Origin of the sequence: Nitrincola tapanii, from assembly GCF_008368715.1 — a bacterium.
GTDB classification, from domain to species: Bacteria; Pseudomonadota; Gammaproteobacteria; order Pseudomonadales; family Balneatricaceae; genus Nitrincola; species Nitrincola tapanii.
This window is the reverse complement of sequence record NZ_SMRS01000003.1, coordinates 115,343-173,013: the sequence shown is the minus strand read 5'-3', so window position 1 is coordinate 173,013 and position 57,671 is coordinate 115,343. Positions and strand designations below refer to the sequence as shown.

At 49.2% G+C, this 57,671-nt stretch carries 52 protein-coding genes and 4 tRNA genes (1 of these 56 cut by a window edge); 17 read left to right on the top strand and 39 right to left on the bottom strand.

The window, feature by feature from the left end; genetic code table 11:
* The first annotated feature begins 246 nt into the window (after window positions 1-246).
* The gene (locus E1H14_RS05190; protein WP_149390390.1) at window positions 247-1,842 is read left to right on the top strand and encodes an isocitrate lyase; all 1,596 of its coding nucleotides are present in this window, start codon (window positions 247-249) and stop codon (window positions 1,840-1,842) included.
* 159 nt (window positions 1,843-2,001) lie between these two features.
* Complete coding sequence (ovoA, locus tag E1H14_RS05185) at window positions 2,002-4,116, top strand: 5-histidylcysteine sulfoxide synthase (RefSeq protein ID WP_149390389.1); 2,115 nt, start codon at window positions 2,002-2,004, stop codon at window positions 4,114-4,116.
* A gap of 180 nt (window positions 4,117-4,296) precedes the next feature.
* On the opposite strand, the gene E1H14_RS05180 is transcribed toward ovoA, so the two are convergent.
* The gene (locus tag E1H14_RS05180; RefSeq protein WP_149390388.1) at window positions 4,297-4,608 is read right to left on the bottom strand and encodes a hypothetical protein; all 312 of its coding nucleotides are present in this window, start codon (window positions 4,606-4,608) and stop codon (window positions 4,297-4,299) included.
* The gene (gene ylqF, locus E1H14_RS05175; RefSeq protein WP_149390387.1) at window positions 4,595-5,512 is read right to left on the bottom strand and encodes a ribosome biogenesis GTPase YlqF; all 918 of its coding nucleotides are present in this window, start codon (window positions 5,510-5,512) and stop codon (window positions 4,595-4,597) included. The genes E1H14_RS05180 and ylqF overlap by 14 nt, the downstream gene beginning before the upstream one ends.
* 115 nt (window positions 5,513-5,627) lie before the next feature.
* Here ylqF and E1H14_RS05170 point away from each other — a divergent pair, with 115 nt between their 5' ends.
* The 3 genes from E1H14_RS05170 (at window position 5,628) to E1H14_RS05160 (ending at window position 8,516) form a co-directional block, all read left to right on the top strand.
* A complete protein-coding gene (locus E1H14_RS05170) occupies window positions 5,628-6,845 on the top strand; it encodes an EAL and HDOD domain-containing protein (RefSeq protein WP_149390386.1) in 1,218 nt (405 codons plus the stop codon).
* Window positions 6,846-6,931: 86 nt separating this feature from the next.
* The gene (locus E1H14_RS05165) at window positions 6,932-7,342 is read left to right on the top strand and encodes an arsenate reductase ArsC (protein WP_149390385.1); all 411 of its coding nucleotides are present in this window, start codon (window positions 6,932-6,934) and stop codon (window positions 7,340-7,342) included.
* Window positions 7,343-7,547: 205 nt separating this feature from the next.
* Window positions 7,548-8,516: a porin gene (locus tag E1H14_RS05160; protein WP_149390384.1), complete on the top strand. Its 969-nt coding sequence runs from the start codon at window positions 7,548-7,550 to the stop codon at window positions 8,514-8,516.
* 65 nt (window positions 8,517-8,581) lie between these two features.
* Here E1H14_RS05160 and E1H14_RS05155 read toward each other — a convergent pair whose 3' ends face one another.
* The 3 genes from E1H14_RS05155 to nspC all read right to left on the bottom strand — a co-directional run bounded on the left by E1H14_RS05155 (window position 8,582) and on the right by nspC (window position 12,667).
* The gene (locus E1H14_RS05155) at window positions 8,582-10,003 is read right to left on the bottom strand and encodes a solute carrier family 23 protein (protein WP_149390383.1); all 1,422 of its coding nucleotides are present in this window, start codon (window positions 10,001-10,003) and stop codon (window positions 8,582-8,584) included.
* Window positions 10,004-10,269: 266 nt separating this feature from the next.
* Window positions 10,270-11,511, bottom strand: a complete 1,242-nt coding sequence (locus tag E1H14_RS05150; protein ID WP_149390382.1) for a saccharopine dehydrogenase family protein — start codon at window positions 11,509-11,511, stop codon at window positions 10,270-10,272.
* A 58-nt stretch (window positions 11,512-11,569) separates the two neighbouring features.
* Window positions 11,570-12,667, bottom strand: coding sequence for a carboxynorspermidine decarboxylase (nspC, locus tag E1H14_RS05145; RefSeq protein WP_149390381.1), 1,098 nt, complete (start codon window positions 12,665-12,667; stop codon window positions 11,570-11,572).
* 172 nt (window positions 12,668-12,839) lie between these two features.
* Between nspC and E1H14_RS05140 the strand changes: the two genes are divergently transcribed.
* Complete coding sequence (locus E1H14_RS05140) at window positions 12,840-13,754, top strand: hydroxymethylglutaryl-CoA lyase (RefSeq protein ID WP_149390380.1); 915 nt, start codon at window positions 12,840-12,842, stop codon at window positions 13,752-13,754.
* 99 nt (window positions 13,755-13,853) lie between these two features.
* Here E1H14_RS05140 and clpX read toward each other — a convergent pair whose 3' ends face one another.
* The 3 genes from clpX to tig all read right to left on the bottom strand — a co-directional run bounded on the left by clpX (window position 13,854) and on the right by tig (window position 17,275).
* Window positions 13,854-15,128: an ATP-dependent Clp protease ATP-binding subunit ClpX gene (clpX, locus tag E1H14_RS05135; RefSeq protein WP_149390379.1), complete on the bottom strand. Its 1,275-nt coding sequence runs from the start codon at window positions 15,126-15,128 to the stop codon at window positions 13,854-13,856.
* Between the two features lie 63 nt (window positions 15,129-15,191).
* Window positions 15,192-15,833: an ATP-dependent Clp endopeptidase proteolytic subunit ClpP gene (clpP, locus tag E1H14_RS05130; RefSeq protein WP_149390378.1), complete on the bottom strand. Its 642-nt coding sequence runs from the start codon at window positions 15,831-15,833 to the stop codon at window positions 15,192-15,194.
* Window positions 15,834-15,955: 122 nt separating this feature from the next.
* Window positions 15,956-17,275: a trigger factor gene (tig, locus tag E1H14_RS05125; protein WP_149390377.1), complete on the bottom strand. Its 1,320-nt coding sequence runs from the start codon at window positions 17,273-17,275 to the stop codon at window positions 15,956-15,958.
* 510 nt (window positions 17,276-17,785) lie between these two features.
* On the opposite strand from tig, the gene E1H14_RS05120 reads away from it, so the two are divergent.
* Window positions 17,786-19,648, top strand: coding sequence for a PQQ-dependent methanol/ethanol family dehydrogenase (locus tag E1H14_RS05120; RefSeq protein ID WP_149390376.1), 1,863 nt, complete (start codon window positions 17,786-17,788; stop codon window positions 19,646-19,648).
* Window positions 19,649-19,745: 97 nt separating this feature from the next.
* Window positions 19,746-20,393 carry a pentapeptide repeat-containing protein gene (locus E1H14_RS05115; RefSeq protein WP_149390375.1) on the top strand — a complete coding sequence of 216 codons (648 nt, stop codon included), beginning with the start codon at window positions 19,746-19,748 and terminating at the stop codon, window positions 20,391-20,393.
* 44 nt (window positions 20,394-20,437) lie between these two features.
* On the opposite strand, the gene E1H14_RS05110 is transcribed toward E1H14_RS05115, so the two are convergent.
* From E1H14_RS05110 to E1H14_RS05085, 6 genes are all read right to left on the bottom strand, one after another.
* Window positions 20,438-21,070, bottom strand: a complete 633-nt coding sequence (locus E1H14_RS05110) for a response regulator transcription factor (protein WP_149390374.1) — start codon at window positions 21,068-21,070, stop codon at window positions 20,438-20,440.
* Entirely contained in the window at window positions 21,067-22,353 is a 1,287-nt protein-coding gene (locus E1H14_RS05105; RefSeq protein WP_149390373.1) for a sensor histidine kinase, read from the bottom strand. The genes E1H14_RS05110 and E1H14_RS05105 overlap by 4 nt, the downstream gene beginning before the upstream one ends.
* A 285-nt stretch (window positions 22,354-22,638) precedes the next feature.
* Window positions 22,639-22,714: transfer RNA gene (locus tag E1H14_RS05100), tRNA-His, on the bottom strand.
* Window positions 22,715-22,730: 16 nt separating this feature from the next.
* Window positions 22,731-22,815 (bottom strand) — tRNA-Leu (locus tag E1H14_RS05095).
* Window positions 22,816-22,827: 12 nt separating this feature from the next.
* A tRNA-His gene (locus E1H14_RS05090) sits at window positions 22,828-22,903 on the bottom strand.
* A 37-nt stretch (window positions 22,904-22,940) separates the two neighbouring features.
* Window positions 22,941-23,017, bottom strand: a tRNA-Arg gene (locus E1H14_RS05085).
* Between the two features lie 241 nt (window positions 23,018-23,258).
* Between E1H14_RS05085 and folD the strand changes: the two genes are divergently transcribed.
* The 5 genes from folD to E1H14_RS13095 all read left to right on the top strand — a co-directional run bounded on the left by folD (window position 23,259) and on the right by E1H14_RS13095 (window position 26,928).
* Window positions 23,259-24,113: a bifunctional methylenetetrahydrofolate dehydrogenase/methenyltetrahydrofolate cyclohydrolase FolD gene (folD, locus tag E1H14_RS05080; RefSeq protein ID WP_149390372.1), complete on the top strand. Its 855-nt coding sequence runs from the start codon at window positions 23,259-23,261 to the stop codon at window positions 24,111-24,113.
* 202 nt (window positions 24,114-24,315) lie between these two features.
* Window positions 24,316-25,197, top strand: coding sequence for a MotA/TolQ/ExbB proton channel family protein (locus E1H14_RS05075; RefSeq protein WP_235017389.1), 882 nt, complete (start codon window positions 24,316-24,318; stop codon window positions 25,195-25,197).
* Entirely contained in the window at window positions 25,187-25,582 is a 396-nt protein-coding gene (locus E1H14_RS05070; protein ID WP_149390371.1) for an ExbD/TolR family protein, read from the top strand. The genes E1H14_RS05075 and E1H14_RS05070 overlap by 11 nt, the downstream gene beginning before the upstream one ends.
* 16 nt (window positions 25,583-25,598) lie before the next feature.
* Window positions 25,599-26,027 carry an ExbD/TolR family protein gene (locus E1H14_RS05065; protein ID WP_149390370.1) on the top strand — a complete coding sequence of 143 codons (429 nt, stop codon included), beginning with the start codon at window positions 25,599-25,601 and terminating at the stop codon, window positions 26,025-26,027.
* Window positions 26,028-26,082: 55 nt separating this feature from the next.
* Entirely contained in the window at window positions 26,083-26,928 is an 846-nt protein-coding gene (locus tag E1H14_RS13095) for an energy transducer TonB (RefSeq protein ID WP_160142025.1), read from the top strand.
* 2 nt (window positions 26,929-26,930) lie between these two features.
* Here the strand turns inward: E1H14_RS13095 and E1H14_RS05055 are convergent, their stop codons facing one another.
* The 17 genes from E1H14_RS05055 to E1H14_RS04975 form a co-directional block, all read right to left on the bottom strand.
* Window positions 26,931-28,880 carry a MacB family efflux pump subunit gene (locus E1H14_RS05055; RefSeq protein WP_149390369.1) on the bottom strand — a complete coding sequence of 650 codons (1,950 nt, stop codon included), beginning with the start codon at window positions 28,878-28,880 and terminating at the stop codon, window positions 26,931-26,933.
* A gap of 5 nt (window positions 28,881-28,885) precedes the next feature.
* Window positions 28,886-30,064: an efflux RND transporter periplasmic adaptor subunit gene (locus E1H14_RS05050; protein WP_149390368.1), complete on the bottom strand. Its 1,179-nt coding sequence runs from the start codon at window positions 30,062-30,064 to the stop codon at window positions 28,886-28,888.
* A gap of 194 nt (window positions 30,065-30,258) precedes the next feature.
* Window positions 30,259-31,041, bottom strand: a complete 783-nt coding sequence (locus E1H14_RS05045) for a hypothetical protein (RefSeq protein ID WP_149390367.1) — start codon at window positions 31,039-31,041, stop codon at window positions 30,259-30,261.
* Window positions 31,038-31,916 carry a metal ABC transporter permease gene (locus tag E1H14_RS05040; protein ID WP_149390366.1) on the bottom strand — a complete coding sequence of 293 codons (879 nt, stop codon included), beginning with the start codon at window positions 31,914-31,916 and terminating at the stop codon, window positions 31,038-31,040. Before E1H14_RS05040 ends, E1H14_RS05045 begins: the two co-directional genes overlap by 4 nt.
* A gap of 3 nt (window positions 31,917-31,919) precedes the next feature.
* Window positions 31,920-32,630, bottom strand: a complete 711-nt coding sequence (locus tag E1H14_RS05035; RefSeq protein WP_149390365.1) for a metal ABC transporter ATP-binding protein — start codon at window positions 32,628-32,630, stop codon at window positions 31,920-31,922.
* Entirely contained in the window at window positions 32,630-33,478 is an 849-nt protein-coding gene (locus E1H14_RS05030) for a metal ABC transporter solute-binding protein, Zn/Mn family (RefSeq protein WP_407670237.1), read from the bottom strand. The genes E1H14_RS05035 and E1H14_RS05030 overlap by 1 nt, the downstream gene beginning before the upstream one ends.
* Before the next feature lie 36 nt (window positions 33,479-33,514).
* Window positions 33,515-34,021 carry a DUF6162 family protein gene (locus tag E1H14_RS05025; RefSeq protein ID WP_149390363.1) on the bottom strand — a complete coding sequence of 169 codons (507 nt, stop codon included), beginning with the start codon at window positions 34,019-34,021 and terminating at the stop codon, window positions 33,515-33,517.
* Window positions 33,984-34,325: a hypothetical protein gene (locus E1H14_RS05020; RefSeq protein ID WP_149390362.1), complete on the bottom strand. Its 342-nt coding sequence runs from the start codon at window positions 34,323-34,325 to the stop codon at window positions 33,984-33,986. Before E1H14_RS05020 ends, E1H14_RS05025 begins: the two co-directional genes overlap by 38 nt.
* Entirely contained in the window at window positions 34,322-35,143 is an 822-nt protein-coding gene (locus tag E1H14_RS05015; protein ID WP_149390361.1) for a DUF4198 domain-containing protein, read from the bottom strand. The genes E1H14_RS05020 and E1H14_RS05015 overlap by 4 nt, the downstream gene beginning before the upstream one ends.
* A 2-nt stretch (window positions 35,144-35,145) precedes the next feature.
* Window positions 35,146-35,655: a DUF2271 domain-containing protein gene (locus E1H14_RS05010; RefSeq protein WP_200834039.1), complete on the bottom strand. Its 510-nt coding sequence runs from the start codon at window positions 35,653-35,655 to the stop codon at window positions 35,146-35,148.
* Window positions 35,652-36,260: a PepSY-associated TM helix domain-containing protein gene (locus tag E1H14_RS05005; RefSeq protein WP_149390360.1), complete on the bottom strand. Its 609-nt coding sequence runs from the start codon at window positions 36,258-36,260 to the stop codon at window positions 35,652-35,654. The genes E1H14_RS05010 and E1H14_RS05005 overlap by 4 nt, the downstream gene beginning before the upstream one ends.
* Window positions 36,261-36,431: 171 nt before the next feature.
* Window positions 36,432-38,648: a TonB-dependent receptor domain-containing protein gene (locus E1H14_RS05000; protein WP_149390359.1), complete on the bottom strand. Its 2,217-nt coding sequence runs from the start codon at window positions 38,646-38,648 to the stop codon at window positions 36,432-36,434.
* Window positions 38,649-38,814: 166 nt separating this feature from the next.
* Window positions 38,815-39,009, bottom strand: a complete 195-nt coding sequence (gene hemP, locus E1H14_RS04995) for a hemin uptake protein HemP (RefSeq protein WP_235017388.1) — start codon at window positions 39,007-39,009, stop codon at window positions 38,815-38,817.
* Between the two features lie 294 nt (window positions 39,010-39,303).
* Complete coding sequence (cysS, locus tag E1H14_RS04990) at window positions 39,304-40,692, bottom strand: cysteine--tRNA ligase (protein ID WP_149390358.1); 1,389 nt, start codon at window positions 40,690-40,692, stop codon at window positions 39,304-39,306.
* A 95-nt stretch (window positions 40,693-40,787) separates the two neighbouring features.
* A complete protein-coding gene (locus tag E1H14_RS04985; RefSeq protein WP_149390357.1) occupies window positions 40,788-41,582 on the bottom strand; it encodes a hypothetical protein in 795 nt (264 codons plus the stop codon).
* A 165-nt stretch (window positions 41,583-41,747) separates the two neighbouring features.
* Window positions 41,748-43,424 carry a glutamine--tRNA ligase/YqeY domain fusion protein gene (locus E1H14_RS04980; RefSeq protein WP_149390356.1) on the bottom strand — a complete coding sequence of 559 codons (1,677 nt, stop codon included), beginning with the start codon at window positions 43,422-43,424 and terminating at the stop codon, window positions 41,748-41,750.
* Between the two features lie 141 nt (window positions 43,425-43,565).
* Window positions 43,566-45,728, bottom strand: a complete 2,163-nt coding sequence (locus E1H14_RS04975) for an EAL domain-containing protein (protein WP_149390355.1) — start codon at window positions 45,726-45,728, stop codon at window positions 43,566-43,568.
* Window positions 45,729-45,785: 57 nt separating this feature from the next.
* Here E1H14_RS04975 and E1H14_RS04970 point away from each other — a divergent pair, with 57 nt between their 5' ends.
* The 3 genes from E1H14_RS04970 (at window position 45,786) to E1H14_RS04960 (ending at window position 48,645) form a co-directional block, all read left to right on the top strand.
* Complete coding sequence (locus tag E1H14_RS04970) at window positions 45,786-47,255, top strand: BaiN/RdsA family NAD(P)/FAD-dependent oxidoreductase (RefSeq protein WP_235017387.1); 1,470 nt, start codon at window positions 45,786-45,788, stop codon at window positions 47,253-47,255.
* Window positions 47,256-47,341: 86 nt separating this feature from the next.
* On the top strand, window positions 47,342-47,845 hold the full coding sequence (locus tag E1H14_RS04965; protein ID WP_149390354.1) for a peptidylprolyl isomerase: 504 nt from the start codon (window positions 47,342-47,344) through the stop codon (window positions 47,843-47,845).
* An 8-nt stretch (window positions 47,846-47,853) separates the two neighbouring features.
* Complete coding sequence (locus E1H14_RS04960) at window positions 47,854-48,645, top strand: UDP-2,3-diacylglucosamine diphosphatase (protein WP_149390353.1); 792 nt, start codon at window positions 47,854-47,856, stop codon at window positions 48,643-48,645.
* Here the strand turns inward: E1H14_RS04960 and miaE are convergent.
* Both miaE and rluC read right to left on the bottom strand, forming a co-directional pair.
* The gene (gene miaE, locus E1H14_RS04955; protein WP_235017386.1) at window positions 48,624-49,238 is read right to left on the bottom strand and encodes a tRNA-(ms[2]io[6]A)-hydroxylase; all 615 of its coding nucleotides are present in this window, start codon (window positions 49,236-49,238) and stop codon (window positions 48,624-48,626) included. The two genes, E1H14_RS04960 and miaE, sit on opposite strands and share 22 nt — an antisense overlap.
* 84 nt (window positions 49,239-49,322) lie before the next feature.
* Window positions 49,323-50,306: a 23S rRNA pseudouridine(955/2504/2580) synthase RluC gene (gene rluC, locus E1H14_RS04950; RefSeq protein ID WP_149390352.1), complete on the bottom strand. Its 984-nt coding sequence runs from the start codon at window positions 50,304-50,306 to the stop codon at window positions 49,323-49,325.
* Between the two features lie 503 nt (window positions 50,307-50,809).
* Here rluC and rne point away from each other — a divergent pair.
* Window positions 50,810-53,809 (top strand): ribonuclease E, encoded by a 3,000-nt coding sequence (gene rne, locus E1H14_RS04945; RefSeq protein ID WP_235017385.1) that lies wholly within the window; start codon window positions 50,810-50,812, stop codon window positions 53,807-53,809.
* 122 nt (window positions 53,810-53,931) lie between these two features.
* Here rne and murB read toward each other — a convergent pair whose 3' ends face one another.
* The 6 genes in view from murB to E1H14_RS04915 are tightly spaced (at most 12 nt apart) and all read right to left on the bottom strand, a layout consistent with a single transcriptional unit that may run on beyond the window.
* On the bottom strand, window positions 53,932-54,957 hold the full coding sequence (gene murB / locus E1H14_RS04940; protein WP_149390351.1) for a UDP-N-acetylmuramate dehydrogenase: 1,026 nt from the start codon (window positions 54,955-54,957) through the stop codon (window positions 53,932-53,934).
* Window positions 54,954-55,727: a 3-deoxy-manno-octulosonate cytidylyltransferase gene (kdsB, locus tag E1H14_RS04935; RefSeq protein ID WP_200834038.1), complete on the bottom strand. Its 774-nt coding sequence runs from the start codon at window positions 55,725-55,727 to the stop codon at window positions 54,954-54,956. Before kdsB ends, murB begins: the two co-directional genes overlap by 4 nt.
* Window positions 55,728-55,729: 2 nt before the next feature.
* Window positions 55,730-55,918 carry a Trm112 family protein gene (locus tag E1H14_RS04930; RefSeq protein WP_149390349.1) on the bottom strand — a complete coding sequence of 63 codons (189 nt, stop codon included), beginning with the start codon at window positions 55,916-55,918 and terminating at the stop codon, window positions 55,730-55,732.
* A complete protein-coding gene (lpxK, locus tag E1H14_RS04925) occupies window positions 55,908-56,933 on the bottom strand; it encodes a tetraacyldisaccharide 4'-kinase (RefSeq protein WP_149390348.1) in 1,026 nt (341 codons plus the stop codon). The genes E1H14_RS04930 and lpxK overlap by 11 nt, the downstream gene beginning before the upstream one ends.
* A gap of 10 nt (window positions 56,934-56,943) precedes the next feature.
* Window positions 56,944-57,378 carry an ExbD/TolR family protein gene (locus E1H14_RS04920; protein ID WP_149390347.1) on the bottom strand — a complete coding sequence of 145 codons (435 nt, stop codon included), beginning with the start codon at window positions 57,376-57,378 and terminating at the stop codon, window positions 56,944-56,946.
* A gap of 12 nt (window positions 57,379-57,390) precedes the next feature.
* Window positions 57,391-57,671, bottom strand: partial view of a MotA/TolQ/ExbB proton channel family protein gene (locus E1H14_RS04915; protein ID WP_149390346.1) — the 3' end only. 340 nt of this gene lie beyond the right edge of the window; only the last 281 of its 621 coding nucleotides appear in the window; the start codon falls outside the window, past its right edge; it ends in the stop codon at window positions 57,391-57,393.

Below are 57,671 nucleotides of genomic sequence, written 5' to 3'. Positions count from 1 at the left end.
ATTTTTAAATTAAAATTAGCAAAACATTCCGTTTCGTAAGTGTAGTATTTTTACATTTTCAGCCCTGAAAAAGCTGTAGTCTCACTACACTTCTGTTGCTCTGCACAAAATCCCTTTGACACCCTCAGCCATTGACCGCATCATCCTCCTCACCAAGCGATCTCCAGAGTGATCCAAAAACCTGAAAGATTGCTGAGAGCTTTTGTTTTACCGTTCCTCAACCCTTAAATGTGAGAAGGAAATACCATGTCAACGCTGAACAAAGACATTGAAGCTGTTGCAAACCTGGCTAAAGAGTTTGGCCCTGCATTTGAAGGCATCAATCCTGAATATGCTGCCCGCATGCGCGCCCAGAACCGTTTCAAAACCGGCCTGGATATCGCCAAATACACGGCCGACATCATGCGTCGTGACATGGCTGAATATGATGCTGACAGCGCTCAGTACACTCAGTCTCTGGGTTGCTGGCACGGTTTCATCGGTCAGCAGAAGCTGATCGCGATCAAAAAACATTTCGGTACGACTAAAAAGCGTTACCTCTACCTGTCAGGCTGGATGATTGCGGCTCTGCGTTCTGAGTTCGGCCCACTGCCTGACCAATCAATGCATGAGAAAACCTCGGTTCCAGCTCTGATCGAAGAACTCTACACCTTCTTGCGTCAGGCCGATGCGCGTGAGCTGGGCGGTCTGTTCCGTCAGCTGGACGCAGCACGCGCTGCAGGTGACAAGGCGGCTGAAGCTGAAGTTCAGGCTAAAATCGACAACTTCGAAACTCACGTTGTGCCCATCATTGCTGATATCGATGCTGGTTTCGGTAACGAAGAAGCCACTTACCTGCTGGCTAAGAAGATGATCGAAGCCGGTGCCTGTGCGATTCAGATCGAAAACCAGGTATCTGACGAGAAGCAGTGCGGTCACCAGGATGGTAAAGTAACTGTTCCGCACGCTGACTTCTTGGCGAAAATCCGCGCGGTACGCTACGCCTTCCTAGAACTGGGTGTCGACAACGGTATCATCGTTGCACGTACAGACTCCCTGGGTGCCGGCCTGACCAAGCAGATCGCAGTGACCAACGAACCTGGTGACCTGGGCGACCTGTACAACAGCTTCCTGGACGGTGATTACATCGACAGCGCTGAAGACATCGCGAACGGTGACGTTGTAGTTAAAGCAAACGGCAAGCTGCTCAAGCCTAAGCGTTTAGCTTCTGGCCTGTTCCAGTTCAAGAAAGGTTCTGGCGAAGATCGTGTTGTTCTGGACTGCATCACCTCTTTGCAGAACGGTGCTGACCTGCTGTGGATCGAAACTGAAAAACCACACGTTGGCCAGATTGCTGCGATGGTTAACCGCATCCGCGAAGTGGTGCCAAATGCTAAGCTGGTTTACAACAACAGCCCATCTTTCAACTGGACACTGAACTTCCGTCAGCAGGTATTTGATGCGATGGTTGAAGCCGGTAAGGATGTTTCTGCTTACGATCGTGCTAACCTGATGTCAGTTGATTACGACAACTCTGAGCTGGCCATCGAAGCTGACAACCGCATCCGTACCTTCCAGGCTGATGCAGCACGTGAAGCAGGTATCTTCCACCACCTGATCACTCTGCCAACTTACCACACAGCTGCGCTGTCTACTGACAACCTGGCTAAAGAGTACTTCGGTGCTGCAGGTATGCTCGGCTACGTAGAAGGTGTTCAGCGCAAAGAGATCCGTCAGGGTATCGCATGCGTTAAGCACCAGAACATGGCGGGTTCTGACATGGGCGACGATCACAAAGAATACTTCTCTGGTGATGCTGCGCTGAAAGCGTCTGGTAAAGACAACACCATGAACCAGTTCTAATCACTCGTTCAAGTCAAAAAACCGGGTTGGCTCACGCCTTCCCGGTTTTTTTGTGTCCTTTTTAAAGCACCTATATTAGATTTATTTCAATCTGTTTTATGCAACACTTCGTAGGAGCCTAAACTGTAAAATACCTATCCCGCCTAAGGACTTGGACGCATGCTAACGACTGTCTCACGCACCCCTGTGATCAATACAGGAAATATTGATGCTAAACGTGAAGAGATTCGCCGCTATTTCAATGACACCTTTGCACTCTATGAACGTCTCTTCGCTTGCTTAAAAGAAGATGCTACGTTTTATTTACGTCCCGAACCCCTGCGCCACCCTCTGATTTTTTATTTTGGCCATACCGCGACATTTTTTGTTAATAAATTGATTGTCAGCCAACTGATCACAGAAAGACTGGATCCTAAGATGGAAGCCATGATGGCCATTGGGGTCGATGAGATGTCTTGGGATGATCTTAATGAAGCGCATTATGACTGGCCTAGCGTCTCTTCAGTCAGGGCTTATCGTGCACAGGTACACCAACTGGTCAACGACCTTATCGACCGCCTCCCCCTGACGCTGCCAATTCAATGGGAAGATCCCTTCTGGATTCTGTTAATGGGCATTGAGCATGAGCGCATTCATCTAGAGACCTCTTCCGTATTAATCCGACAGCTACCAATTGATCAAGTCAATCCTAGTACTGATTGGCCTTTATGCCCCGATCAGTCCACTCCTGCACCGAGCAATCGCCTAATACCCGTATCGGCGGGAAAAGTGATTCAGGGTAAAGACAAGAGTCTGAGTCGCACCTATGGCTGGGATAACGAGTATGGTCACCTGGAAACGGAGCTTCCAGCCTTCAAAGCGAGTGAGTTCTTAGTCAGTAATGCTGAGTTTTTAGCGTTTGTTGAGGACGGCGGCTATCAAGTCGAAAACTGGTGGAGCGATGAAGGCTGGCGCTGGGTGCAGTATCGTCAAGCTAAACATCCCATTTTTTGGATTCCACAAGCCGATGGCACCTATCGATATCGTGCCATGTTGCATGAGATTGCCATGCCCTGGAGCTGGCCCGTGGATGTCAATTACTTAGAAGCCAAGGCTTTTTGTAACTGGCTTGCCGCGCGTACAGGTAAGCCCATTCGTTTACCTACGGAGGCCGAATGGTATCGTTTGTATGACCTTTCTATCCCACAAGATGCTCCAGACTGGGACCAGGCACCGGGTAATATCCAACTGGAACACTATGCCTCGGCCGCGCCCGTCGATCACTTCCGCCAAGGGGATTGGTATGATGTGGTCGGGAACGTTTGGCAATGGACAGAGACTCCGATTGATGGTTTTGAAGGTTTTCAGGTACACCCGGTCTATGATGATTTTTCTGTGCCGACCTTTGATGGCAAGCATAATCTGATTAAAGGAGGCAGCTGGATCTCAATGGGGAATGAAGCCATTCGAGCGAGTCGTTATGCGTTTCGCCGCCATTTCTTTCAGCATGCGGGGTTTCGTTATGTCGAATCGCAGACAGAGATCAAAACCGAATTTAACACCTATGAAACCGATGAGCAGATCTCCATGTATCTGGAGTTTCATTATGGTGATGAATACTTCGGGGTCGCGAACTATCCAAAAGCCTGCATCGAGACCTTGATGCAAAAGCTGAACTATCCAAGCTTAGAACGAGTACTGGATTTGGGCTGCGCCGTGGGTCGCAGTAGCTTTGAGTTGGCTCGTTACGCGAAGCATGTGGATGCCGTAGATTTCTCAGCGCGCTTTATTCGCAATGCGCTCAATCTAGGTGAACATGGCCAGCTCAGGTATCTTATTAAAACAGAAGGTGAACTCAGTGAATTAAAAACTGTGCGCCTTGAAACTCTAGGCTTAGAGCATCTGACTGACAAGGTCTCCTTCAGTCAAGGCGATGCTTGCAACCTAAAAGCCCTGTACCAAGGTTATGATCTGATTTTTGCGGGCAATCTACTCGATCGCCTCTATGAGCCTGCGAAGTTTTTGCTCGACCTGGACCAGCGCTTAAATTCGGGCGGTTATCTTGTTCTCACCTCACCCTACACTTGGCTAGAAGAGTTCACCGAGAAATCGCAATGGATCGGTGGTTACAAGGAAAATGGGGAAAACCTTACGACCCTAGAGGGACTCAAGCGCATATTAGCCGATCGCTTTGAACTCTTAGGGGCCCCCGTGGATCTGCCTTTTGTCTTACGTGAGACCTCACGCAAATATCAGCACACTGTCGCTGAAATGACACTCTGGAGAAAACGCTAACTTGCATTCGTGCAGGATGCGCTATACTGAATAACAGAGATCAGTGTGATCTCAGACCGTAAAACCCCAGCCCATCGGGCTTGGCGGTCAGGTCAGAGGCCGGTCACCAAGAGGCTATTTGCTGAGGTTGCCGGCCTTTTTTACGACTTTTCTTAGATCCGCCGAACGGAAAGCCCTCTGTTAATCCGCGCTGTTATCCTCGGCTTCCTGCTGCTGTTTTATCTTTTCCTGCTCAGCATTGCGCGCTCGAATCTTCTCGGCTAGTGGCCCAAGATTCGCTGCACCACGACGCCCCGCTTCATCATTACGGCGCTGCTGTTCTTGCGCTAAACGTGTTTTTTCGTACACGGAAAGATGCTTTTTGCGCTTTTTTAACGCCGCTTGCTTGCGGCTTTCATAACTTTCGGGATCAGCCAACTTCTCTTTTTTCTTGGGCGTTTTATCCAAGACAATGAGGTTGGCCGCACGACGCTGTTTTTTAATGCGTGTCATCTGTGTTCTCTCCGGCTTGCGCCTGTTCAGCTTCTAATGCGGCCAAACGAGCCGCCTCTTCTTTTGCCTGCCACTCGGCCACGGTTTCAAAACTAATTAAACCCAGCTTACCGGCACGCATTTCGTGAATTAAAATCTCGGAGGCTTTATGGCGATCCACGACGCCCCCTGGACGTAAACATCCGCGTTTACGACCGATTTCGTCTAAGAGGTGATCCGCCAACTCGGGTAATTGCTCCAGACGAAAACGTTCTTTTAAGCGCTCGGGATAGTGCGAAAGCATAAAGCTGGCTGCAAAAGCCGCCACCAGCTCATGCTCAATCGCCGTATCTTTAATTGCACCACTCACCGCCAAGCGATACGCAGATTCCTGATCCTCGATTTTCGGCCAAAGAATTCCCGGCGTATCGGAAAGCGCCAAGCCTTTTTGCACGGTATAACGCTTCTGTTGGCGGGTCACCGCAGGTTCATTGCCCACCTTAGCCAGCTTTTTGCCGAGCAAGGCGTTTAACAAAGTCGATTTACCAACGTTAGGAATGCCCATAATCATGGCACGCACCGGACGCTCAGCACGTGCTCGAGTCGGTGCCAAGCTTTTGCATATTTCAGGTAAACGTTTGATCAATCCCTGCATCGATTGATCCAATGCAATCGCTTTCACGCCTTCCTGCTGATTGAAATAATCCAGCCAGTCTTGAGTGACCTGCGGATCTGCTAAGTCCTGCTTATTCAGGAGCTTAAGCACGGGTTTAGCCTGGCGTAAACGACTGATCAGCGGATTTTCACTGGAGCGAGGTAAGCGTGCATCTAAGACTTCGATCACTAGATCGATTTCATCCATCACCTCGGCCATCTCTTTGCGCGCTTTGTGCATGTGGCCGGGAAACCAATTGATATGCGACATATCACCTTTCTACAAATTTAATGCGGCATCCATTGGGCAGGATGCTAAAATCACGCCAGCATTATACACTGACCCAGTAGGAAACCTTTAACTCTTCTTAGGGACAACCTCAGGCATGAGCCCATCGAGCCATATCCTTCTCGCCCGACAGCCCATTTTTGATCAGCATCAGAAGGTCATCGCTTACGCTTTGCTCAGTTCGGATGCGGATGTCAGTCGATTAGTGGCCCCAAGCCCCGATGAAGACAGTCTGTCTTCTGCGATGTTGTTAGACGCCTACACTAGCATTTCTGATCAAGGCGAAGTGAAGAAGGTTGCGGCTTTTCTGCCCATTTCACTCTCCTTGCTACTCAAAACTGGCCTGCCTAGCCTGCCTAAAAAGCAAGTCGTGCTGGATATCAGCCTGCGTGGTTTTGATTTAAACAGTGCCGGTAAGATATTGGTCCCTCTGATCAAAGAGGGCTATCGCCTGTGTTTAAGTGACATTCCCGACCCACAGCTTTTCGCTCCCCTGCTCAAGCATGCCTATATTCTCAAGGTCGCGGTGCGGGGTTTAAATAACCAAGAGATCTTAGAAGCGAGCCGGCCTTACTGGGAATTCAAACGTCCGATGCTTGCCTCAGGCATTGATGATTACGCAGCCTTAGAAACCTGTATCGAGCAGCACTTTCGTCTTTTCCAAGGTAACTTCTTGAGCCAACCGCGTGCGATTAAAGGACAAAAAGCCAAGGCCAATCAGTTAATTATGTTGCAACTGATTCAGTCCCTACATGATCCGAACGTTTCACCTGAAACCTTGGAAAAACTGATTATTCAGGACCCAGTTTTAACCTATAAACTGCTGAGAATTGTCAACTCAGCGGCTTACGCACTGGTGCGTGAAATTGAATCCATTGCCCAGGCGGTGGTCCTTCTTGGCTTGGAGCAAGTCCGTAAATGGGCAACAGTTATCTCTCTGGATGCACAAAGTGGTAAACCAGAAGAGTTGACACGAACACTTCTGACTCGTGGCCATATGTGCGAGTTGATCGCACAAAAACAACGGCGCCCTAATGCAGCGGCCTATTTCATGGCCGGCATGATGTCGGGAATACATCTGCTCTTAGATCTCGATAAAGACTCCATGCTAGAGCAACTGCCCTTAGCAGAAGATATTATTCAAGCTTTAGCAGAAGGGACTGGGCCAATGGGTGAGCTGCTCACTCAAGTGATGGCCTATGAGTCAGGCGATTGGGATCTACTACCCACAGATTTCAACGCAGCGTTATTCGAACAGACCTATCGAGAAAGCTTGAAATGGACACAAGAATCCATGCAGGCCTTGAATGAGTAGCGCGCTCAATTGACATAAAACCTTCACGATCCTGTCTTACTGATCACATATACTTTTCCATATATCTCAGATCAGGAAGCTTAGTTATGTCACGCCCTAGTGTTCTTTTTTTATGTACCGAAAATGCTTCACGCTCGCAGATGGCAGAAGTACTTTTACGCCATCAAGCCGGCGATCTATTCGATGTCTACAGCGCCGGGACTCAACCTGCTGATGAAGTCGATCCACGCGCCATCCGCGCGATCGAGTTTTTTGGTGCCGAAGTCGGTCAGCCTAAGCCCAAATCGATTGAAAGCTTTGCGGGACGGACTTTTGATTTTGTGATTACACTGTGTGACAAATCTCTGCAAAGCTGTCAAAACCTGGCTCAGGCTAAAGAGCAACTGCACTGGAACATCCCAGATCCACGCGCTCAAAGCGGTGATGAGGGTTTTGATAAAGCTTTAACTGAACTTAACGAGCGGATCAAATTTTTTGTTCTGGTCAATCGCCGTTAATCTCTGTTTTTGATCTAGCCGATGGCCGCTGAAGTTTTACCTGCTAGATCAATATCTTCAACGACGTGTCATGGATTTGTCGTTAAATCGCAACATCTCCCTTATATAGTGGCTTCGCGTCAGACAGGATGTCTGACCCTACAACTTACTAGTGATTGATGTCTTGCCCGATTTAACCCAAATGTTGAAATTGAAGGGGATATAAATGAAAAAGTCGATGCTGACCCTGGCTGTGGTCGCTGCAAGCCTGCCGACCCTGGCGATGGCGGATGCAACACTCTACGGTTCTTTCCGTATGATTCTGGAAAAACAGGATCAGAAATCCATGCTGCTGAACTCTGACAGCAGCCGTCTAGGCATTAAGGGTAGCGTAGATCTGGGTCTTGAAGATACTAAGGGTATCTTCCAGTGGGAGCAGGAACTGGACCTGAATGCAGGTGCGTTAAACTCTACAGGTGGACGTTACGCGCATGTTGGTGCCACCGGTTCTTGGGGTACCGTTAAGGCAGGTAAACTGGATCATGCCTTCCAGCTGGTCAATGCTTACACTGAAGTCTTAAATAGTGATCAGAGCCGTAGCACTCTGCAACTGCGTGAATCAACACGCCGTCAAGGTCAATCGTTACAGTATGTATCACCTAAAATGAGCGGTTTTCAGTTGACTCTGGATAGCGTTTTCAAGGGCGATACCGATGAAAAAGACAAGCAAGTCGATGTATATGGCATGGGTCTAGCCTATGATGCCAACAATATCTACGCAGCGCTTGCTTATACCGCAGCAAAAAATACCAAATCTGGCGGCGACTATCAGGTTGATCAGGATGCTTGGGGTGCGGCACTGGGTTATAAAATCCAAGACTTAGGCCTGCGTGCCAACTACCTGAAACTGGACGATGAAACCGGTGGTTCAAACCGCTTATCTGGCCCAGGTAAAGCAACCTTCAGCTCCTTAGCCGCAACCTATGACATCGGTCAGACGCAGTTACAGCTGGAATATGGCTATGGCAAGCGCGATCTGGATGCGGGCACCAACCAGAAAGGTCAATTTACTGCAGTGGGCGTACAGCAGCGTTTGGGTAAAGGCCGAGTCTACGCTCAATATCACGACTTTAATAAAGAACTTTACGCTTCAACCGGCGATAAGTTCTTAGTCGGCTACCGCCTAGACTTCTAAACAGCCCAGCTAGGCATACAAAAAGGGGATGCACAGATCCCCTTTTTTATTTTGCAGCGATAGGATCAGTGTGGATGCTTGCCGTCTTCCACCACAGCAGGATCTGGATGCTCCTCGATATGTATCGGCTCTTCTGGCTCTTCACCGGCATGTTCTTTGAGTGCTTGCTTACTGCGTAATTCAATCACCATCCAGAGTACAAAACCGGCTGCCAGGCCCCAAGCCGCACCATGAGTCGCTAACACCACGCCCATAATTCCAGCCACCCCCATGGACGTCGCGTTATCGATCTGCTCAACCGCAACAGCGATACAGAGATAACCGGTAATCAACAGGGTAATGGATAAAGCTATCGGCAACACGGGTTTAAACAATGTGACCAAAGGCAACATAAACAAGGCAAAGAAACCCACTAGCCAGAACATGCCCGAGCCTGAATAGATGGTATCCATAGCACTACGGCCATAACGATAACGTTCAGCAATCGTTGCCATTGCGCCCGTAAACAGCGGACCCGCTAAACCTGGATAGGGAGCAAAAAAGGAGTGAATGAGATTACGAATACCGGTGACTAGATGAACACGGTCAACATTGACTTCGATTTTTTCATCTGGACGCAAATGGTCAACACGCTTCAGCAAACTCTGTCCAACAATAATGTCACCAAAAGCGATGATATAGGCAATGATAGCCGTCGGAATGGCCGCCAGGATTAATGACATACTGGGGAAACCGAGCGTAAAGGGCAGATAATCCCAAATCTGTCCGAAAGCAGGCAACTCAATCCCCCACTGCAGATCAGGCTTCTCATATTCGCCAACCGACCAACCAATCAGCATAGTGATCAGCATCCCTGGCACCATGCCATAACCGGCTATAATTTTAGCCCAACGATGTTTTTCCACCCAGTCTCGGAAGGACAGCGAAAACAGCACATAAACTGTTACCAAGCCGCCAATCACCAGTGAAATCGGCGTGTTATATAAGCGCCCGCCTGCACTGATCTCACCACTAATCGCCGCAATCCCCGCCCCGAGCAGAATACCCGCTTTAATCGAATTCGGAATATTATCGACCAGCTTTGTTCCCAAGCGCGTAATGCCCATAAATAGGAAAATAAAGGTGACCACCAGCTGTAGCGCGACGAGGGCTTTAATGGCTTCCGGACCCGGCTCAAAACCACCCACGAATAAAAGTACCACAGGAATCGCAGGCGTAATCCAGCCCGGAACAAAAGGCACACCAAGCAGGTTCGGTAACAAGAAACCTATCCCACAGACCACAACATACGCCAAAGCCACCTCGTAAGGTAAACCCAGGTATTGCTCAAGCAATGGAATCATCCCCATCGCGACCACAAACATCACCAAGGCTTGGATCGTCTCAGGGATCTCCCAGCGATAGTGAATTAAGGGTAATCGTATTTTGAAAGGCCCCGCTGGCCAGTAAGGATGTTCCTCACCATGCTTGCGTTGACGTATCGGCATCTGTGCGCTCTCTGTTTAGCTGAATGAAAGAAGATGTCAACAAAATTAGGGAATACCCCACCCCAATATGCGGACGCGCTAAAGGTATCCCCTAAGGTGTCGACAAGTCGACAGCTTTGAGAGCGACTTTAGTCGTTAATTGACACTAAAGTATTAAGGATATATCCGCAGGAATGAGTCGACACTTGAGCGCTATCAAATAAAAAACGGGGCCTGAAGAGACCCCGTTGGAGAGATAAGCCAACGCCTAAAGGCTTGGCTAAAAATCAAGAAAACACTAAATCACGATCACCGGCTTCATCACGAATACGTGTAGGCAGTCCCATTTGATTCAGCAGATTCAGGAAAGGCTGCGGAGGCAACTCTTCAACATTTACCATGCGCGCCACATCCCACTCCCCCGTTGCGATCAGCAAGGCCGCAGCCACTGGAGGTACACCTGCGGTGTAAGAGATTCCTTGGCTGCCGACTTCGTTATAAGCCTCTTTATGATCTGCCACGTTGTAGATAAAGACTTCTTTTTCCTGACCGTCTTTGCGTCCTTTCACGAGATCACCAATACAGGTTTTCCCTGTGTAGTCAGGCGCTAATGAAGAGGGGTCTGGCAGAACGGCCTTCACCACTTTTAATGGCACCACCTCTTGGCCTTCCGCTGTTTTAACCGGCTGCTCAGACAGCAAGCCGAGGTTTTTCAGTACCGTAAAGACATTAATATAGTGCTCACCAAACCCCATCCAGAAACGGATATTCGGTACATTGAGGTTTTGTGAAAGAGAATGAACTTCATCATGGCCGGTCATGTAGGTAGTTTGCTCACCTACAACAGGGAGATCATCTGTACGCTTGATCTCAAACATCTTGTTACTCGTCCACTGATGATTCTGCCAAGACCAGACCTGCCCGGTAAATTCACGGAAGTTGATTTCAGGATCAAAGTTCGTAGCAAACCAACGCCCATGGCTACCGGCGTTGACATCGATAATGTCGATGGAATCAATGGAGTCAAAATATTCAGCTTGTGCCAATGCTGCATAGGCATTCACCACGCCGGGATCAAAACCAACGCCAAGAATAGCGGTGACGCCCTTTTCAGCACAGGCCTGACGACGCTTCCACTCATAGTTGGCATACCAGGGTGGTGTTTCACAGATTTTTGCTGGATCTTCATGAATCGCTGTATCCATATAGGCAGCCCCTGTTTCTAAACAAGCGCTGAGCACAGACATATTCACGAAGGCAGAACCAACGTTAATGACGATTTCTGATTCAGTCTCACGAATCAGGGCAGCTGTCGCCTCAATATTCATGGCATCCAGTGCATGTGCACTCAACTTGCCTTCAACCTTGAGACTCCCCTTTTCAAGGATACTGGACAAAATTGCTTCACACTTTGCCACCTGGCGCGAAGCAATCGCAATATTGCCCAGTATATCGTTGTGTTGGGCGCATTTGTGAGCCACGACCTGGGCCACCCCTCCGGCACCGATAATCAGAACATTCTTCTTCATTTCTTTCCTGTACTCCACTTTTTACATGGGGCTGTTTGCATGGGCTACGGAGCTTATATTAAGACAAGCTCTGCACGAAATCGTCGAATCCAAACTCCCTAATGAGTTCGACCTCGCCATCCAATTGGCGCACAGCGATGGCTGGCATTTTCACACCATTAAACCAATTCTTTTTGACCATTGTGTAACCGGCAGCATCCTCAAAAGAGAGACGATCTCCGATTTGCAGTGGCTGATCAAATTTAAACTCACCGAAGATATCACCTGCCAAACAAGATTTCCCACAGATCATATATTCGTGCTCACCCTCACAAGGTGTCATCTTGGCACTTTGGCGGTAGATCAGCAGATCCAGCATGTGCGCTTCGATCGAGCTATCCACGATCGCTAAATGCTTACCATTGAACAGCGTATCGAGCACCGTCACCTCTAAGGAAGTGCTTTGTGTAATCGCCGCCTCACCCGGCTCCAGATATATTTGCACAGAATACGTATCGGCCAGTTGCTTTAACCGCGCGGCAAAGCGCTCAAGCGGATACCCTTCACCGGTGAAGTGTATCCCGCCCCCCAGGCTGACCCATTTGACTTGATGCAACAGATGGCCAAAACGTGCTTCGATATGCTGCAGCATCTGATCGAAGAGTTCAAAATTCGCATTTTCACAATTATTGTGGAACATAAAACCGGAGATTCGATCCATCACCTGTGCGATCTTATCGGGATCAGATTCCCCTAAACGACTAAAAGGGCGTGCCGGATCGGCCAGAATGAACTCTGAACTGCTGACCTGAGGATTAACTCGCAGACCGCGCACATGCTCAGAAGAAGCTTCAGAAAAACGTTCTAATTGACTGATAGAGTTGAAAATAATCTTATCTGAGTGGGCTAGAACTTCTGCCATCTCATCATCGGCGTAGGCCACACTGTAAGCATGCGTTTCGCCTGGAAACTTCAGTTTACCGAGCTTAACTTCATAGAGAGAGGAAGACGTGCTACCGTCCATGTACTGACTCATTAGGTCAAAAACAGACCAGGTCGCAAAACATTTCAGCGCCAATAAAGATTTGGCACCTGAGAGTTCACGTACGCGCGCAATTTTTTCTAGGTTGCGCAGCAGTTTTGACTTATCGATCAGGTAGTAAGGCGTTTTGAGCATCGCAGAGACCTCCAGGACACATTCGGGACACAGAATCCGGCAGGCCCTACCGCCCGCACACTGAAATTTTCAAAACGGTCGATTATAGGCGAAGAGATATGAAAAGTCTGTTAAATCTTGTATCTACGTTTATCTGCTCCATTCGTCTGTATCAGCACAAAGGCTAAAAAGCATGCAACTGCCCGAAAAGATCAAAATTGTTGAAGTCGGTCCACGCGATGGCTTACAGAATGAAGCCCCTCATCAGCTACATCTAGATGAAAAGATTCAACTGATTGAAAGCCTTGCGGCAACTGGATTAAAAAACATTGAGGTTGGAAGCTTTGTTTCGCCCAAGCATCTCCCTCAGATGGCGGATACCGGGGAAATTCTTAAAAGACTCTCATGTAAACCGGGTATGAGCTATCGTGTCTTGGTTCCGAATCAACAGGGACTTGAGGCAGCTCTTGCAGCCGGCGCAAAAGAAATTGCGGTCTTTACCGCCGCATCGGATGCCTTTACAACACAGAACATCCGCATGAGTGTGGCGGAAAGTTTACAGCGCTTCCGGCCCTTGGTGCAGGCAGCACAGACACAGGGGATCGCTGTCAGGGGATACCTCTCAACACTCCTGGACTGTCCCTATAGTGGAAAAGTACCGAGTCAAAATGTGTTGCGCGTGGCTGAGGCTTTATTAGAGATGGGCTGTTATGAGGTTTCTTTAGGGGAAACCACCGGTCGTGCCACCGCTTTAGACGTAGAAGGTATCTTAGAAGACCTAGCGAAAACCCTATCTTTAACCCACTTTGCTGTCCATTTTCATGACACCTATGGCCAAGCTTTAACCAATGTCTGGGTTGCCCTCAAAGCCGGCATTACCACCATCGATGCCTCCGTCGCCGGATTGGGTGGATGTCCTTATGCACCTGGAGCAAGTGGCAATTTAGCGACCGAAGATCTGGTCTATCTATTACACGGGTTAGGAATTCAAACTTCCGTGGATCTTAATCAGCTGGTTCAGGTCGGTGCTTGGATTTCACAACGCCTGCAGAAACCCTATGCTTCAAAAGCAGGCTATGCGCTTTTTTGCCAACAGCCTTCAGTCTAAGCTCGCAAATCCATAAAAAAGCCGCAGATCGAGTTTAACCCTAGTTTAGGATTTAACTCGATCTGCGGCGGCGTTTTACGATGCAAACTAAGATCGTGATTAGTGATCCGCTGAGGCCTTAGCGTGCTCCTGATTTTCATAAATCAGAATCGGCTCAGACGTACCTTCGATCACCCCCTCATCAATCACCACCTTGGATACATTCTCCATGGAAGGTAGCTGATACATAATGTCCAGCAAAGTCGCTTCAAGGATAGAGCGCAAGCCACGCGCTCCAGTGCGGCGCTCGAGTGCTTTGTGTGCAACGGATTTCAACGCTTCATCACGGAAGTCTAAACCAGCACCTTCCATTTCGAAAAGCGCAGCATACTGCTTAGTCAGACTGTTTTTCGGCTTGGTCAGAATATCGATCAAAGCGGCCTCATCCAGCTCAGACAAGGTCGCAATCATCGGCAAACGGCCAACAAATTCTGGAATCAAGCCAAACTTCACCAAATCTTCCGCTTCAACGTCATGCAAGACTTCACTTAAGCGACTTTCATCCTTATTTTTCACAATGGCATTGAAGCCGATCGAGCTTTTCTCGCTACGATCACGGATGATCTTCTCCAAACCGGAGAAAGCACCACCACAAATAAACAGAATATTGGAAGTATCCACCTGCAAAAACTCTTGCTGAGGATGTTTACGACCACCCTGCGGAGGCACTGAAGCCACCGTACCCTCAATCAGTTTAAGCAGCGCTTGCTGAACGCCTTCACCGGACACATCACGCGTGATGGAGGGATTGTCAGATTTACGTGAGATCTTATCAATCTCATCGATATAGACGATCCCTATTTGAGCCTTTTCAACATCATAGTCGCACTTCTGCAGCAACTTCTGGATGATGTTTTCAACATCTTCCCCCACATAACCCGCCTCTGTCAGCGTTGTGGCATCGGCTATTGTGAAAGGAACGTTTAACAAGCGTGCCAGTGTTTGTGCCAGAAGCGTTTTACCACTTCCCGTCGGGCCAATCAGAAGAATATTGCTCTTGCTTAGCTCAACCTCTGATTTCTTATCTTTTAAGCGCAGGCGTTTGTAGTGATTGTAAACGGCAACAGCCAAAACCTTTTTGGCACGCTCTTGACCGATCACATACTCATCCAGTGCTTTTTTGATCTCAGCCGGTAAGGGCAACTTATCACTGACCTCACCCTCCGCCACATCCTGAATCTCTTCACGGATGATGTCGTTGCACAGATCTACACACTCATCGCAGATAAAAACAGAAGGGCCGGCAATCAGCTTACGCACTTCATCTTGGCTCTTTCCACAGAAGGAGCAAAAAAGTTTGCTGTGATCACCTTTGCCATTGGTACCATCCGACATGGTGTTACCTCTAATTCGCTAGCTTTAGGCAGCCCAAGGCTGCCACTTTAAACATCCGCTTAATCAACGCGGAGGCATACCACGCTTTTCCAACACCTGATCAATCAAGCCATAATCCCGAGCGGTTTCAGGGCGCATGAAGTTATCACGCTCGGTATCACGCGCAATCGTTTCGATATCCTGCCCGGTAAAATCCGCTAAATGCTGATTCAAACGCTCGCGGATATAGAGAATCTCACGTGTATGTATTTCAATATCACTGGCCTGGCCTTGATAGCCACCCAATGGCTGATGAATCATGACACGGGCATTCGGCAAGGCATAACGCTTACCTTTAGCACCTGCCGCCAGGAGGAAAGCACCCATGCTCGCTGCCTGACCGGTACACATCGTACTCACATCGGGCTGGATAAAGTTCATAGTATCAAAGATCGCCATACCGGCACTGACTGAACCGCCCGGCGAGTTAATGTAAAGATGGATATCTTTCTCTGGATTTTCAGCTTCCAAAAATAACAACTGGGCGACAATCAGGTTCGCCATATGATCTTCCACCTGCCCAACGAGAAAGATGACGCGCTCTTTCAAGAGACGGGAGTAGATATCATAGGCACGCTCACCACGAGAGCTCTGCTCAACCACCATGGGGACTAGACCACCGGCATTGAGGATGTCATGAGAACGCCCTGTGTAGATATCCGACATGCAAGTTACTCCTAAACCTTGGCTCTATAGCCTGAAAGCGAAAAAACGACAGTTGGTTTGGCCAACTGTCGCTTTACAAAATAACCCAACCTCAGGTTCGAGACCAGAGAGATACGCTGTTTTTACTCAGCGGCAGCTCGCGGAGCAGGCTTGATTGCATCTTCATAGCTCACCTGAGCTTCCGTCACTTTAGCCGCTGCCAAAAGGTGATCTACAACCTGATCTTCAAGCACTAACGCTTTGATCTGGTTCAGAATTTCTTGATTACCCATATACCAGTCAATGACTTCTTGTGGGTTTTCGTAAGTTTCTGCCATCTCTTCAACCGTCGCACGCACCTGATCATCGTTTGGCTGAATATCATTCGCCTTGATCAGCTCTTGTACCAACAGACCGATGGTGACACGGCGCTTAGCTTGGTCAGCAAACATCTCTTTTGGCAAAGACTGTGGATCGATTTTAGAGTCTGGGCCACCGAACTGCTGAACAGCCTGACGGCGCATCGCATCGATTTCGTTATCGATCAGTGCAGCCGGCACTTCAATCGCATTAACTTCAATCAGCTTACTGAAGACCTGCTCTTTGGTTTTACTCTTCAGCGCCTGTTTCAGTTCACGTGCCATGTTTTTACGCACTTCAGCACGGAAACCTTCCACTGTCGTTTCTTCAATGCCAAAACGCGCAAAGAAAGCTTCATTCAGCTCTGGCAGCTCTTGAGCAGAAACAGTTTTTACCGTGACTTTAAACTGTGCGGGCTTACCTTTCAGATTTTCAGCATGGTAATCTTCAGGGAAAGTCACATTCACTTCCACTTCAGCACCCGCCGCCGCACCGATCAGGCCCGCTTCGAAACCTGGAATCATGCTGTTTGAACCCAGCACTAAATCCATACCTTCAGCACGGCCACCATCAAAGGCTTCGCCATCAATAAAGCCTTCAAAGTCAATACGCACACGATCGCCGTCTGCCGCCGCGCGATCCACTTCACTCCAGCTCGCCTGCTGTTTACGCAGTGTATCGATCATCTGATCGACATCAGCCTCTTGAATATCAGCCGCTTGTTTAGTGATTTCAACCTGACTGTAATCCGCCAGTGTGATTTCTGGGTAGACTTCAAAGGAAGCAACGTATTCCAGATCTTCGCCTTCATTATCCTTACGGAATTCGATGTTAGGGAAACCAGCAGGCGCTAATTTCTCTTGGGTCACTGCCTGGTAGAAAGTTTCCTGGACAACCTGCCCCAACACATCCTGGCGAATCGCTTTACCGTACATACGCTTAACAACAGACACAGGGACCTTGCCCGGACGGAAACCATCCATACGGCGTGTACGCGCCTGCTGCTGAAGCTGTTTGTTCACATCCTGATCGATACGCGCAGCCGGAACCGTCACGGTGATCTGGCGTCCGAGACCTGAAGTCGTTTCAACAGAAACTTGCATGGAAATCCTCACAGTACATTGCAGCATGATTTGATGGTTTGCTTGTCCTGACATACCGGTTTCAACCCCAAATATGCCGGTTGAGTAAACTCAACGCTTAACGACCAAGTGACAAACCTTAATTTTTTAAAGGCAAAAATTCTCCGTGAACTGAGCGCAATAGTCAAGCAGATTACCTACCCCAGCACCTCTAAGCTATCGACTTCATCGATCATCCAACTTTTAACGAACTCTTAAAGTGCCTATTTCAGATAAAGTAGAACTAAAGATTGACAATCACGCTACTTAAGCTGTAAAAAATAATCACAAACACATGATTATTCAGGACTTTTTCCCGAGCTCCCGGCAAAATTCCCAATCTCTGTCAGTCTTTTTCAGGCTCGATCGCGGGCAGATATCCATCGCCGCACCTTATTCAGTTTTTGATAATAGCGCTCAGAGTTAGAGGATCTAAGACACCTCAACTTTCTTCGCGAATACCGAACTCCTGACATATAAGGTAAAATGCCGATGGACACTAAAAAAATAACGCCTCGTCGTAACCGCTTAACCTGCCACTTGAAAGCAGCTCTTTTCGCCTCAGCTTTAGGCATTACCAGTATTTCGATACAGGCGGCCAGCCTCGTCACTTGGGATGACATCGCCAAGGATCAAGAAACAACTCATAATGTCCTGGGCTACGGCATGGGACCTAAAGCTCAGCGCTTTAGCCCTTTGAACCAGATTAATGTCAGCAATGTAGAAAGATTAACACCCGCGTGGTCTTTTTCTTTTGGTGATGAAAAACAACGCGGCCAAGAATCACAAGCCCTCGTCCATGACGGGGTCATCTACGTGACCGGTTCTTATTCACGAATGTTTGCAGTGGATGCAAAAACAGGCAAACAAATTTGGTCTTATGCTGCACGCTTGCCGGATGACATTCGGCCCTGTTGTGATGTTGTCAATCGCGGCGCAGCGATCTTTGGCGACAAGGTATTTTTTGGCACCCTTGACGCAGCCATGGTGGCTCTCGATAAAAATACCGGCAAGGTCGTGTGGCGTAAAAAGTTTGGCGATCACTCTGCTGGCTACACCATGACTGGAGCACCCACTCTTGTCAAAGATCAGAAAACCGGCAAGGTATTATTAATTCATGGTTCTTCCGGTGATGAATTTGGCGTTGTTGGAAAGCTCTTTGCTTTAGACCCGGATACAGGTGAAGAGATCTGGATGCGACCTTTTGTAGAAGGGCATATGGGACGCTTGCATGGTAAAGAAAGCACTCCCACAGGGGATCCACGCGCGCCATCTTGGCCGGACGATCCTAATACCGAAACCGGAAAAGTAGAAGCCTGGAGCCACGGTGGCGGCGCACCCTGGCAAAGCGCTAGCTTTGATATTGAAACCAACACCATCATCATCGGTGCTGGCAACCCTGCTCCTTGGAATACCTGGAAACGCACTTCTGAGGGAGGCAATCCGCTGGACTATGACAACCTATATACTTCAGGCCAAGTAGGAGTCGATCCCACGACTGGAGAAGTGAAATGGTTTTATCAACATACACCGAACGATGCTTGGGATTTCTCAGGAAATAACGAATTAGTCTTATTTGAGTATAAGGATCAAGGAAAAACTATTAAAGCCACCGCCCATGCAGATCGTAATGGCTTCTTTTACATTGTGAATCGTGAAGATGGTAAGTTTATTCGTGCCTTTCCTTTTGTAGACAATATTACCTGGGCCACACATATAGACCCCCAAACAGGTCGTCCTGTAGAAGTTGAAGGCCAGCGCCCACCAGCGCCCCTGCCAGGTGAAGAGCGCGGCGCTGTGATAGAAGTCTCACCTCCTTTTTTAGGTGGTAAGAATTGGAATCCAATGGCCTACAGCCAAGACACCGGCTGGTTCTATGTGCCTGGGAACCACTGGAAAGAGGATTATTGGACAGAAGAAGTCACCTACAAAAAAGGCTCTGCTTATCTAGGACAAGGCTTCCGCATCAAGCGCATGTATGACGATCACGTAGGCATTTTACGTGCAATGAATCCCATCACCGGAAAAATTGAATGGGAACACAAAGAACCCCTACCACTTTGGGCAGGCGTCTTAGCCACACATGGAGACCTTATCTTTACAGGAACCAGCGATGGCTACTTTAAAGCCTTTCACGCTAAAACAGGTCAAGAGCTTTGGAAGTTCCAAACAGGCTCTGGGATTATCTCTAGCCCGATCACCTGGGAGCAAGAAGGTGAGCAATATGTAGGCGTTGTTTCCGGCTATGGCGGTGCCGTTCCTCTCTGGGGTGGCGATATGGCAAACCTGACCAAACCGGTTCCTCAGGGAGGATCTTTCTGGGCCTTCAAATTACCTCAGTGGGCTAAGAACTAAAGCCAACCACACCAAGCTTCGATTATTTACCATGCCTTGAGCCTGTTTTCGCAGGCTCTTTTTTCTTAAAAACTCGCTTTAACCAGGAGCCACGCTAATGCAACTGAATCTCACACGACTTTTACTTAGTAGTTGCTTACTTGCTTCTTTGCCCTTAAGTGCAGAATGCCTGCTGGAAAGTAACGGCCAATGCGCCAATGCACAACTAGAAGCCAAGAATCTCAGAAATGCTGAACTCAAAGGTATCGATCTCAGTGGTGCTAATCTACGCCATGCAGATTTACGCCATGCTGATCTTCGGGGTGCTAATCTGCAGAATGCCGACTTAAGTTATGCGCTTTTAACACGCGCCAACCTCGAAAAGGCGAACTTAAGAGGCGCAAAACTCGATCATGCGCAAATGCAAGCGATTGCAGGATGGGCTCTTTTCGGCCAAGGCGCTTCTTTTTTTGAAACTGACCTTTCTGGCGCCAACCTTACTTTTGCGCGCTTAACACAAGCTAAACTAAATGCTGCAAACTTACATGCGGCAGATTTTGAAATGGCTTGGATGAATAAAACTCAACTGGTTGGTGCAAACTTAAGCGACACAAATTTACAAGAAGCCAAACTCAATCATGCCAACTTACATCAAGCCAATATGACCGGAGCACGCATACGTTTTGCAACCTTTGTGGACACCTTTATGGAAGAATGTATTGAGTGCCCAGTAGACTGGAGCGTACCCAAACACCCCGTTGACTAACAAAACTCAGCCGAATGCTTGAATGCCTTCGGCTTTTATCACCTTTATAGCTCACTAATTTTCAACACACCAAAACGAATCGCCAGATGTACTAGCTGCGCACTCGTGTGGATTTGTAGTTTGCTTTTCAAGATCGTGGTATGATTAGAAACAGTTTTCATACTGACACACAGATGCTCAGCAATCGTTTTTGTCGACATGCCTCGAGCTAACATCACAAAGATCTCAAACTCTCGAGCCGTCATCTCACTTAATCCTGCCGGCATATTTCTTTGCAAAACCAAGCCTGTTGCCAGATCATGCTCAACATAAGGCTTACCGGCCAATACACGACGTACCGCTTCAAGCAAAATCTCTGGAGAACTGGCTTTAGTAATGTATCCTAAAGCACCCACATCTAATGCCTGCTGCACCATCGGAAGCTCATCATACATACTAAAAAATAAAATTCGTGCCTGAGCATCCCGCTCAAGAATACGACGTGCGGCCTCAATACCACTGATATCTGGTAAATTGATATCCAACACAATAAGATCAGGGCGCTCACGTGACCAAAGCGCAAAACACATTTGCGCATCACCTGCCTCAAAAATTTGACAAGGTTCAAGCATCGCGGATAACAGGCTTGCATAGCCTTGTCGCACAACAGCATGATCATCAGTTAGCAGTATTTTCATCCAGACACCCCGCTTAAATTTTCCGCCAATGGCACCTGCAGCTCTATACTTAAACCTTTTCCCTTCACTGTCAGCAATCTGAGCTGCGCCTTTAAGCAGCGTGCACGCTCATGCATAGAACGCAGCCCCACTCCATAACGAACATCCTGCTGCATTCCCTGACCATTATCTTTAACTTTGATTTCTAGCGTATTATTAACAATATTTATTTCTATTTCGACGTGCGTCGCTTTGGCGTGACGAGCAATATTATTCAGCGCCTCCTGCACCAGTCGATAAAGATGGGTAGCGGTCTCAACCTCTAGTGCCGGCCAGCTTTCTGGTAGTTGCAAAGCACACTCAATGCGACTCGTTCTTTGCCATTGCTGCACCAACCCCCTCAAAGCTTGCGGAAGGCCTAAACTTTCGAGAAGCACAGGATGCAAACTTCTCACTAACCGTAAAAAACCCTGCTGCATTGCCTCACAATCTTGAATAATCTGCTGTGCAGTTTTCTCAATCTTTTCTGAGCAACCTGCAATCTGCGTAATCAGATAAGCTTGAGCTTTAATTCCAGTAAGATATTGGCCAAGATCATCGTGCAATTCTCGCGCAAGGTAGGCTCGCTCCTTCTCTTGCAGAACCATCAGTTCCTGAGTTAAGCGCTGATTATCAGCCTGCTCAAGCTGCAGATCATTGCTCATTTGATGAAAGTGCCCAACTAAACGCTGAGCCTCAGGAAAACTCGGGAGCTGTGTTGCGGCTACCTTAACTTTTTTAACATCACCGGTTTCAATCCAGTTGACCAGTTGTTGTAACGGACGCACGCCTTGGAGCCTTCCCCAGTACAGAGCAGCACTTGCAATCAACGCCGCAAGAACAGTTACCCAAAACAGCAGCAACAAAGACTCCCAAACCTCTTCCACCTCATCACTAGGATCAGGTGTTAAAACCAGATAGCGCCCATCCCCCAATGCAAGCTTAAAACCCTCCGCATCTTCATGCTGCTTCAGCATAACTCGCTCAAACCACGCAGGCACCTCCTGATTACTTGGGAAACCAGCGAGAGCGCCCTCATCGATAATTTCTCGATGCAAATGGCGAATAGGGGCACTTAGTAAGCTTTCTAACTCATACACACCTTGCTCTGACAAGTCTACCAACCACTCAGCCACAACGCGTCCCGAATCGACCTCACGAGCAGTATCTGATCGGCCCTGCTGTACCAGCACCCAAGCACTCAGTAGAAAAAAAAGCAAAAATACACTTTGGACAAGGGCCATCTGGCGAAGTATAGAGCTCATTCACTTGCCTCTAAATCGAGAAAATTATCCAGATTTAAATCTTAAAGTGCTTGCAAGCAAATAAATTTAATACTTCAGCACAAAAAAAATACTACTTTTGCACCAAGGCGCGACCAAAAATGTGATTGGTACATGGTATGAGAGTGATAAAAAAATAGGAGAGGAAGACAGAGAATCTGATCAAAGAAAATATCAGAAAGCAATATAGACTTTATAAACGCTATTTATATAGAACGAGGAATGTATTAAGGAGGTTAAGGAAAATATTATATTTTCATATGAAAATGGGGTGGACGATGGGGCTTGAACCCACGACCGCCGGAATCACAATCCGGAGCTCTGCCAACTGAGCTACGCCCACCATAGCATTTTCAAATTGGTGCGGAAGGAGAGACTCGAACTCTCACGCCTTGCGGCACCGGAACCTAAATCCGGCGTGTATACCAATTTCACCACTTCCGCAGAATCAGAGTTTGGGGTGGACGATGGGGCTTGAACCCACGACCGCCGGAATCACAATCCGGAGCTCTGCCAACTGAGCTACGCCCACCATAGCACTCTTATTCACTTCAAACAACTTGCCAAGATGGCGCGCCCGGCAGGAATCGAACCTGCAACCTACGGCTTAGAAGGCCGTTGCTCTATCCGATTGAGCTACGAGCGCCTAGCGCTGGTTGCTTCAGGCATCAGACCTGTACCGGCCGTCTGAAGTGGTGCGTATCCTAAGGGAGAGACTTTCGAGCGTCAAGCCCTTTCCTCAATATTTTTGTTCGAAAACAACCGCCTGACGTCCGTCCTTCAAACCCAGCAGGCACGAAGGAGCACCTAAGGTCTATTTATGGGCAGGAGTAAGTGTGCGAAAATAGCGATATTCTACAAATGATCTCCGGGAAAATTCTGCACACATGAGCGCTCAAATTATTGATGGCAAACAGATTGCCTTACAGGTGCGCGAAGCTGTCAAGGCTTCCGTTTCACAACGTCTACAAGAGGGCAAGACTGCGCCCTGCTTGGCGGTTGTCCTGGTCGGTGAAGATCCTGCTTCCCACATTTATGTCCGCAACAAAAAACAAGCTTGCCAAGACGTAGGCATTACCTCCCTTGACTACAATCTTGGTAAAGACGCCACCCAAGACGAACTGCTTGCCCTGATTGATCGCTTAAATCAAAACCCAGAAGTCGACGGCATTTTAGTACAACTCCCCCTGCCCGCTCATTTAGATACCACTCAAATTATTGAACGCATCCGCCCTGATAAAGATGTGGATGGTTTTCATGCCTTTAATCTTGGGCGCCTCGCTCAACGCATGCCGATGCTGCGTCCCTGCACCCCTAAAGGCATTATGACTCTGCTGAAATCGACCGGCATTGAACTTAAAGGGGCTGAGGCCGTGATTGTCGGCGCATCGAATATCGTCGGTCGTCCGATGACATTAGAGTTACTGCTCGCAGGCTGTACCACCACGACTACACATCGCTTTACTCAAGACCTTGCCGCACACGTTAAACGTGCGGACATTCTAGTTGTCGGTGTTGGCAAACCCGGCTTGGTTAAAGGAGAATGGATCAAACCCGGCGCTGTTGTCATCGATGTGGGCATCAATCGTTTAGAAGATGGCCGGGTCGTAGGAGATATTGAATATAGCTCCGCCGCTGAACGCGCCAGCTGGATTACACCCGTCCCGGGTGGTGTAGGACCCATGACGGTTGCCTGCTTGATGGAAAATACCTTGGCCGCTGCTGATCGCATAGAAGCCTAATTTACCTTTACCCCGCTTCTTAACTGAAGCGGGGACTCCCCTTCAACCTGCTTTAGTCGCCCGTCTTTACAACTTTTGACCCCTAGTCGAAGAGACCAAACTTTTCTAGGCTGAGTTTGTATTTATCTAAATTTCCTGGTTGATAAAAGTATTGATAATATTTATCATTTAAAAAATATTTATTTAATCCCGAGGCAAGACGATGACTGACTCGATCACTGAATCTCAGCAAACAACTCTTCAAAACGAGCCGCAAGTTCAGACGACTACTCATTCGCTTCTCGAAAACACCACAACCCTTGAATCCACTCAAGCTAATCCCACACTCGATGGCGGTCTTCTCACTGAGCCAGAAATAGTATCCGAAATGGCTGCAGGTATCGCCTCATCTTCTCCGACAGAACGCATGATTGACCTGCTTCAGGTCGGCGGCCCCGTGGTCTGGATTCTATGCGTATTTTCTGTCTTCGCCTTAACCCTCATCTTGTTAAAATTCTGGCAGCTCAATCGTGCGACGCTCGGCGCCCAGCAGCGCGTCAACAAGGCGCTGGCGCTTTGGCACTGCGGTGAGAAAAAAGCAGCACTGCAGCATTTAGAGTCTTCAAGCCAACCACTTCCGGTTTTACTGCATGCTGCTATGAAGGGCTCAGGTTCACATGGAGATCAACCCTATCTGCGTGAAGAACTAGGACGCTTAGCCAGTATTGAGATGGAAAGTTTACGCAGTTTTCTACGCCCACTAGAGGTGATTGGAGGCCTCAGCCCCCTACTCGGACTTTTAGGCACCGTGATGGGTATGATTCTCGCTTTCCAACAAATGGAAATGGCGGGTAACCAAGTCGATCCAAGTGTTTTATCCGGAGGCATCTGGCAAGCGCTTCTAACGACGGCGGCAGGTCTGATCGTCGCGATTCCTGTGGTTTTAGCCCACAGTGTTCTTGAGCGCAAAACTGAACGTATCGCTCATGCTATGGAAGTCACTCTAACGTCCGTTTTTACGGGTCACTGCTTGCAAATCCCAGGTGAAAACAATCTGGCTCAAGAGACTTGGCAAACGACAGATGGCAGCGTTCATGCAGCTTAATTTATCGCGTCCAAGACGTCGCAACTTGATCAGCTTAACACCGCTTATCGATGTGGTTTTCATTTTGCTGTTGTTCTTCATGCTAACGTCTAGCTTTATTAAGTGGCGTAATATGGAACTCAACGTGGCACAAGCCTCGACCTCTTCAATTCAGCAAGAAGATAAGGTCGTTCGACTCAACACGAGTGCCACAGGTGAGGCCTTATTTCAGGATCAAGCCTATACCCTTGATCAACTTCCAGCACTGATCGAGCGCTTGCAGCAAGACTCTATTCAACACGTGATACTGCAACCCCATGACGACAACGCCATTCAGCAGATCATTTATCTGATGGATGCTTTGAAACAGCATGGCATTGCGCAGATAACACTCAATACCGACTGAGAGATGAAGTGAACCTATGGCGTTTATGTCTCCCAAGCCCTCACGCTCCAACAGCGAAGACAATTTAATTCCTTTGATTAATGTTGTCTTTTTGATGCTGATCTTTTTTATGCTTGCCGGACAAATCATGGCGTCCGATCTATTTAAAGTCACCCCTCCAGAAGCGATGAGCCCGCGGCCAATGGAAACGACTGATCTTGAATTGCTGATGAACTCAGAGGGTGAGCTCGCTTTTCAAGGACAATTGATTCAGCTGGAAGCACTCGCAGAGATGGTTACTCACGCACTTGATCCACTGCCTTATGAAGCCAATGCACCTAGCATCACCTTTTCTCTGAAAATTGATGAGCAGGTCACCACCGCTCAATTACGCCCCGTCCTGCAGGCTTTGCGGTCTACCCCCCTCAGCGACATTCAACTTATGACGCGCCAAGGCGCTCTTTAACTAAGGCGTTCTTTACTTTCAGCAAGTCGCTCTATAATTAAGGCACCCTGTTCGCATGAAACTTAGCACTCCAAAATTTATACTCGCTTTGCTGCTCGCCCTAATCTTACATTTAGCGCTAGCCTGGATCGTATTTTTTAAGCCCAGTGCGCCGATACAGTCCGCAGATGCTTTGGATGCCGGCTTTATTGGGGTGACGGTTAGTCTTGCGTCAGCGGGCACGCCCTCAGCATCCACCGATCACACTGAAACACAGGATGAATCACCCGCCCATGCAGAGGCATCGCTACAAGAAGCTGTAGAAGAGATCTCACCTCAACCGCTACCTGAGCCGATCCCTCAGCCCGAGCCTTTACCTAAGCCAGAACCTAAACCCACCCCTAAGCCTGAGCCTAAGCCTTTACCCAAGCCTGAGCCGACTCAACCTGAGCCCAAGCCACGACCTAAGCCTGAAGCCTCGCCGCCTCAAGCCACACCCAGCCCTCAAACCTCTAATACTGAAACGCAGCAGAGCACCTCTCAACCCACAGCTCGCTCGCGTCAAGGCGCTGCCGGTGCCGCGCATACCGCTTCACAAACAGCCCAGGACAGCGGAGGAAATCCTGCCGAAAAAGCCAATTATTTTGCTCAGCTGCAACAACATTTAGCGCGCCATAAGCGCTACCCAATGGCCGCGAGACGTCAACAGCGTCAGGGTACAGCAGAAGTTAAATTCACCCTGAATGCACAGGGTCAAGTGATACAATCACAAATTGTAAAGAGCAGCGGCCATGCCATGCTCGATAAAGAAGTTTTAGAGATGCTCACCCGAGCCATGCCCTTACCCGCTTTTCCAGCTAGCATTCAAGACTCACAGCTGGTCATCACTCTACCTGTCACCTTTAATCTGAGTGAGCGTTAATCTCACTCAGTCGCCAAAGCAACAACTGGATCGAGCTTAGCCGCTTTACGCGCCGGTAAATACCCGAAAATAAGTCCGGTCAGAAAAGCACAACTAAAGGCCAAGATGACCGGCATCCAAGTCACTAAAACAGGGGTCCCTAGGTTACCAACCAAAGTTGTCACGGCCAGACCAATAGCAACACCCAACAATCCTCCGAGAGCCGACACCAATACCGCCTCAGTCAAAAATTGTTGCATGATATGGCCCATACGCGCTCCCGTTGCCATTCGCACACCGATTTCACGTGTGCGCTCAGTCACGGATACCAGCATAATATTCATGACCCCTATACCGCCGACTAAGAGCGAAATCGCGGCGATTGAACCCAACAACAACGTCATCGTATTTTGTGTTGCAGACACCGACTCAATCAAAGAAGCCATGTTACGAATCTGAAAATCCTCAAGTCCGTGGCGAGTGAGGAGCAGTTGATGCACCTCCTCTTGAACACGATCAATGTCTTTCAACTCAAGAACTGAAATCGACATACTGCGCAAATGCGTTTGTCCGAAGAGTCGTAATGCGCCGGTTTGAAAAGGAACAATCAGCACATCATCTTCATCCCGTCCAAAAGGTGAAGCCCCTCGCGGCGACATGACACCAATCACTTGGAACATAATGTTATTCACCATGACATACTGCCCTAAGGGGTCTGAATCTGGGAAGAGCGCTTTGGCTGCCGTTTGTCCGATCACCGCCACTGCGGCATAACTTTGCTCATCTTCAGGCGTAAAAAAAGTTCCGCTGGCCAGAGGCCAGTTACGTACCTGAGGGAAATCAGCTGAGGTCGCGGTTGCTTCTGTTTGATGATCCCGCTGTCCAGCACGCAGGGTTATCGAACCACTCTGCTCAGGAATGGCGGCCGCGATTCCTTCCAACTGATTCACGGCAGCCAGGTCCTCCAGTGTCAGCGAAGTCGCCCCCCAACCGCGCTGATTCGGCGCGCCGGGTCTGACCAAAAGCATGTTGGAACCCATAGAACTGATACGCTCAACCACTGCTTGACGTGCCCCATCACCAATCGCCAACATGGTAATGACGGAAGCAACACCGATCACGATACCCAAGAGGGTTAGAGCTGTGCGGAACAAATTCGTGTGCAAAGCCGTTAATGACATTTTCAGTGCTTCCATAAAATGTCGGAAGGCCGTGCCGGGGTATACATGATCGGCATGTCGAATATCCGTTCCCGGTAAACGCGATGGGCGCATGGAAGGTCCTGGATCCGAGAGGATCTCGCCATCGCTAATTTCAATAATACGATCGGCATGTGCCGCCACCTTGGCATCATGCGTAATCAAAATTAAGGTGTGCCCTTCGGCCGCCAATTCAGCAAACAGCTGCATCACCTCTTTGCCGGTTTGACTATCCAAGGCTCCGGTCGGCTCGTCTGCTAGAATAATTTGACCACCATTCATCAACGCACGCGCAATAGAAACACGTTGTTGCTGCCCACCAGAGAGCTGATTGGGGCGATGCCGCAAGCGATCTGCCAGGCCTAATCGCGTCAGCAAAGCTTGAGAGCGCTGCCCACGCACTTGTGTCGGCACACCTGCATAAATCGCTGGAATTTCGACATTTTCCTGAGCGCTGACGCCACCGAGTAGATTGTAGCTTTGAAATACAAAACCAAAAGCACTACGACGCAAAGCCGCGAGCTCATCTGGATTTAAACCCGAAACCGGATGGCCGTTAAACAGATACTCACCACAGCTCGGCTGATCTAAGCAGCCTAAAATATTCATCAGGGTCGATTTACCGGAACCTGAAGCGCCCACGATCGCTACAAACTCTCCTGGCATAATGGTGAGATCGACTTGTTTTAAGACCTCCACCTCTTGATCGCCGTTACGAAAACGACGACTGATCTGCTTCAACTCAATGATTGGAGTGAGCGCCTCTGCTTGCATTGTGCTTACCTCATTCTAGGACCGCTCATCGGCCCCACTCCCGGTGCACCGGCCGAAGCCGCTGTACGATTTGCCGACCCCGCAGGATTCGACAGCAGAACCTTATCGCCTTCTTGTAAGCCTTCTTTGACTTGAATTTGCACGCGATTCGAAACACCCGTCAGAATTTCACGCACCTCTTCTCCCTGCTCTGTTAAAACACGAACACGTGCTGGACGACCTTGCGGATGAGTAGATCCAGGGATAAAACTCACGGCTGATAAAGGCAACATTAAGGCATCCTCGGCCTGGGCACGGATGAAAAAAACCTGAGCAGTCATCTGAGGTAATAAACGTCCGCCTTCATTCGGCACATCAAACAAAGCGTTATATAAGACGACATTACTCTCTATCACGGGGGTGGGTTCGATGCGACGTAGCTCGCCATACCAGCGTTTTTGCGGATCACCGAGGGTCGTGAAATAAGCCGACATACCCGGTGTTAATAAACCCACATCGGCCTCGGAAACCTGTGCCTGTACGGTCATCACAGAGAGGTCGGCAATTTGCAGGATAACCGGCGCTTGCTGGTTCGCGTTCAGCGTTTGTCCCTGGCGAGCTTGAATACTGACCACGGTTCCCGTCATAGGGGCAAAAATGCGCGCATAATTCAACTTGGCTTCATCGGCACGCAATGAGGATTCCGTCTGTTCTATTTGGGCTTTGAGGGCTTGGATTTGTGCACGCGCAGAACGCAAATTCGCTTCCGCCGTTTGGAGAGCTTCTTGTGAAGTGACTTGAGTTTTGATCAGATTTTGCTGCCGCGTATATTGCAACTGCGCCAAGGTCAAAGAGGCTTGTCGATCCTCCAGCTGGGCTTGTAGATTGCGCAACTGCGCACGACTGGCATCCACACTCGCTAGATAGACCGTTGGATCTATTTCTGCGAGCAGATCATCCTGCTCAACTTCATCCCCCACTTCGACATGAATCTGTGTAAGCTGCCCTGACACCTGCGCACCTACTTCGACATAGTCTCTTGGTTGCAACTTCCCCGTTGCCGTCACTAGATGCTCCAGATCGCCTCGCATCACACTCACGGTATTCTGTGTAAGTGTCGAGTTCTGTGGGGCGTAATAGCGGTAGATCCACACGCCAGCCGTGACAAGGACTATAAGGAAAAGACCTATAAGGATTTTTTTCATCGGATTATCCAATCTACATTCTTTAGCGGATTATCCGGCTCTGACCTCTGAGTAACAATAAAAATCCCAAGACTTTACATGACTTTACAAGCACATCACTCAAAAACCGATGAACTCCAAGTCGCACAAGAGCACTTAAAGATTCAGCGGTTCGGTTGTTTAACGCGGCTCAGGCTCAGGGGGCCAAAGCAGATCTAGTGGACAGGAGGCAAACTCTGCTTTAAGTGCTCGGGCAAGTGTGTCAACCAGCCCTGAAGCCCTGCCTCCTCAACACGGAGAAGAGGATTGATTTGCCAAACCCAGCCTGCAGATTCTCCGGGGGACCGTGTCGTCAAGTGTATTGATCCAGGTGAAGAATCACTGAGCAGAGGTAAACCCAGCGTATGCGCAAAGGGCATAAGACGCGGATCTTCCAGAGTCACACCCGTGACCCCCGCCTCGAACAGCAGTGTCTCCAAAGCATACTGGGTCTCTTGAATTTGCCGAATCTGTTGAGCACGGTTGCGCTCAATCTGTGTTTCGTCTGGCCATAGTCGCTTTAAATCCTTTGCTGCCAAGTTGAGCATGAGCACTAGGTTATTAAAGTCCAACCAAAAATACTCATCATGCAGATTCGGCTGCAAAACTACCCTCGCCCCCCCTGGTGCCAACTCTTGCGCAATATCAATTGGAACACTACGCAAGTGTTGTTGACGCACCCAGGGATAGAGAGACCAAGCACTGCGAATCGATTCGATCGTCAGCACCGCTTCGGCCTCTGGTATCTGACTGGGATCCATACGACTCTGCCAATTGGGAATGCGGTTCATGGGCAAGGCATCGGGCGGTAAAAAATGACTTTTTAACTGCGTACCCTCTACCAAGGAAGCCGCAATTAACTGCACCACAGGCACGTTGGTTATTAAGGTTTGCGCCTTCAGGTTCAACGCCAAACTGACAAGAAGGATGCAGGTTCCGAGCTGCATTAAGAATTTCATAATATGGCTCTCCAGCGCCGAATCGCTAAAGCAAAAATAAAACTAGCGGAAGCGAGCATGACAATGGCAGCTCCCGAAGGAATGGGCAAAGCCCCAGCCATAGGTAAAAGAATGCCGAAGACACAACTTAACGTTGAGATCAGCACAGAATACAACACAAACTCACGGGCATTGCGACTCATCAAACGCGCGGCAGTCGCGGGGATGAGCAATAAAGCCCCCACCAAAATCGCACCCACAACCTTGACCGAAGCCACCGTCACTAACGCGATAATGAGGACAAAAATATAGTCATAGAGACGTACCGCGATGCCTTGTGTCATTGCCAGCTCAGGTGACAAGCTAGACAAGGTTGCACGATTTCCTTTGAATCCAAGCAGGAGTGTTAAAATTGCAGCAATGCCGAGCAATACCCAGATATCTAAGTCACGTACCGTTAAAATCGAACCAAAAAGTACATTTTCCAAGATATGGACATTGACACGTTTGGCGACAAACAAAATCAAAGCGGCACCTAAGGCAATAGCAAAGGATAAAAACACGCCGACTAGCGCATCATAGGGCACGGATGTCCGACTTTTGATCCAATGCAACAAAAGAGCAAAAATCACACAGAAAGCAAACAAAGTCACAAAAGGCTCTGTCGCAGGCTCACCAAGCAAGATTCCCAAGGCGACACCGGTTAAAGCGCCATGCCCCACTGCTTCAGAAAAAAATGCCAACCGCTTCACCACGACTAATGGGCCCAGCACACCTAAAAGAGGGCCAATTAATAGCGCCGAAACCAAAGCATTCGTCAGGAAGGCGTATTGAAACATATCAGGCAGATAACCTAATTCGTGGGCATAGAATACCCAGCTGCGAATCCACTCCATGCCCTAGCCTCCAACTCTTTGCATAACGTTCAAGCGCTCAGGCACACAGGGTTTGAGTGCTGGACGCAGCACGCTATGTCCGACTAATCCACCGGCGATCTCCCAAACTTGATCGGCATAGGTATGAATCCATTGCTGATCATGATGAATCACGATGAGTGTATGACCTGCGTCTCTAAGCTCCTGTAGTAACTGAGTAAAATGTGCCTGTCCTAGCTCATCCAAACCCGTCATAGGCTCATCCAAACACCAAAGAGCACAAGGACGTCGCAAAGCTTGTGCAAAAAGCAAGCGTTGCCGCTCCCCTCCAGATAGCTGCCCAAGACGTAGTTGCGCTTTCCCTTCAAGTCCCACACGTTCGAGCAGCTGCTCAACAAGGGTGAGCATGGATGCAGATGGACGCAGAAAAAAAGGACGTGAGCTCATCTGCATAAGCAAATACTCTTGAATGGTGAGCGGCAAAGTCGCCTCAAAAGCAATCTGCTGAGGAACGTAGGCCGTAGTTCGAGGCGCCCCTGCTTGCCAGTGGCGATATATCTTCCCTTGAAAAGGCAGCAAGCCTAACAAGCACTTTAGTAAAGAGGATTTACCTGCGCCATTAGGGCCCATCAAGACATGCATCTGTCCAGGTGCAAACCAGGCATCCATTGGCGCAATCAGTTCGACACGATTTAATGCCAAGCGCAGCTTCTGTACCTCAAGACTCACCGACATCAGGAGCCTCCCACGGCCAAATGCAATGCTTGCACGAGCGTTTTTAAATTATGCTCCATATCTCGCATAACTAAATCTGCATCATATTCACCATGTGTCATGTGCGAGAAATGATACAGCTTAACGCCGGTTGCTTCCTCGATCACACGAATATAACGATTATCCATATCCAGTTCGGTAAACAGCACTTGGATTTTTGCCGCCTTAATCCGGTCAATAGTGGCTTGTAATTGACTAGCACTGGGTTCTACTCCATGTGCAGGCTCAATAACGGTGTCGATACCGATTCCAAACTCTTGCAGCAAATAACCATAGGCATTATGTGTACTAGCGATCCTGACCTGTGAGAGATCCAAGGCTTGAAGCTGAGAGCGGTAACGATGTTTCAGCGCGCGGAGTTCACGCGCATAATTCAGAGCATTCGCCTGAAATACAGAAGCTTGCTCAGGCACCAATTGACCCAATTCACGAGCAATGGTGTAAATCTGACGAATCGCCGCATCAATTGAGACAAAAGTATGCGGATTAAAACTCGTTTGGCCCTGTCCATAGTTGAGCAAAGGCACATCAGCATTGGCGTGAATCTGTACAAGATGTGGCAACTCCAACTGACGCAAAGCCTGTACAGCAAACTCATCATGCCCTATAGCGTTCAGCACAATGGCATCCATACGCATGAGGCGCTGGATATCAGCAGGTTGCAATTCATAGTTGTGAGGATTAAAGCCACTTTCGATCAAGGGCAAAATATCGGCACTATCCCCCACTACTTGCTGAACATAACTGTAATAAGGATGCAAAGTGATCCCGACGGTTAAACGTTTTGCCTGGGCTAGGTTGGGTAGCACAGCCATTATCCATAAAAAAATCAGAGTTCTCATAACTTACCGGGTGCTGATCCAATGATCCTGAGGCAGGCAATCCTGACCAACAGGGTGAAGGGAATAAGAAACTGGAAGATGCAGCCAAATTTGTCTGTGCCAAAGCGCCAACACAAATCCCGCATGCGTGCTCGTAGGACTCAAGTGGTAGCAACCAGGGCTTAACTCTTGCCACGTCAAGCCCTGATCAAAGGGAGGGATGCCAGCCGCCTGAATCATTTCAAGGGACGGATAGGTATCCGTTGGCATCATAAAAGTCAGTTCTTCAAGCGCAATACTTAACTCCGTCAGACGTTGCTGATCGAACGTTGACAAAACAGGCATGAGTGAAGCGGACTCTCCGGGATCCTGACGCCAATGAATCCCCAAAACGCTGAGCAAAAGAATACCGAGAATGGATAGGGCAACCCAAAGGGTTTCCCTACGTCCATCATTGGGTATCACCTCTTCACGAAGGCTATGCAAAACTGAATTAGAGTTCGGCATAATCATACTCAGCAGGATCTTCATGGCCGGCATCAAACTGAATATAAAAAGGTTGATCCTGCCAAGTGAAGGTCGCTCTTGAAAAGTCATCTGCCGTAGCACGTGCCAAAGGCTCTTCGTCGTAACTAAACATGACAACCTCCGCACCGACGGCATCCGTGCCATCACTAAAGCCTACCTGGCAGATCACCTCGTCTACTGCTTTTTCGCAATCTATGTAGGGATAGTGCGACCACGCAACTTGCGTGGTAAAGACACATAACACCGCACCTAATAAGATGCCTGAGCAGCACCCTGAGTAGTCTCTTAAAGAGTGCTGACGACTCATTGTGGAGCCACCTCGACACTGAGTAGATAATTCACGGCAACTTGATCCGCTAAAACACCATCTCCTTCTTGACGCATATTAATACTTAAGAGATGCGGACCTGAGTGCTCAGGGGTAAAGCGAATGCGTCCATCCTTATCCGTAGTGAGATCTTGTTGCAGACGTGAAGAGCGAAATGCCGTACCGCCTGGCACCCATTCTGCGTGCAAACCTACGACCGGCGCACCGTTAAAGAGAAAACGTAGCTCGGCTTCTTCACCCACAACCAAATCGCTTGGATGTGTAATAGCATCCAGTTCAAAACCCTGGCCTTTTAACTCCAAAACCTCACGTGTCGGTGCTTTTTGAGTGACATAAAAAGCAGCAATGTTCTGCATCATGGTCGTTTGAATTTCACGCGCTTCCTTAGGAATTTGTGAAGCGACTTCAACCTTATTACCCATCACACGACGCTGAGTATCACGCCCTCCGATGTTATAACTCGTCATATAACGTGGCGACATCGCTAACTCAACCTTATAGGTTCCCTGCTCAGTCAATTCGAAATCAAACACACTGCGTCTTTGCCCTTTAAAATAAGAACCCATACGCTGGCGTTCACCACCCGGACGAAAAATCGCAACCTGATCAACAGGAATCGCTTTATCAAAACCAAATACACCATGCGAAGCTGTTGCATCAACGGTCACCCAATGGCCTTCCTCTGTTGATACATTAAACTCGCTCGGTAACATCCACATAGGATGCGCGCTCACTTGCACACCCAACAAGCTTAAAGAAAGCCCCGACGCCAAAGCCAACATTTTGATTTTTTTCATTGTTACTTTCCTCCCGTTTTAATAAGAATTTCACCTAACTCCTCAGTAGGCTTAATTAAGTATCGTTGAGCAGACGTTGTATCCACACGCTCTCTTACCCAACTTCTATTCCCATGCTCACGCGCTGCTTCCACATTTACCCAATAGTATCCAGGCGCAACCTTAAGACCCTTTTGATCCGTACCATCCCAGGTCAAACGATATTGACCCGGACGTTTAGTCGCTCCAGTCACAGCATCCAACTCACCTTGATCATAACGCCCTGCTTTGCGCCACCACCGCCGCATATCTTTCAACCAATCTGGCTCTTTACGCCAAACCTCAAGTGTTTTGACGACCTCTTCCTGCTCATTCTCAATCCAGATAGCAACATAAGGTCGATAAACCATAGGGCCTGTAAATGAAGGCAAAGTTACCTCTATCTCAGTTTTCGATTGTGCATGCAAAACTGGTGTGTGAAACATACATGCTAAAGATAAAGCACACAGAGCCTTAAAATAATTCGCCTTCATAATAGAATCCCCCAATATATAATAAACATAATAGCTGCACCCATACCGGCCAATGTTAGCGTACGTGGCCGTCTTTTAGGATGAAATAAAACCAACCACATTCCTGTTAAAGTAAATAAAAGCATAATGATGGCCGCCACATCTATAAACACACTCCATATTTCTCCACTATAACGCCCCATATGTAGATCATTTAAAATGGCCAACCAACCAAAAGATTGCTCTTCGATAAATAGATAAGATTCTTCAGGAATAACCTCAATCAAACTGTAACTTCCAGGACGACGGATATCGATTGTTAACATCCCTTCATCTTCATTCCAATCAAACTTGATCTCACCCGAGGAAATATTATTTTCATCCTTAAGCCACAACCATACTTGACTTGCCGCTAGCATAGGATCGGATTGCCACAACTGCGTTTGGCTCCATACGAGCGGCAACTCAGATTCAATAGAGTAAAGTTGATCAGGTTCTGGAAGCCAATGACGATTATTTAATGTCAGTCCTGTTAGGGTAAAAAACAGCATGACAAATAACATACCCATTGAGGTATAAATATGAAGAGGACGCATCCAACGCTGGGTTTTTGAAAGATATTTCATGATACGTTAAAAAGTAAGTTTATATAATATTATTTATAAATGATAATGATTGTCAAAATCATTTTTGTAAATAAATGTAAAGCTGCGCGTATTCAACGCATATATTCCAAAAAAAAGCCGCTGAAGAAAAACCACAACGGCAATGGATGAAGAATGTTGAAAAGGTTTAAATCAGAAGCTTAAGTTTGCGGATAACCACAAACGACGTCCATCTAAAACGGCTCCTTTGGTTGACTGTGTTTGATGACTGTATTCACTGGCGTAATAGGTATCGCCGTTATACTCATAAGCCTTATAGGCTCTAAAATCCTTGTTTAACAGGTTTTCAAGCGTACCGCTCAGACGCAGATTACGTGTTAGCTGATAGCTACCCCCTAAATCAAGCAATCCATAACCTTTAATGTCACCGACGGCATCATACAATGCCTTGTTTTGCCCAGCGCTTGGTGCAGTATCAAAACGACGGCTTTCACCACGATAGCTAGCATTCAGCCAGAGGTTTGCCTGAGGTGTTGCCTGCCAGCTCAAACGCGCATTCGCAAGATGACGTGGCGTATCACTCAGCTCTCCCACCACCTGGCCGGTTTGATCTTCAATTTCGGTTTCGGTATAGGTGTAGTTAACTGACAGATTCCAGTCAGGTGCCAGTGGAATTCTAGCCGCCAGCTCTATCCCCTCTGAGCGGGCTTTATTCAGGTTTTCTGTCCAGCCAACCGTTGACTGCCCAGCAAAGCCGCTCAGATTATAACAATCACTTGGCGCAGGGTTCTGGATCGGATCGGAGCCACTGCCATCATAATTACAGTTATAACGGGTCGTGCTGCTAAACCGGTCTTTTATACGACTCTGGAACAGCGTCGCATTAGCACTGAAACCATTATCCTGTTGATAGTAGACGCCTAATTCACCGTTAATGCTTTTTTCCGGATCAAGACCAGGGTTGCCCACAGTCGCGGTCGCGCCCTGTGCTGTAATACCATTAATGCCATTATATAGCGCATCGACATTAGGTGTTTTATAACCCGTACTCACACCACCTTTCAGCGTCCAGTGGTTATCTAGCCTATAAACCGCATAGGCGCGCGGTGTAATATGACTGCCAAAGAATTCGTTATGATTGTAACGTGCGCCAAGTGTTAGCATCAGGTCATCGGTAACAGACCACTCATTCTCGGCAAACAGCGACCAATCATCCTGTTTAAATTTGTTCGGCGCAACACCATCGATCATCTCAGCTTTCCAGTACTGGCCGCCCACTGTAAAGAAGTGGCGATCACCTAAGGGCTGCATGTACTTAGTGTCAAAAATTAGATTGGTGGATTCCAACTCACGAGGGTCCTTGACATTTTTACCGGGAATACCGGTATTGGTCGGATTATTCGGGTTACCTGGAATAGTTCGACCAATGGTTTCAGTCTGATTACGCATCCAACTCGATTCCCAGGTACCCTCACCGACCCGACTGATATGCCCAATTGCAAACTGCTCACGATCATGGCGCAATTCATCATCATAACCACGCCAGTTAGTAGCGGTGTCGTTGTTACTCAACTTGCGGTTATCGGGAGTTCCGTTGTCATAAGTCTGCTTGGAGATATCAAAATCAAACCATAGATCATGATTTTCATGTGCCAGCAGGTCCAACCGACCACCAAAGGTGTAAATTTCCGCTTCCACCTTGCTCTGCCCACGAGCGTCAAGTTTGATTTGCTGCCCACCTACACCCTGCGCCGTAAGGTTATACTCATCACGATCAAAATAGCTGCCTCGTAGCGTTAGTCCCAGACGGTCTTCTATTAGAGGTCCACTTGCATAAAAGCTAGTTTTGCGGCTATCACCAAACTCGCTTTCTTCCTGGAAGGTGAACTCCTGGGTCAAGGAGCCGGCCCACTCATTGCCGACCTTGCGGGTAATAATATTCACAACACCACCGATGGCATCAGAGCCATAGAGTGTTGACATAGGGCCTCGAATGACTTCAATACGCTCAATAGCACTGACAGGCGGAATAAAACTGGTCGACATCTCACCAAAACCATTTGGCGTGATATTACCGGCGGCTCCCTGGCGGCGGCCATCAATCAAAATCAGCGTATAATTGGAAGGCATACCACGAATACTGATGTTTAGCCCACCCGTTTTACCCGTATTGCCTAGTACATCCACCCCCTCAACATCACGAAGCGCTTCAGCTAAATTAGAAAAGTTTTTCTTCTCCAGCTCTTCACGTGTCACAACAGAGATACTCGCAGGTGCATCAGTAATTTTTTGCTCAAAACCTGAAGCACTCACGACAAGATGATTTAGTCGTGTTGCATCTTCGGCATAGGTGAGGGTAGAAATAGAGGCTATTGCTGTGACCAGCAACTTTACACGTAACGGGGACATTCGCCACTCCTGTCAGATCAGACGTCGAGCAATACCTCTAGAATAGAGAGGTTTTGCTTTGGCTGGCTGACCCTAGCTAGGTTAACCCTAGTTAGGCGGCTGGCTAAAGACTTATAGGATTAAATTAAGTACAGCTCCAGGTCAGGAGCCCAAAAAATCATACAACCTATTTGGTTAAAATTAATTTCCCGCTTTTAGTTCTCGATAATCGGTAAATTTCATTTTCATGCTCAATTTCCAAACGGCCCAGATTTGAAAGCAAGATCTCGCTCTTGATACGCGGCGCTTGTGTAGCGACGGAAGAAGGAGATCCTTGCTCCAGTACAGCTCCTGCTTTTTCAGGCATAAGTGAGTCACCCATAACGCCTCCTTAACAATAATGCGAACTATTATCGTTAATATTAATTAAGAGTCAAGCGGAAACTTCATCTTTTGTAAGATTTGTACATGAGCGGTCAACAGCTTGGAGCTGTAAAGAAACGTATCGGGAATTTAGAAAAAAACTATTGTGAACGATAATAGTTTGCATTACATTAAGCATTCATTGACAGGTTGAACCCAAGAGCAAAGCGATTTGTTTACGGGCTCTAAGCACTTAAGCCGCAGTGATAGGTCCCCTATCCTGCGGTATTTTTTTAAGCAAAAAAAAGGAAGCCTAGGCTTCCTCTCGATACCACTGGGTACCCTCTCGGCTATCTTTTAGCACCACGCCTTGCTCAAGCAGTTGCTGCCGAATTTGATCCGCTCCAGCAAAATCTTTATTCGCACGCGCAGTGTTACGCGCCTGGATTAGAGCCTCAATCTCTTGATGAGTGATTGCTCCCTCTTTATCAGCTCCCTTTAGGAAAGCATCAGGGTCTTGCTGTAACAGGCCAATTAAACCGGCTAAGCGCTTTAATTCAGACGCGAGCTGTTGAGTACGCAAACCCGGCGTACGCTTGGCTTGATTTAACTCACTCACCAAATCAAACAGCACCGCCAGTGCTTTAGGTGTATTAAAATCATCCTCCATGGCTTCAATAAAGCGCGCCTCAAACTCCATTTCTGGCCATTCGTCCAGCAGAACGACACCCTGCAAGGCTTGGTAAAAACGCTCTAACGCGCTTCGCGCCTCTTTGAGGCTGGATTCTGAGTAATCAATATAACTCCGGTAATGGGCACTGGTTAGAAAATAACGCACGACTTCTGGGTTGTACTCGTTCAGTACATCACGAATCGTAAAAAAGTTATTCAAAGATTTAGACATCTTTTCCTGGTTCACGCGGACCGGTCCAGCGTGCATCCAGTAGTTCGCATAGGTACAACCGTTAGCTGCTTCGGATTGTGCTATCTCATTTTCATGATGCGGGAAAGGCAGATCAGGCCCGCCACCGTGAATATCCAGTGTGTGTCCGATGCAGCAACGTGACATGGCCGAACACTCAATGTGCCAACCTGGCCGCCCTTCTCCCCAAGGTGCTGACCAACTGACTTCGCCAGGCTTTGCGGCTTTCCACAGCACAAAATCTAATGGACTCTCTTTGACTTCATCAACTTCGATGCGTGCACCTGAGCGCAACTCTTCAATTTGCTGACCACTCAGCTTGCCATAACCGACAAATTTTTCGACGCGGTAATACACATCACCATTACTCGCCAGATAAGCATATTCTTTATCCAACAAGTCTTGGATAAACTCCAAGATTTCCGGCATGCTCCCAGTTACCTTCGGCTCATGATCCGGCGGCAACACATTCAGAGCACGTTCATCCTCATGCATCGCAGCAATCATACGCTCGGTCAGTGCTGCGGGCGTTTCACCATTTTCAGCAGCACGGCGAATAATCTTATCATCCACATCCGTGACGTTACGGACATAATTCAGCTCCCATCCGCGCCAGCGTAGAAAACGGCTGATGACATCAAAGGCCACCATGACGCGCGCATGCCCAATATGACAATAGTCATACACCGTCACACCACAGACATACATGCCAATCTTACCTTCATTCAGCGGAGTAAAGACTTCTTTGCGACGGCTCAGGGTGTTGTATATCTGCAGCATGCGATAACTCTTCAAAATTGAGTGGAAAACAATTTCAGCAAAATCAAAAAATAAGCGCGAAAGTATACTGTATTTCGGCGTTGAAGTGACGGCCTTTAATCTGCTTTGATCAAATGCTGTTTGAATGGAATCGGCAAACGCGCAATTTCGGCACGTCCTAATAGGCTACGCTCACGGGTGATGATCAAAGCATCTTCTTGCCAAAGAACCGCTTCCCACTGCCCGGGGGGATCAATCTTAAACCGTCTAGCCTGCTGCCAATCCGGCAACTGACCAAGCTTAAGAGGTAACAACCAAACAAAAGATTCCACACTCAATCCATAGATTTGATACCCCAACAGCGCTAGAAGGCCACTTTCCGCATCATAATCCGCTGCGGTAATCAGACCCTGCACCGGATACTCAGCCTCTGCCGAACGAGACTGGGTCATCTGTGTTTTATTAAAGCGATACAAGCGTGTGTGCTGATTAGACCAATTCTTACTAAACAACCAGAGTTCATCCCCGACAACGGCCAGCGCCTCACAGTCTTGATCATGGCGATGACGTCTCACCTCTGTTTGCCGATCCGCCATACGCAGATCCAATTGAGTGCTTGGCACCACACCTTGATGCCGTGTCCGTTCTAGATCTGCCCAGGCCACTCGATAGATTTGCAACCATTCACGATCACCCAAATTATTACCACAATCAGCAATATAAAGATGCTGCTCGTCCTGAGCGAGATCTTCCCAATCGATATTCACCGATTTCAGTGGGTGCACCTGGCGCAACACCTCTCCTTGGGCGGAGATTTCATAAAGATGAGCGCTATGGCCACTGTCATTATGGGTCCAAAAGCGCCCCTGATATGCCGCAAGACCCGAGCTTTCAGCAAGATCACCAGGCAAAGCATGGCGCACTTGCGCAGTCAATACTGAGGGGATGACGTAGGAGGATTGCGCGGAGAGAGGAGAGGTCGGTACCGACCTCTCTCCGCAAGCGACCAACAACAGGCAGATGCTTGCTACACAGCTGTGGCTAAGTGTTTTGAAGGCAATTGGCAAACCCAAAGCTTATTGACCTTGAATCTTCGCCCAAGAGTCACGCAGTGTTACGGTACGATTAAACACCAAACGCTCAGGACGAGAATCGCTGTCGACACAGAAATAGCCCATACGCTCAAATTGGAACTTGTCTCCTGCCGCCACCGCAGCCAAACCCGGCTCAGCACGAGCTTCGGTCAAGGTCACTAAAGATTCGGGGTTCAAGTAATCCAAGAAGGTGCGTGTTTTATCCGCTTCAGGATCTGCCACTGAGAAAAGACGGTCATATAACCGCACCTCACAGGGTAAGGAACGCTCAGCATTCACCCAATGAATGACACCGTTTGCCTTATAACCTTCTGGATTAGCGCCCTTAGTGGCAGGGTCGTAGGTGCAAAGCAGCTCAACAACTTCACCCTCTGCGTTTTTGATCACTTCCTCACAACGAATAACATAGGCACCCCTTAGGCGCACGGCTTCACCGGTAGCCAGACGCTTCCATTTTTTCGGCGCCACCTCTTCAAAATCTTCTTGTTCAATCAAAATATGGCGACCAAAGGACACTCGGCGACTTCCCAAACTGTCATCTTTAGGATGTGCCGGTAACTCAAACCACTCCTCCTCCCCTTCCACGTAATTGGTTAGAGTGATTTTCAGTGGGCGCAGCACACACATAGCACGGGGCGAGTTCGCATCAAGATCTTCACGAATCGCGGCTTCTAGCATGGCCACATCCACCACGCCATTAGAACGTGTCACGCCAATCATGTCACAGAACTGACGTATCGCTGCCGGCGTGTAACCGCGACGACGCAGGCCAGAAATCGTCGGCATGCGTGGATCATTCCAGCCAGACACATGCTGTTCATCTACCAACTGTTTGAGTTTGCGCTTACTGGTTACGGTGTAATTCAGCTCTAAACGAGAGAACTCATACTGCTTAGGCACACAGGGAACAGGCAGGTTTTGAATTAACCACTCATACAGTGGGCGATGATCTTCAAACTCCAAGGTGCAAATCGAGTGCGTGACCCCTTCGATGGCATCGGACTGGCCATGCGCGAAATCATAGGAGGGATAGATACACCAATCATTGCCCGTCTGATGATGATGCGCATGACGAATGCGGTAGATCACCGGATCACGCAGATTAATATTCGCCGCAGCCATATCAATTTTGGCACGCAGTGAGCAGCTGCCTTCGGGTAAGTCACCTGATTTCATCTGCTCAAACAGGGCTAGGTTTTCTTCAACACTGCGCTCACGGTAAGGGCTGTTTTTGCCAGGCTCGGTCAGCGTGCCTCGATACTGTCGCATCTCTTCGGCGCTGAGATGATCCACATAAGCCAAACCTTGCTGAATGAGATGGACCGCCCAATCATACAACTGCTGGAAGTAATCCGATGTGTAGCGCACCTCTCCCGCCCATTCAAAACCTAACCAGCGTACATCTTCGATAATTGAGTCGATATACTCTTGGCTTTCTTTTTCAGGGTTGGTGTCATCAAAACGCAGGTTACACTCCCCGGCATATTTGACAGCGGTCCCGAAGTTCAGACAGATGGATTTCGCATGGCCAATATGCAGATAACCGTTCGGTTCAGGCGGAAAACGTGTCACGACCCGATCATGACGTTGTTCCTGCAAGTCCTGCTCAATAATCTGATGTATAAAGTTCGTAGGCTTAACCGTTTCGTTTTTGGACATATAGGCAACTTATGCTGGCTGAAGTGACAGGCGGATTCCGACCCGCATCCGAATTAACCGCGGATTATAACCATTCTTAAGTCAGGAAATCACGGGATTCAGGGAAAAGAGTCTAAGCTCAAGCCTATCGAAAAATCTGAACTAGGTGAGTTTCTTAAGATGCTTGTTGCGATACATTTTTTGATCCGCCAGGTTATAGAGCTTTTGTAAGCTGTAGCCTTTGTAGATATCCGCTTCAGCGATACCGCAGCTGTAATACAAGCTCTGCAGAGGCGAAGAAGCTTGATTGTGATCCTGTATCAGTTCGCTTAACCGCAGCAGAACCGGTTCAAGTGAGGCTTCGCTCACTTTGATCAGGAGTACCGCAAACTCATCCCCTCCCAGGCGCGCCACCAGATCCGATCCACGAAAAACCTCTTTTAAAATCGCGGCAAAACGGATCAGCACCTGATCACCGGCTTGGTGCCCAGCTTCGTCATTAATGCGCTTGAAATTATCTAGATCAAAATAGAGCAAACTTGCGGGCAAAGACTGTTGCTGACAAACCGACAAAAGATGCTGGGCTCTTTGCTCAAACCCACGCCGATTCAATAATCCAGTGAGGTGATCTTCTGAGAGCATCTGACTGGTCGCGATTTCATCCTCGACCATTGCCGTTAATTCACTCAGTAGTTGTTTATCCTGCTCACTAAAGGTACGGGCTTCCGCATCGATTAGGCACAGAGTACCTAATTTGTCACCTCGTGGGGCGCGTACTGGACAGCCCGCATAAAAGCGAATATGAGGTGCTTCAAGCACCAAGGGATTATGCGCAAATCTTGGATCTTCCAAGGCATTTTCGACTAGAAACACCTCTTCTTGCTCAATCGCATGGGTGCAAAACGAGATGGAACGATCGGTTTCACATACGTCTAGGCCAACACGTGACTTAAACCATTGGCGCTCGGCATCCACCAGTGAAATCACACAGGTGGTCACTTTAAACAGGCGCTGCGCTAGACGTGTAATACGATCAAAGCGATCCTCTGCCGGAGTATCCAGAAGATTCAGTGAGTGCAGTGTTTGTAAGCGTTGCTCTTCGCGGCGCTGGATACGCTCTTGCATCCAACGCTCGATCTGCTCAGCCGACATAGGCCGACCAATATAATATCCCTGTGCGCGATCACAATTCAGTTCCTGAAGAAACTCTAAAGCTTCCTGATTCTCGATCCCCTCTGCGGTGACCTTCAAACCCAAACTGTGTGCCAACTCGATAATCGCTTTAATCACCATACGTGATTCATGCGAGTCCGCCGAAGTCATCACAAAAGAACGATCCACTTTGACTTCCGAAAAGGGCATGCGCACCAGTTGCAGCATGGAAGAGAAACCCGTGCCAAAGTCATCTATAGATAACTGAAAACCCTTCATGCGCAAGCGTGTCAGCAGATCCAAGGAGGCTACTGGATCTTCCATTGCCCCAGTTTCTGTTAACTCAAAGATGATCGCACCCGGCGAGATCTCAGCGCTTTGGCACAGCTCCATTAATTTAGGAAAGAAATCAGCACTGGGTAAGGAGTGCGCAGAGATATTTACCGAGAGTGTCAGCTCAGCACGATGCCCCAAGCTCAGATATGACAAGGACTCTTGACTGAGAAAAGTATGAAACCAAGGTAAAGCCTGCGACATAACCTGCAGCGTCAGCTCATCAATCAGACCCTGTTTTTCGGCCAGGCTGATAAACAGGTCTGGTGGAATAAAACCCTGCTGCGGATGGATCCAACGCGCCAAGACTTCAAATCCGACCAGTGCACCACTGCGACACTCAATTTTAGGCTGATAAACCACGCTCAACTGTCGCTGCGCCAGCGCCGTTTGCAAATCCAACACACTGACTTCAGGCAAGGCTAAAGGCGAAGGTGTCGCCAAACCCACCGCCTGATGCGTTTCAGTCACCTCGGCCAACATCAAAGAGCGCAGGGATTTTGGAGAGATCGGCCGAGTGAGCACCCCGATGACCTGCAATCCATGCGCCATCCCTGAAAGACGTACAGCTTCTAATAAGCGTTGACTGATATTGCCCATCAACAAAATACGGGCATCAACCTCCAGATCAGCCAGACGCAACAACAGCTCAACACCGTCGACACCTGCTAGGGTCACATCAATGAGAAGATGGTCAGGCTGCCATGCCGATAAAAGATCAAAGAAGCTACTTACATCTGTTGCGGTGCGCAACTCCATACTGGGCAGCCCTGCCATTTGTAGGAGTTCTTTGCCCGTACGTGCTTCTGCATCTAAAATCAGCAAACGAACTGCCGTCATTCCACCCCCTCTTCCCGATCGTCAATTAAGCGCTAAGGTCCGCAAGCGCATCAATGAGTGAAGTATACTCCAGACCCCATTTTGGCGAAAGTTGAGGCACAGCTTGTACGCCTAAGTCTTTTGCTGCACAGTCTTTTTTATCTGCAGCCGACATCCTCCCCCGCCTCTGGTAAACTTATTTTTCTGTCGTTAATCAGCCCGATCAGCCTTATGAATCCACAACACACGCTCCCCCCTACCGATGACTCGCCTACCCCCACGACCTCTGCTCGGCCAGAAAGGATCGAAGTGGCGATTATCGGAGGTGGCCCCGCAGGCTTAATGGCTGCGGAGGTCTTGCTCGAAGCGGGTCGCCAAGTTCATCTCTTTGACGCCATGCCAACCCTCGGGCGCAAATTCTTAATGGCGGGGCGCGGAGGGCTCAACCTCACACATTCCGAAGACGCGCACAGCTTCCAAAAACGCTTTTATGAGCAGAGCGATACCCTAGCGCCGATGCTGAAAACATTTACGGCCGATGACATACGTGCCTGGACGCAAGCATTAGGCATTGAGACGTTTATCGGCAGCTCAGGGCGCATCTTTCCTACAGAGATGAAAGCCGCACCCTTACTACGCGCCTGGTTATCACGCTTAAAACAATTAGGCTTGGTCGTCCATACACGGCATCGCTGGTTAGGCAAAGACTTAAACACACACTGCCTGCATTTTTTGACCCCAGATGGATCTCGCACCTATCAAGCGCAAACCACCCTGCTTGCCTTAGGGGGTGGCAGCTGGGCCAAGCTAGGGTCGGATGGCGCCTGGGTGGATTGGCTTAAACATCTAGGCTGCAAGATCTCAACGCTGCGCCCTTGTAACGGTGGATTTGAATACCAATGGAGTGAGTTCATCTTGCGCCATGCCGGCACCCCTTTAAAAAACATCTGCTTGAGTTTTCACACCGCCGACGGCCATCTTTGGCAGAAGCGAGGAGAATTGATGCTGACCGAGTCAGGGCTCGAAGGCAGTCTAATTTATGCCGCCTCGACCCCACTACGCCGAGGCTTAGAGGCTCAGGGCGAGATGCCAATTCATTTAGACTTAACCCCCGATCGAACCCCAGATGACTGGATGGCACGCCTGAGCCGCCCGCGCGGCAAGCGCTCTCTATCTAAACATTTACAAAACTGCGGCCTATCACGCCTACAGATCGATCTGTTACGCGAGCGCCTGAGACCCGAACAGCTCGACAATCCCACCGAGTTGATCCACACACTCAAGCACTACCCGGTGCGCATTCTGGCAACCCGACCGATCGATGAGGCCATCAGCACAGCCGGCGGTTTATGCTTTAGTGAACTCAATCCGCAATTGATGTTAAAACGCTGCCCGGGCGTTTTTTGTGCCGGAGAAATGCTGGATTGGGAAGCCCCCACCGGAGGTTATCTGCTGACAGCCTGCTTTGCGACGGGTCGTTGGGCCGCACAAGGGATGCTCGACTACCTTGCCTCTTCAGAAGATCAACCAAGCTTAACGACGACTTAAGAAAACACCCAACACACGAATTTGATGCAGACCTCATCGACTTGAGTATAATACGGCCCTTGCTTAATCAATCAGGATAGATACCGATGATCGTACTCCACACTAACCATGGCCGCATCACTCTTGAACTGGATTATAAAAAAGCCCCGAAAACTGCTGAAAACTTTGAGCAGTACGTCAAAGAGGGTTTTTATGATGGTGTCATTTTTCATCGTGTGATTGATGGCTTCATGATTCAGGGTGGAGGTTTTGAGCCAGGCATGGTTCAGAAAAAGACACGCACCAGCATCGAAAATGAAGCGGACAACGGCCTCTCCAACTTGGCAGGTACCATTGCGATGGCTCGCACCATGGATCCACACTCCGCTTCAGCGCAATTCTTCATCAATGTTTCCGATAATACCTTCTTAGATCACAGCGCCAAGACCATGGAAGGCTGGGGTTACGCTGTTTTCGGTAAAGTGACTGAAGGCCTGGATGTGGTCAACGCCATTAAAAAAGTTAAAACCACATCACGCGCCGGCCATCAAGACGTTCCGGCTGAAGATGTAATCATCGAACGCGCTGAAGTGATCGCTGAAGCCGAGTAAGCCGATCGATGTCAGACTTGCTGCCTACCCGGTTGTTGTTGATCTCCGATCTTCATTTACAGCCGGGTCGCCCCGATATCACTCAAGCTTTTTTGTGGTTTCTGCAGCATAAGGCTCGTGGCGCCGACCAGCTCCTGATCCTAGGCGATTTTTTCGAATATTGGATTGGGGATGACGCGCCACTGCCTCCCGCCGATGAAGTTTCTTTAGCCTGCCGAGAGCTTGCTGATTCAGGTACGAAAATTTTCTTCCAAGCCGGAAACCGTGATTTTTTAATCGGCTCAGACTGGTTAGCACAATCCGCCATCCAACCCTTACCTGAACTCTGCCTTTGGCCTTTCCCCGATGGTCAACTCAGTTTGCTTCTGCACGGCGATCAGCTGTGTACTCAAGACCTCGCCTACCAAACTTTCCGCCAACAAGTTCGCCAACCGGCTTGGCAAAATGCTTTTTTGCAGCGCCCGATTAACGAGCGCCGCGCCCTAGCAGAACAATTACGCAGTGAAAGCCAGGCTCAAAGCCAATACAAAGCGGAAGCCATTATGGATGTCGAGCTGAGCGCAGTATTAAAGGCTTTGACAACAGCCCAAGTGGATCGCATGATTCACGGCCACACCCATCGCCCCGCGCATCACCTATTAGAACAGCAAGACGGCTCTCAGGCAGAGCGCTGGGTGTTAGGGGATTGGGATAAACTGGGCTGGTATCTTGAAGCCAATCCCTCAGGATTAAAACTGATCTCTTTTGATCTCACCTGTTTGCAGCCAGGCGCCCAGCATCAGACAGGAACACCACTGTGAAAACGAAATTCACTATCTGGCGTTTCAATTAACTCACGCTCAACCTCACGGAAAAACGCAATACGTTCAGTGATCGGCTCACCAGCATAACTCTCCGCCAAAGAGAGATAGTCCTGATAATGCCGAGCCTCTGAGCGTAGAAGTGAACGATAAAACTTTGCTAACACCTCATCCAAATGCGGCGCTAAACGCGCAAAGCGCTCACATGAACGCGCTTCTATAAACGCCCCTATAATCAGCACATCCACTAAACGCCCAGGCTCCGATGTACGCACATACTGGCGTAACCCATGAGCATAACGAGAAGGGGTCAGATGCCCATACTGCATACCCCTCGCCTCCATAATCGCCAGCACTTGTTCAAAGTGGATCAACTCTTCTCGTGCTAAACGCGACATCTTATTTAAGAGATCAGCGCGATCTACATAACGAAACATCAGTGTCATCGCGGTGGATGCCGCTTTTTTTTCACAATGCGCATGGTCTGTTAGCAACAACTCAAGATGCTCGGGTTGTGCCGCCGCATGAATCCAAGCATCCGGGGTCGGACAGGGTAAAAACGCTTCAATTTCCTGCAGGGGTGTTTGCATCATTTTCAGCACTCATCTCCAATCAAATCAAAAAATAAATCTATGTAAATCAGCGAGCTATTAGTTAATGTTAAGACGTAGCATTAATCAAGAAACCGAAGTTTTGTCGGCCGTCTCCTGTACCAAGGTCTGCACAGCCAGGGCCATCTCAGCATCATACTCCGCCTGCACCTGCAACTTTTCGCCATCCGGGAGCACAAGCCGCAACTCAGCCGCATGCAGCATTAGACGCTTCAGCGCTAAAGCACGCATTTTTTTCAACCCTTCATCCGGGGCATACTTTTCATCCCCAATAATGGGATGACCAACAAATTGAGCATGCACACGGATCTGATGCGTCCTTCCCGTTAGAGGACTGGCCTCAACCAAAGTGGCCAGATCACCGAAGCGGCGCAAGACTTTAAACTCGGTAATGGAGGCCTTACCTTCTGCATCCACACGGACGATCCGCTCACCTGATTTCAATTCATTACGCAACAAGGGCGCCTCAACACGCTGCTGGCGATTCGCCCAACGCCCCAGCACCAAGGCATGATAAATTTTGCGTACCCGCTTTTCTCTCAAAGCCTCATGCAGATAGCGCAGCATACTGCGCTTTTTAGCCACCATAATGCAGCCAGAGGTATCCCGATCCAAACGGTGCACCAGTTCAAGAAAACGTGCCTCGGGACGCATCTGACGCAAGGCTTCAATTAATCCAAGATTGATGCCACTGCCGCCATGCACAGCCAAACCTGAAGGTTTATTGATAATTAAAAGTGCATCTGTTTCATATAGGATCGCTTGCTGTAGATGCTCGGTGAGACTTCGACTCACCGGTGCTGCCACTTCTGCTTCACTGACACGTAACGGCGGCACACGCACCTCATCACCGAGCTGCAATTTATATTCAGGCTTAATTCGTTTTTTATTAACGCGCACTTCGCCTTTTCTTAAAACTCTATAAATCAGCGTTTTAGGAACACCTTTTAATTGTGTACGTAAGAAGTTGTCGATGCGCTGGCCGGCACTTTCAGCATCGATACTGAGTAACCTGACTTGTGGACGTGAGTCTTGTTGACTATCGGACATAATGATGTTTTCTAAGTGGCTGATTGATGCAAAAACCCTTTGCTGCTATATTCTAGCGCTGCTGTCGGCAATTGGCTTTAGTAAATTTCAAATCAAGCCAAGCGACTCCAGTACGCAAGGCGTACGCTGTGTGCGTCCACTATCCGCACCTTGTCTTCGCCCGCCGGCAGTCAGTGTGAAATCGTTTTCTTAGGTTTCACCCTTTATTAACACGAATTTTGCACAACGCTTTCACCTCCCTCGCCTAAGCGCGAAGGTCCGGTTGGAGGTGAAGATGCACGCTAACCCAGAAACTACGGTAGTGTTTAGATCGTAGACACAAGGCATCCAAAATAAGCAAATTGGTTAGCGTTTCCTTCACCGCCGATAGAGATCACCGCTGTTCTACAGCGGATGAGCAGTTGTTTGCCGATCGCAGCAACTGATCAGAAGACTGGACACTGGTTACCCGATGCTTAGGCATTGCGGGGGTCTATGCGTTGTGTTTTTGAGAACACAACACAATGAAAAGAATGCTCATCAACGCCACCCAATCTGAAGAGGTGCGCGTCGCGTTAGTTGATGGCCAGCGTCTATTTGACCTGGACATGGAATCTGACAGCCGTGAACAGAAAAAAGCCAACATTTATAAAGGTCGCATCACTCGGGTTGAACCCAGCCTGGAAGCGGCCTTTGTTGATTATGGCGCTGAGCGTCATGGCTTCTTACCACTGAAAGAAATTTCCCGTGAGTACTTCGCCAAATCGCCTGAGCGTGGCCAACGCCCTAATATCCGCGAAGTGGTCAAAGAAGGTACTGAAGTCTTTGTACAGGTCGATAAAGAAGAGCGTGGAAACAAGGGTGCTGCCCTCACCACCTTTATCAGCCTGGCGGGTCGTTACCTGGTACTCATGCCGAACAATCCACGCGCTGGAGGCATCTCACGCCGTATTGAAGGCGATGATCGTACTCAATTAAAAGAAGCCCTGTCGGGAGTGAATGTTCCCGAGAACATGGGTGTCATTATTCGAACTGCGGGGATTGGGCGCAGCAGTGAAGAGTTGCAGTGGGATTTAGATTATCTGACCACGCTCTGGGAAGCGATTCAATCCGTCAGCGCCCGTCCAGCTCCTTTCTTGGTTTACCAAGAAAGCGGTGTCGTCATTCGCGCCATTCGTGACTATCTTCGCGCCGACATAGGTGAAGTGCTGATCGACAACCCACAAGTCTATGAGCAAGCCCTGACCTTCGTGCGTCAAGTGGTACCGACCTACGAAAATCGCGTCAAACTCTATAAAGAAGCCACCCCGCTCTTCAATCGCTTCCAGATTGAAAGCCAAATCGAAACCGCTTTTGAACGCGAAGTCCAACTGCCTTCGGGTGGGTCGATTGTGATTGATCCGACAGAGGCTCTGGTTTCTATCGACATCAACTCAGCACGCGCAACACGTGGCGGGGATATCGAAGAAACCGCTTTAAATACCAACCTTGAAGCCGCCGATGAAATTGCGCGTCAGCTACGTTTGCGTGATATTGGCGGCCTCATTGTCATCGACTTTATCGACATGACGCCGATTAAACATCAGCGTGAAGTTGAAAATCGCCTGCGTGATGCCCTGAAAATTGACCGCGCACGCGTACAGATGGGCCGTATTTCACGTTTTGGCCTACTGGAAATGTCACGTCAACGCCTGCGTCCTTCTTTAAGTGAAACGCGTGGCAGCGTCTGCCCACGCTGTAACGGTACGGGTATTATCCGCGATACCGGTTCACTGGCTTTGTCGATTATGCGTTTGATCGAAGAGGAGTCTGGCAAAGACCGTACCGCGCAGATACGTGCCATTCTGCCGGTCAGCGTAGCCACCTTCTTGCTCAACGAAAAACGTGCTGAAGTACATGCCATCGAGCAACGCAATGGCGTGCGTGTTGTGATTGTGCCGAATCCAAATATGGAAACGCCGCACTATGAAGTGGTTCGTTTACGTGATGACCACACAGTCACCACCACTGACAATTTGAGCTATAACCTGCCCACTCAACCTGAGCCACAGCAGCCTAACCCAGAAAATGGTCGCAGCAAGCCCGTCAAGCGTGAAGAAGCGGCGATAAAGAGCATCGCTCCACCAGCTCGCGCCATCACAGCTCAAGCCGAAGAGCCTACGCCCGCTCAGCCTGCCCACCCAACACCTACTGCGTCTCAAACACGCACCCCGGCGCCTTTTAAACAGCCAACTCCATCCTTGGCTAGCCGCGTCATTTCAACACTGCGTACGCTGTTTGCAGGCCCTGAAACTCCGGTGAATCCAAGCCCGGCAGCGCCTACGGCTCCCGAAACACGCGGCGAGGACAAACAACGCAAACCGCGCCAGGAGCGAGGGGGTGAGCGGCGACGCCCACAACAGCGTCGTGATCGTCGCCGTGATTCTCGTGAAGTGCGTGATGAGCGCGAAGATGAGATTATCACGATCGAGCCTGAGACCAGCCTCCCACCGATCGGCGAAAAAATCGCTGCTACAGCGGGCGAGGATGAAAACAACGGTCGCTCACGTCGTCGTCGCCGTAACAATGATCGCCGCCGCCAGGAAAAACCCGGTCAGGAAGCCTCTCAGGATCTGCCCGCAACTGAAACGACCGATGCCACTGAACTGGAAACCAGCCCACAAAATAACGACCAAGAACCGCGTGAGTCGCGTGGTCGGGGCCGCCGTCGCCGGGGCCAAGAACGTGTAGCCGCACGCAGCCTGGCACCCATCAGTGAAGCCAAGGCTGAAGAGAATCAGTCGCTCAGCACGACGACTGCAGAAGAGATAGAGGCAGAAATCACCGTTGCCGTGGAGCAAACTCCAGCCGCGCAAACGCTGCCTGGAGCCGCTTCCACTCTGCCTGAGCAGGTAATAACTGAAAGCCAGCCGCTGGATACAGCCGTTCGCGATACTGAGATCGATCTCCCCGAGGCACCTACCTCATTAACGGATATCGAAACAACAGCGCCTAGCACTGAAACTCAATCCGCTGCCGCGCAAACAAACGCCACGGCTGCAGTCGAAGCTGAGGAAGCCGTTGAACCCGAGATCAACAGCAGCCAAGCTCCCGCTCAAGAGGAGCTGGAGCTGAGCGCAGAATCCACTGTGGACAGCACGGCAGAAAGCCTACCGTCCACACCGATGCGGGCAACAGCTGATCAGGACACTGCCGCTCAGGCTGAGGTTGTGATTGAGCAGGAGCCTAGCAGCGCGTCTGAGCTGGTTCAGACTGATGCTGCAAGCATTGATAAAGACGCTGATCAAGAATCGGATGATCGCAATCAAGAGCACACGGAAGTTCGCACGCCTCAGACCACACAAGCTCAGTCTGAGCTGGCACTGGAATCGCCACAGGAAGTGGTTGCTGAAGTCCAAGCCCAAGAGGCTGAACCGATGATGGCAGAAGAAAACACGGAAGCTCGCCCTAAGCGCCGTGCCGCCAATGATCCTCGTGAGAAGCGTCGGCAGCAGGCCCGCTTAAGCGACTCCAATCAAGCTTAAGCGGTATAATAGACCTAGCCAATTTTGGCTCGGTCTTAGACAAATAAACCCTGGTCACCTCACGGTCACCAGGGTTTATTTTTTAGGCGGATATGTTGAGTTTTAGCAAGCTGGATTTGGTTTTAGTAGGCTGGATAGTTAAGCGGCTCCTGCTCCAACTCAACACCAAAACGCATCAACACATCCTTTTGTATCTCCGCAGCGAGCGCCAACAACTCCTCACGCCGCGCCTGTCCATAATGCACCAAGACCAAGGCCTGCTCTGTATGCACACCTACCTGCTCACGCCTTTTCCCCTTCCAACCACAGGCATCGATCAACCAGCCCGCGGCCAGCTTATATCCACCACTAGGTTCTGCATAAGCCACTAAATCGGGAAACTGCCTAAGCAACCGCTCATATTGACTGGCTGAGACGAGAGGGTTTTTGAAAAAGCTGCCGACATTGCCCAACACCTTAGGATCCGGAAGTTTAGCGCGCCTTAATCGACACACGGCTTCAAATACCTGCCAAGGGGTTGGAGACTGAGAGCCGCAAGCCTGCGCGAGCGCCTGATAACTGAGATCCACACAGGGACGACGCGAAAGCGTAAAGGTCACTGCCCAGATCCAGTAACGCCCAGGTTCAAGGGATTTAAAGCGACTCTCGCGATATGCAAAGGCACAGTCCGCAGGGGTAAGATCACACCAGTCACCGGTGTCGCGATCAAACGCTTGAATACTATGCACCCGATCCTTAAGCTCAACCCCATAAGCGCCTATATTTTGAATCGGTGCCGCACCGACCGTGCCCGGTATTAAGGCTAAATTCTCCAGGCCATAAAGTCCTTGCTGAAGACTTTTTTCTACACTGCTATGCCAAGACTCACCCGCCATCACTCGTAGCTGAATGATCTCGTCTTCTGCTTCAGACAACAACTCCCAGCCCTGAATGGCCATCTGCACAACCAAGCCCGGAATATGCTCGCCTAACACCAGGTTACTGCCACCGCCTAACAGCAGGACAGGTTGTGGATGCGCCTGAAGATAAGAGTGCAGCTGCGGCAGCTCTTCGACTTTGTCGACACGCACAAAACGTTCAGCCTGAGCCGCAAAGCCCAACGTATTCAGCGCACTCAGATCGACCCCTTCCTGAATAGACAAACTCACCCGTGTGCTTCCTGCGCCAGCCAAGCGGCCACTCTTTGTAAATCTTCAGGGGTATCCACACCTGCGGGAGGGATCTCATCGGCCTGCGCGACATGAATACGCACACCATTCCACAAGGCACGTAATTGCTCTAAGCATTCAGTCTCTTCAACCGCAGCGGGGGCCCAGGTCACAAACTCGTTTAACAAACGCACACGATAAGCATACAGCCCAATATGACGCTGCCAGTTAAATCCCTGTGGCATCTGTGTTTGCCCGTGCTGAGCAAACGCATCACGCGGCCAAGGAATCGCGGCACGACTAAAATACAGCGCCATCCCCTGACGATCCGACACCACTTTCACCACATTAGGATTCAATAAAGCCTCTATCTCTTCGATCGGTTCCGAGAGGGTCGCAATACCGGCCTCAGGAACCGCCATCAGGTTATGCGCGACTTGATTGATAATACGTGGTGGGATCAAAGGCTCATCGCCCTGAACATTAACCACGATATCATCCGCATAAAATCCCAACTGCTTAACTACTTCCTGCAAACGATCGGTGCCAGACGGATGCTCTGCACGCGTCATACACACCTCAGCACCAAAATCACGGGCAACCTGAGCGATACGCTCATCGTCTGTGGCAATGATGATACGCTGAGCATCACTCAAGCAGGCACGTTCATACACATGCTGCAACATAGGTTTACCGGCCAAATCGGCAAGCGGTTTACCTGGGAAACGGCTGGATGCATAACGTGCTGGAATGACAACGGAAAATGCCATACTCATTTTTCTTTCAAACGCTCTTCGCTGGTTAAGGTACGCGCCTCAGATTCCAATAACACAGGAATGTCATCACGAATCGGATAAGCCAAACCACTGCTGCGACAAATCAATTCATTGGCATCTCGATTCCACTCCAAGGGAGCTTTTGAGACAGGACAGACCAAAATATCAAGCAGTTTAGGATCCATATTCTTTTCCTTTCGCTAAAGAAGGTAATGAAGACAAACGCGCATTCAGCGCACTTAAAAATTCGTCAGGCAACTCCGCTTCCACAGCCAGATACCAAACATTGGGGTCGGCAAACTCTCGACACTTAATCGCATCTTTTGCCGTCATCACTAAAGTCATCTCTTTCTCACGCTGCAGATCGTCGGCTTGAAAGGGATGATGATCTGCAAAAATACGGGTCTGAAACGCCAAGCCTAAAGCCTTCAGCGTTTGAAAAAAACGCTCGGGGTTACCGATTCCAGCTAAGGCTAGCAAAGGCCCACGCCCATAGTGTTGGCACCAATGCGCCAGCTCGACGCGCGCGCCTGTTTGCAGGTGATAAAACGCAGAGGGCTTGAGCTGTAGGGTAAAACTGCCTGGCCAAGGATCAGCAGAAACGCCATTAATCAAACAGAAATCAACGCTCTTCAAGCGCTCAGCCGGCTCACGTAAAGGCCCCTCCGGCAGACAACGTGCATTTCCCAAACCGCGCTGCCCATCAATCACTGCGATTTCAATATCGCGATCCAAGGCATAATGTTGCATGCCATCATCACTGATCAAAATATCCACTTCGGCCTCAGCCAAAAGGTGGCGTGCTGCAGCCGGACGATCCGGATCGATGACTAAGGGCACCTGGGTCGTTTGTACGATTAATAAGGGCTCGTCTCCAGACGCCTCAGGACGTGAGTCGGGCTGCACACGGAAAGGAAAATGCGGTGGTTTGGCTTTATAACCCCGTGATATCACGCCCGGCCGCCAGCCTTGCTGACGCAAAAAATCGATCAAAGCCAAGACTACAGGCGTTTTTCCCGTGCCTCCAAGCGTAATATTACCGACCAATACCACCGGCACAGGGGCCTGCCAACGCCGCTCAGGATGTGCCAACCAAGTACGGCGGCGCCGAACCACGATGCTTTGATAAAGACTAGACAAGGGTCGCAGGCACTTTAACCAAGTTGATTTTTGATACCAGGCGGACTCAATACCACTCATCACAGCGCACTCATGGATTGGCTTCAAACTCAGCTTGCTGCTGCGTAGTGATACTCAAGCGGCTAAATCCCAATTGGCCCGCCACATCCATCGCCGTCACGACCGCTTGGTGGGGAGCCATCGCATCTGCGGTAATGATGAACGGCAACTCGCGTGAATCACCCGCAATTTTTTCCACTGCACGGCGCAGGGTCAGCGCTTGAGTATTGATGAGAACCTGATCATTGACACTATAGACACCATCCGCACTCACCGTAACATCGATGCGTTGCTGCACCGACTCGGCAGCTTCGGCACTGTCTGCTTCCGGCAGGGTCACTTGTAACTGTGTTTCACGCGTGAAGGTGGTGGTGATCATGAAAAAGATCAACAGCAAGAACACCACATCAATTAAAGGCGTGAGATTGACACTGAGCTCTTCGCGCTGGCTACGGGGAAACTTCACAGACACCCCCTTTTAGCTGAAATTAACATCACGCTCGCCATGCACCACTTCAACCAAGCGCACCGCTTCTTGCTCCATGACCAGGACAAGACTGTCCACACGACGCTGCAGATAACGATGCATCACCAATGTCGGAATCGCGATGGCAAGACCGGCTGCGGTGGTGATCAATGCCTCAGAAATACCGCCCGCCAGAACATTCGCATTACCCGTTCCTTGCAACATGATCGCTGAGAAAACACGAATCATACCAATTACTGTACCCAACAAACCGAGCAGAGGCGTAATAGCGG

Excerpts from the sequence above, each read along its gene's own strand:
- E1H14_RS05055 (WP_149390369.1), bottom strand. The coding sequence starts at position 28,880 with ATGCAAGCAGAGGCGCTCACTCCAATCATTGAGTTGAAGCAGATCAGT.
- E1H14_RS04930 (WP_149390349.1), bottom strand. The coding sequence starts at position 55,918 with ATGGATCCTAAACTGCTTGATATTTTGGTCTGTCCTGTCTCAAAAGCT.
- E1H14_RS05140 (WP_149390380.1), top strand. The coding sequence starts at position 12,840 with ATGCAACTGCCCGAAAAGATCAAAATTGTTGAAGTCGGTCCACGCGAT.
- ylqF (WP_149390387.1), bottom strand. The coding sequence starts at position 5,512 with ATGTCGCATATCAATTGGTTTCCCGGCCACATGCACAAAGCGCGCAAA.
- tig (WP_149390377.1), bottom strand. The coding sequence starts at position 17,275 with ATGCAAGTTTCTGTTGAAACGACTTCAGGTCTCGGACGCCAGATCACC.
- E1H14_RS05075 (WP_235017389.1), top strand. The coding sequence starts at position 24,316 with ATGACTGACTCGATCACTGAATCTCAGCAAACAACTCTTCAAAACGAG.
- miaE (WP_235017386.1), bottom strand. The coding sequence starts at position 49,238 with ATGATGCAAACACCCCTGCAGGAAATTGAAGCGTTTTTACCCTGTCCG.
- E1H14_RS04960 (WP_149390353.1), top strand. The coding sequence starts at position 47,854 with ATGTCAGACTTGCTGCCTACCCGGTTGTTGTTGATCTCCGATCTTCAT.
- E1H14_RS05160 (WP_149390384.1), top strand. The coding sequence starts at position 7,548 with ATGAAAAAGTCGATGCTGACCCTGGCTGTGGTCGCTGCAAGCCTGCCG.
- clpP (WP_149390378.1), bottom strand. The coding sequence starts at position 15,833 with ATGTCGGATATCTACACAGGGCGTTCTCATGACATCCTCAATGCCGGT.
- hemP (WP_235017388.1), bottom strand. The coding sequence starts at position 39,009 with ATGGGTGACTCACTTATGCCTGAAAAAGCAGGAGCTGTACTGGAGCAA.
- E1H14_RS04975 (WP_149390355.1), bottom strand. The coding sequence starts at position 45,728 with ATGACGGCAGTTCGTTTGCTGATTTTAGATGCAGAAGCACGTACGGGC.
- E1H14_RS05010 (WP_200834039.1), bottom strand. The coding sequence starts at position 35,655 with ATGAAGGCGAATTATTTTAAGGCTCTGTGTGCTTTATCTTTAGCATGT.
- clpX (WP_149390379.1), bottom strand. The coding sequence starts at position 15,128 with ATGTCGGATGGTACCAATGGCAAAGGTGATCACAGCAAACTTTTTTGC.
- E1H14_RS13095 (WP_160142025.1), top strand. The coding sequence starts at position 26,083 with ATGAAACTTAGCACTCCAAAATTTATACTCGCTTTGCTGCTCGCCCTA.
- E1H14_RS05170 (WP_149390386.1), top strand. The coding sequence starts at position 5,628 with ATGAGCCCATCGAGCCATATCCTTCTCGCCCGACAGCCCATTTTTGAT.
- ovoA (WP_149390389.1), top strand. The coding sequence starts at position 2,002 with ATGCTAACGACTGTCTCACGCACCCCTGTGATCAATACAGGAAATATT.
- E1H14_RS05050 (WP_149390368.1), bottom strand. The coding sequence starts at position 30,064 with ATGAAAAAAATCCTTATAGGTCTTTTCCTTATAGTCCTTGTCACGGCT.
- E1H14_RS05040 (WP_149390366.1), bottom strand. The coding sequence starts at position 31,916 with ATGGAGTGGATTCGCAGCTGGGTATTCTATGCCCACGAATTAGGTTAT.
- E1H14_RS05120 (WP_149390376.1), top strand. The coding sequence starts at position 17,786 with ATGGACACTAAAAAAATAACGCCTCGTCGTAACCGCTTAACCTGCCAC.
- E1H14_RS05015 (WP_149390361.1), bottom strand. The coding sequence starts at position 35,143 with ATGAAAAAAATCAAAATGTTGGCTTTGGCGTCGGGGCTTTCTTTAAGC.
- folD (WP_149390372.1), top strand. The coding sequence starts at position 23,259 with ATGAGCGCTCAAATTATTGATGGCAAACAGATTGCCTTACAGGTGCGC.
- cysS (WP_149390358.1), bottom strand. The coding sequence starts at position 40,692 with ATGCTGCAGATATACAACACCCTGAGCCGTCGCAAAGAAGTCTTTACT.
- nspC (WP_149390381.1), bottom strand. The coding sequence starts at position 12,667 with ATGCTCAAAACGCCTTACTACCTGATCGATAAGTCAAAACTGCTGCGC.
- E1H14_RS05165 (WP_149390385.1), top strand. The coding sequence starts at position 6,932 with ATGTCACGCCCTAGTGTTCTTTTTTTATGTACCGAAAATGCTTCACGC.
- E1H14_RS05035 (WP_149390365.1), bottom strand. The coding sequence starts at position 32,630 with ATGTCGGTGAGTCTTGAGGTACAGAAGCTGCGCTTGGCATTAAATCGT.
- E1H14_RS05155 (WP_149390383.1), bottom strand. The coding sequence starts at position 10,003 with ATGCCGATACGTCAACGCAAGCATGGTGAGGAACATCCTTACTGGCCA.
- rluC (WP_149390352.1), bottom strand. The coding sequence starts at position 50,306 with ATGTCCGATAGTCAACAAGACTCACGTCCACAAGTCAGGTTACTCAGT.
- E1H14_RS05065 (WP_149390370.1), top strand. The coding sequence starts at position 25,599 with ATGGCGTTTATGTCTCCCAAGCCCTCACGCTCCAACAGCGAAGACAAT.
- kdsB (WP_200834038.1), bottom strand. The coding sequence starts at position 55,727 with ATGGCATTTTCCGTTGTCATTCCAGCACGTTATGCATCCAGCCGTTTC.
- E1H14_RS04965 (WP_149390354.1), top strand. The coding sequence starts at position 47,342 with ATGATCGTACTCCACACTAACCATGGCCGCATCACTCTTGAACTGGAT.
- rne (WP_235017385.1), top strand. The coding sequence starts at position 50,810 with ATGAAAAGAATGCTCATCAACGCCACCCAATCTGAAGAGGTGCGCGTC.
- E1H14_RS05005 (WP_149390360.1), bottom strand. The coding sequence starts at position 36,260 with ATGAAATATCTTTCAAAAACCCAGCGTTGGATGCGTCCTCTTCATATT.
- E1H14_RS04980 (WP_149390356.1), bottom strand. The coding sequence starts at position 43,424 with ATGTCCAAAAACGAAACGGTTAAGCCTACGAACTTTATACATCAGATT.
- E1H14_RS05020 (WP_149390362.1), bottom strand. The coding sequence starts at position 34,325 with ATGAGTCGTCAGCACTCTTTAAGAGACTACTCAGGGTGCTGCTCAGGC.
- E1H14_RS05150 (WP_149390382.1), bottom strand. The coding sequence starts at position 11,511 with ATGAAGAAGAATGTTCTGATTATCGGTGCCGGAGGGGTGGCCCAGGTC.
- E1H14_RS05105 (WP_149390373.1), bottom strand. The coding sequence starts at position 22,353 with ATGAGCTCTATACTTCGCCAGATGGCCCTTGTCCAAAGTGTATTTTTG.
- E1H14_RS05190 (WP_149390390.1), top strand. The coding sequence starts at position 247 with ATGTCAACGCTGAACAAAGACATTGAAGCTGTTGCAAACCTGGCTAAA.
- E1H14_RS05115 (WP_149390375.1), top strand. The coding sequence starts at position 19,746 with ATGCAACTGAATCTCACACGACTTTTACTTAGTAGTTGCTTACTTGCT.
- E1H14_RS05045 (WP_149390367.1), bottom strand. The coding sequence starts at position 31,041 with ATGAAATTCTTAATGCAGCTCGGAACCTGCATCCTTCTTGTCAGTTTG.
- E1H14_RS05000 (WP_149390359.1), bottom strand. The coding sequence starts at position 38,648 with ATGTCCCCGTTACGTGTAAAGTTGCTGGTCACAGCAATAGCCTCTATT.
- E1H14_RS05180 (WP_149390388.1), bottom strand. The coding sequence starts at position 4,608 with ATGACACGCATTAAAAAACAGCGTCGTGCGGCCAACCTCATTGTCTTG.
- E1H14_RS05025 (WP_149390363.1), bottom strand. The coding sequence starts at position 34,021 with ATGAAGATCCTGCTGAGTATGATTATGCCGAACTCTAATTCAGTTTTG.
- lpxK (WP_149390348.1), bottom strand. The coding sequence starts at position 56,933 with ATGAGTGGTATTGAGTCCGCCTGGTATCAAAAATCAACTTGGTTAAAG.
- E1H14_RS05110 (WP_149390374.1), bottom strand. The coding sequence starts at position 21,070 with ATGAAAATACTGCTAACTGATGATCATGCTGTTGTGCGACAAGGCTAT.
- E1H14_RS05070 (WP_149390371.1), top strand. The coding sequence starts at position 25,187 with ATGCAGCTTAATTTATCGCGTCCAAGACGTCGCAACTTGATCAGCTTA.